Source organism: Chryseobacterium sp. Marseille-Q3244, from assembly GCF_940807095.1.
Classification (GTDB): Bacteria; Bacteroidota; Bacteroidia; order Flavobacteriales; family Weeksellaceae; genus Chryseobacterium.
The window spans coordinates 519044-576714 of record NZ_CALNWX010000002.1; the positions used below are offsets into that span (position 1 = coordinate 519044).

Annotated in this window: 54 protein-coding genes and 1 tRNA gene (1 of these 55 cut by a window edge); 34 read left to right on the forward strand and 21 right to left on the reverse strand. The window is 36.6% G+C overall.

Annotation, left to right across the window (positions count from 1 at the left end; genetic code table 11):
• From NBX25_RS05510 to NBX25_RS05575, 15 genes are all read left to right on the forward strand, one after another.
• Nucleotides 1-200 carry the 3' portion of a helix-turn-helix domain-containing protein gene (locus NBX25_RS05510; protein ID WP_024566623.1) on the forward strand. It extends 364 nt beyond the left edge of the window, so the window shows 200 of its 564 coding nt (coding positions 365-564); its start codon lies beyond the left edge, outside the window; it ends in the stop codon at nucleotides 198-200.
• Nucleotides 201-288: 88 nt separating this feature from the next.
• Nucleotides 289-2700, forward strand: a complete 2412-nt coding sequence (locus tag NBX25_RS05515) for a heavy metal translocating P-type ATPase (protein WP_027374962.1) — start codon at nucleotides 289-291, stop codon at nucleotides 2698-2700.
• 99 nt (nucleotides 2701-2799) lie between these two features.
• Nucleotides 2800-3021 (forward strand): heavy-metal-associated domain-containing protein, encoded by a 222-nt coding sequence (locus NBX25_RS05520; RefSeq protein ID WP_002981097.1) that lies wholly within the window; start codon nucleotides 2800-2802, stop codon nucleotides 3019-3021.
• A gap of 261 nt (nucleotides 3022-3282) precedes the next feature.
• The gene (locus tag NBX25_RS05525) at nucleotides 3283-3462 is read left to right on the forward strand and encodes a hypothetical protein (RefSeq protein WP_027374963.1); all 180 of its coding nucleotides are present in this window, start codon (nucleotides 3283-3285) and stop codon (nucleotides 3460-3462) included.
• Nucleotides 3463-3730: 268 nt separating this feature from the next.
• Nucleotides 3731-4606, forward strand: coding sequence for a DUF3347 domain-containing protein (locus NBX25_RS05530; RefSeq protein WP_027374964.1), 876 nt, complete (start codon nucleotides 3731-3733; stop codon nucleotides 4604-4606).
• A gap of 89 nt (nucleotides 4607-4695) precedes the next feature.
• On the forward strand, nucleotides 4696-4926 hold the full coding sequence (locus NBX25_RS05535; RefSeq protein ID WP_228400535.1) for a phosphoribosylpyrophosphate synthetase: 231 nt from the start codon (nucleotides 4696-4698) through the stop codon (nucleotides 4924-4926).
• Nucleotides 4927-4944: 18 nt separating this feature from the next.
• Nucleotides 4945-7065 (forward strand): heavy metal translocating P-type ATPase, encoded by a 2121-nt coding sequence (locus tag NBX25_RS05540; protein ID WP_027374965.1) that lies wholly within the window; start codon nucleotides 4945-4947, stop codon nucleotides 7063-7065.
• Between the two features lie 6 nt (nucleotides 7066-7071).
• A complete protein-coding gene (locus tag NBX25_RS05545; RefSeq protein ID WP_024566629.1) occupies nucleotides 7072-7710 on the forward strand; it encodes a DUF3347 domain-containing protein in 639 nt (212 codons plus the stop codon).
• Between the two features lie 15 nt (nucleotides 7711-7725).
• Nucleotides 7726-9018 (forward strand): efflux RND transporter permease subunit, encoded by a 1293-nt coding sequence (locus NBX25_RS24645; protein ID WP_002981091.1) that lies wholly within the window; start codon nucleotides 7726-7728, stop codon nucleotides 9016-9018.
• Nucleotides 9015-10961 carry an efflux RND transporter permease subunit gene (locus NBX25_RS24650; protein ID WP_027374966.1) on the forward strand — a complete coding sequence of 649 codons (1947 nt, stop codon included), beginning with the start codon at nucleotides 9015-9017 and terminating at the stop codon, nucleotides 10959-10961. Before NBX25_RS24645 ends, NBX25_RS24650 begins: the two co-directional genes overlap by 4 nt.
• Before the next feature lie 16 nt (nucleotides 10962-10977).
• Entirely contained in the window at nucleotides 10978-12225 is a 1248-nt protein-coding gene (locus NBX25_RS05555; protein WP_108721186.1) for a TolC family protein, read from the forward strand.
• 20 nt (nucleotides 12226-12245) lie between these two features.
• Complete coding sequence (locus tag NBX25_RS05560; protein ID WP_024566631.1) at nucleotides 12246-13484, forward strand: heavy metal-binding domain-containing protein; 1239 nt, start codon at nucleotides 12246-12248, stop codon at nucleotides 13482-13484.
• A 39-nt stretch (nucleotides 13485-13523) separates the two neighbouring features.
• Nucleotides 13524-14705, forward strand: coding sequence for an efflux RND transporter periplasmic adaptor subunit (locus NBX25_RS05565; protein ID WP_198418442.1), 1182 nt, complete (start codon nucleotides 13524-13526; stop codon nucleotides 14703-14705).
• 11 nt (nucleotides 14706-14716) lie between these two features.
• Nucleotides 14717-15193, forward strand: a complete 477-nt coding sequence (locus NBX25_RS05570) for a heme-binding domain-containing protein (RefSeq protein WP_002981086.1) — start codon at nucleotides 14717-14719, stop codon at nucleotides 15191-15193.
• A 13-nt stretch (nucleotides 15194-15206) separates the two neighbouring features.
• Complete coding sequence (locus tag NBX25_RS05575; protein ID WP_027374967.1) at nucleotides 15207-17477, forward strand: multicopper oxidase family protein; 2271 nt, start codon at nucleotides 15207-15209, stop codon at nucleotides 17475-17477.
• A gap of 302 nt (nucleotides 17478-17779) precedes the next feature.
• Here NBX25_RS05575 and NBX25_RS05580 read toward each other — a convergent pair whose 3' ends face one another.
• From NBX25_RS05580 to NBX25_RS05595, 4 genes are all read right to left on the reverse strand, one after another.
• A complete protein-coding gene (locus NBX25_RS05580) occupies nucleotides 17780-18001 on the reverse strand; it encodes a hypothetical protein (protein ID WP_027374968.1) in 222 nt (73 codons plus the stop codon).
• Between the two features lie 354 nt (nucleotides 18002-18355).
• The gene (locus NBX25_RS05585; protein ID WP_002981083.1) at nucleotides 18356-19156 is read right to left on the reverse strand and encodes an ImmA/IrrE family metallo-endopeptidase; all 801 of its coding nucleotides are present in this window, start codon (nucleotides 19154-19156) and stop codon (nucleotides 18356-18358) included.
• Complete coding sequence (locus NBX25_RS05590) at nucleotides 19149-19493, reverse strand: hypothetical protein (RefSeq protein ID WP_002981082.1); 345 nt, start codon at nucleotides 19491-19493, stop codon at nucleotides 19149-19151. Before NBX25_RS05590 ends, NBX25_RS05585 begins: the two co-directional genes overlap by 8 nt.
• Nucleotides 19480-20175 carry a hypothetical protein gene (locus NBX25_RS05595; RefSeq protein WP_002981081.1) on the reverse strand — a complete coding sequence of 232 codons (696 nt, stop codon included), beginning with the start codon at nucleotides 20173-20175 and terminating at the stop codon, nucleotides 19480-19482. Before NBX25_RS05595 ends, NBX25_RS05590 begins: the two co-directional genes overlap by 14 nt.
• Nucleotides 20176-20341: 166 nt before the next feature.
• Between NBX25_RS05595 and NBX25_RS05600 the strand changes: the two genes are divergently transcribed.
• The 6 genes from NBX25_RS05600 to NBX25_RS05625 all read left to right on the forward strand — a co-directional run bounded on the left by NBX25_RS05600 (nucleotide 20342) and on the right by NBX25_RS05625 (nucleotide 24527).
• A complete protein-coding gene (locus tag NBX25_RS05600) occupies nucleotides 20342-20518 on the forward strand; it encodes a hypothetical protein (RefSeq protein WP_002981080.1) in 177 nt (58 codons plus the stop codon).
• Between the two features lie 261 nt (nucleotides 20519-20779).
• Nucleotides 20780-21766 (forward strand): CBASS oligonucleotide cyclase, encoded by a 987-nt coding sequence (locus NBX25_RS05605; RefSeq protein WP_002981079.1) that lies wholly within the window; start codon nucleotides 20780-20782, stop codon nucleotides 21764-21766.
• An 8-nt stretch (nucleotides 21767-21774) separates the two neighbouring features.
• A complete protein-coding gene (locus tag NBX25_RS05610) occupies nucleotides 21775-22284 on the forward strand; it encodes an HORMA-1 domain-containing protein (protein WP_002981078.1) in 510 nt (169 codons plus the stop codon).
• 2 nt (nucleotides 22285-22286) lie between these two features.
• Nucleotides 22287-23171 (forward strand): AAA family ATPase, encoded by an 885-nt coding sequence (locus NBX25_RS05615; protein ID WP_002981077.1) that lies wholly within the window; start codon nucleotides 22287-22289, stop codon nucleotides 23169-23171.
• A complete protein-coding gene (locus tag NBX25_RS05620) occupies nucleotides 23168-23989 on the forward strand; it encodes an SMODS-associated NUDIX domain-containing protein (RefSeq protein WP_002981076.1) in 822 nt (273 codons plus the stop codon). Before NBX25_RS05615 ends, NBX25_RS05620 begins: the two co-directional genes overlap by 4 nt.
• A 464-nt stretch (nucleotides 23990-24453) precedes the next feature.
• Nucleotides 24454-24527: transfer RNA gene (locus NBX25_RS05625), tRNA-Asp, on the forward strand.
• A 271-nt stretch (nucleotides 24528-24798) separates the two neighbouring features.
• Here the strand turns inward: NBX25_RS05625 and NBX25_RS05630 are convergent.
• The 3 genes from NBX25_RS05630 to NBX25_RS05640 form a co-directional block, all read right to left on the reverse strand.
• Nucleotides 24799-25980: a phosphatidylinositol-specific phospholipase C domain-containing protein gene (locus NBX25_RS05630; protein WP_250253011.1), complete on the reverse strand. Its 1182-nt coding sequence runs from the start codon at nucleotides 25978-25980 to the stop codon at nucleotides 24799-24801.
• Between the two features lie 17 nt (nucleotides 25981-25997).
• Complete coding sequence (locus NBX25_RS05635; RefSeq protein WP_250253017.1) at nucleotides 25998-28844, reverse strand: TonB-dependent receptor; 2847 nt, start codon at nucleotides 28842-28844, stop codon at nucleotides 25998-26000.
• Between the two features lie 136 nt (nucleotides 28845-28980).
• Complete coding sequence (locus NBX25_RS05640; protein ID WP_250253019.1) at nucleotides 28981-30030, reverse strand: helix-turn-helix transcriptional regulator; 1050 nt, start codon at nucleotides 30028-30030, stop codon at nucleotides 28981-28983.
• A gap of 143 nt (nucleotides 30031-30173) precedes the next feature.
• On the opposite strand from NBX25_RS05640, the gene NBX25_RS05645 reads away from it, so the two are divergent.
• From NBX25_RS05645 to NBX25_RS05655, 3 genes are all read left to right on the forward strand, one after another.
• On the forward strand, nucleotides 30174-30602 hold the full coding sequence (locus tag NBX25_RS05645; RefSeq protein WP_250253020.1) for a hypothetical protein: 429 nt from the start codon (nucleotides 30174-30176) through the stop codon (nucleotides 30600-30602).
• Nucleotides 30603-31116: 514 nt separating this feature from the next.
• Nucleotides 31117-31875 carry a response regulator transcription factor gene (locus NBX25_RS05650; RefSeq protein ID WP_123908598.1) on the forward strand — a complete coding sequence of 253 codons (759 nt, stop codon included), beginning with the start codon at nucleotides 31117-31119 and terminating at the stop codon, nucleotides 31873-31875.
• A gap of 112 nt (nucleotides 31876-31987) precedes the next feature.
• Entirely contained in the window at nucleotides 31988-33031 is a 1044-nt protein-coding gene (locus NBX25_RS05655; protein ID WP_250253022.1) for a L,D-transpeptidase, read from the forward strand.
• On the opposite strand, the gene NBX25_RS05660 is transcribed toward NBX25_RS05655, so the two are convergent.
• From NBX25_RS05660 to NBX25_RS05670, 3 genes are all read right to left on the reverse strand, one after another.
• The gene (locus NBX25_RS05660) at nucleotides 33024-33551 is read right to left on the reverse strand and encodes a hypothetical protein (protein WP_123908596.1); all 528 of its coding nucleotides are present in this window, start codon (nucleotides 33549-33551) and stop codon (nucleotides 33024-33026) included. The two genes, NBX25_RS05655 and NBX25_RS05660, sit on opposite strands and share 8 nt — an antisense overlap.
• A 5-nt stretch (nucleotides 33552-33556) precedes the next feature.
• Entirely contained in the window at nucleotides 33557-34897 is a 1341-nt protein-coding gene (locus NBX25_RS05665) for a PDZ domain-containing protein (protein WP_250253024.1), read from the reverse strand.
• A 121-nt stretch (nucleotides 34898-35018) separates the two neighbouring features.
• Nucleotides 35019-35657 carry an alpha/beta hydrolase gene (locus NBX25_RS05670; RefSeq protein WP_123908594.1) on the reverse strand — a complete coding sequence of 213 codons (639 nt, stop codon included), beginning with the start codon at nucleotides 35655-35657 and terminating at the stop codon, nucleotides 35019-35021.
• 354 nt (nucleotides 35658-36011) lie between these two features.
• Here NBX25_RS05670 and NBX25_RS05675 point away from each other — a divergent pair, with 354 nt between their 5' ends.
• On the forward strand, nucleotides 36012-36446 hold the full coding sequence (locus NBX25_RS05675) for a hypothetical protein (RefSeq protein WP_123908593.1): 435 nt from the start codon (nucleotides 36012-36014) through the stop codon (nucleotides 36444-36446).
• Nucleotides 36447-36492: 46 nt separating this feature from the next.
• Here the strand turns inward: NBX25_RS05675 and NBX25_RS05680 are convergent, their stop codons facing one another.
• Together NBX25_RS05680 and NBX25_RS05685 are read right to left on the reverse strand one after the other, a co-directional pair.
• Nucleotides 36493-37131: a response regulator gene (locus tag NBX25_RS05680; protein ID WP_123908592.1), complete on the reverse strand. Its 639-nt coding sequence runs from the start codon at nucleotides 37129-37131 to the stop codon at nucleotides 36493-36495.
• A complete protein-coding gene (locus tag NBX25_RS05685; protein ID WP_250253026.1) occupies nucleotides 37121-39094 on the reverse strand; it encodes a tetratricopeptide repeat-containing sensor histidine kinase in 1974 nt (657 codons plus the stop codon). The genes NBX25_RS05680 and NBX25_RS05685 overlap by 11 nt, the downstream gene beginning before the upstream one ends.
• 203 nt (nucleotides 39095-39297) lie before the next feature.
• On the opposite strand from NBX25_RS05685, the gene NBX25_RS05690 reads away from it, so the two are divergent.
• Together NBX25_RS05690 and NBX25_RS05695 are read left to right on the forward strand one after the other, a co-directional pair.
• Nucleotides 39298-39714 carry a hypothetical protein gene (locus NBX25_RS05690; RefSeq protein WP_123908590.1) on the forward strand — a complete coding sequence of 139 codons (417 nt, stop codon included), beginning with the start codon at nucleotides 39298-39300 and terminating at the stop codon, nucleotides 39712-39714.
• A gap of 297 nt (nucleotides 39715-40011) precedes the next feature.
• A complete protein-coding gene (locus NBX25_RS05695; protein ID WP_250253028.1) occupies nucleotides 40012-41691 on the forward strand; it encodes a helix-turn-helix domain-containing protein in 1680 nt (559 codons plus the stop codon).
• 32 nt (nucleotides 41692-41723) lie between these two features.
• On the opposite strand, the gene NBX25_RS05700 is transcribed toward NBX25_RS05695, so the two are convergent.
• Complete coding sequence (locus NBX25_RS05700) at nucleotides 41724-41930, reverse strand: hypothetical protein (RefSeq protein ID WP_123908588.1); 207 nt, start codon at nucleotides 41928-41930, stop codon at nucleotides 41724-41726.
• 572 nt (nucleotides 41931-42502) lie between these two features.
• On the opposite strand from NBX25_RS05700, the gene NBX25_RS05705 reads away from it, so the two are divergent.
• The 3 genes from NBX25_RS05705 to NBX25_RS05715 are packed head-to-tail and all read left to right on the forward strand — an operon-like array spanning nucleotide 42503 to nucleotide 44756.
• On the forward strand, nucleotides 42503-42967 hold the full coding sequence (locus NBX25_RS05705) for a hypothetical protein (RefSeq protein WP_250253030.1): 465 nt from the start codon (nucleotides 42503-42505) through the stop codon (nucleotides 42965-42967).
• A gap of 19 nt (nucleotides 42968-42986) precedes the next feature.
• Nucleotides 42987-43985: a T9SS type A sorting domain-containing protein gene (locus NBX25_RS05710; protein ID WP_250253031.1), complete on the forward strand. Its 999-nt coding sequence runs from the start codon at nucleotides 42987-42989 to the stop codon at nucleotides 43983-43985.
• A 12-nt stretch (nucleotides 43986-43997) separates the two neighbouring features.
• On the forward strand, nucleotides 43998-44756 hold the full coding sequence (locus NBX25_RS05715; protein WP_250253032.1) for a hypothetical protein: 759 nt from the start codon (nucleotides 43998-44000) through the stop codon (nucleotides 44754-44756).
• Between the two features lie 106 nt (nucleotides 44757-44862).
• On the opposite strand, the gene tyrS is transcribed toward NBX25_RS05715, so the two are convergent.
• Entirely contained in the window at nucleotides 44863-46158 is a 1296-nt protein-coding gene (gene tyrS / locus NBX25_RS05720) for a tyrosine--tRNA ligase (RefSeq protein ID WP_250253033.1), read from the reverse strand.
• Between the two features lie 209 nt (nucleotides 46159-46367).
• Here tyrS and NBX25_RS05725 point away from each other — a divergent pair, with 209 nt between their 5' ends.
• Nucleotides 46368-46928: an RNA polymerase sigma factor gene (locus NBX25_RS05725; protein ID WP_068941830.1), complete on the forward strand. Its 561-nt coding sequence runs from the start codon at nucleotides 46368-46370 to the stop codon at nucleotides 46926-46928.
• 293 nt (nucleotides 46929-47221) lie between these two features.
• Here NBX25_RS05725 and NBX25_RS05730 read toward each other — a convergent pair whose 3' ends face one another.
• Nucleotides 47222-47851 carry a hypothetical protein gene (locus tag NBX25_RS05730; protein WP_250253034.1) on the reverse strand — a complete coding sequence of 210 codons (630 nt, stop codon included), beginning with the start codon at nucleotides 47849-47851 and terminating at the stop codon, nucleotides 47222-47224.
• A gap of 114 nt (nucleotides 47852-47965) precedes the next feature.
• On the opposite strand from NBX25_RS05730, the gene lipA reads away from it, so the two are divergent.
• The gene (gene lipA, locus NBX25_RS05735) at nucleotides 47966-48832 is read left to right on the forward strand and encodes a lipoyl synthase (RefSeq protein WP_123859484.1); all 867 of its coding nucleotides are present in this window, start codon (nucleotides 47966-47968) and stop codon (nucleotides 48830-48832) included.
• A 240-nt stretch (nucleotides 48833-49072) separates the two neighbouring features.
• Here the strand turns inward: lipA and NBX25_RS05740 are convergent, their stop codons facing one another.
• Nucleotides 49073-49978 (reverse strand): AraC family transcriptional regulator, encoded by a 906-nt coding sequence (locus NBX25_RS05740; RefSeq protein ID WP_250253035.1) that lies wholly within the window; start codon nucleotides 49976-49978, stop codon nucleotides 49073-49075.
• A 177-nt stretch (nucleotides 49979-50155) separates the two neighbouring features.
• On the opposite strand from NBX25_RS05740, the gene NBX25_RS05745 reads away from it, so the two are divergent.
• Complete coding sequence (locus NBX25_RS05745; RefSeq protein WP_250253036.1) at nucleotides 50156-51358, forward strand: MFS transporter; 1203 nt, start codon at nucleotides 50156-50158, stop codon at nucleotides 51356-51358.
• A 120-nt stretch (nucleotides 51359-51478) separates the two neighbouring features.
• Here NBX25_RS05745 and NBX25_RS05750 read toward each other — a convergent pair whose 3' ends face one another.
• Nucleotides 51479-51823 (reverse strand): mannan-binding lectin, encoded by a 345-nt coding sequence (locus NBX25_RS05750; protein ID WP_123908582.1) that lies wholly within the window; start codon nucleotides 51821-51823, stop codon nucleotides 51479-51481.
• Nucleotides 51824-51996: 173 nt separating this feature from the next.
• A complete protein-coding gene (locus NBX25_RS05755) occupies nucleotides 51997-52377 on the reverse strand; it encodes a SpoIIAA family protein (protein WP_123908581.1) in 381 nt (126 codons plus the stop codon).
• 116 nt (nucleotides 52378-52493) lie between these two features.
• On the opposite strand from NBX25_RS05755, the gene NBX25_RS05760 reads away from it, so the two are divergent.
• Nucleotides 52494-53699: an NAD(P)/FAD-dependent oxidoreductase gene (locus NBX25_RS05760; RefSeq protein ID WP_250253038.1), complete on the forward strand. Its 1206-nt coding sequence runs from the start codon at nucleotides 52494-52496 to the stop codon at nucleotides 53697-53699.
• Between the two features lie 175 nt (nucleotides 53700-53874).
• Here NBX25_RS05760 and NBX25_RS05765 read toward each other — a convergent pair whose 3' ends face one another.
• From NBX25_RS05765 to NBX25_RS05775, 3 genes are all read right to left on the reverse strand, one after another.
• Nucleotides 53875-55062 carry a VWA domain-containing protein gene (locus NBX25_RS05765; RefSeq protein ID WP_250253040.1) on the reverse strand — a complete coding sequence of 396 codons (1188 nt, stop codon included), beginning with the start codon at nucleotides 55060-55062 and terminating at the stop codon, nucleotides 53875-53877.
• Nucleotides 55063-55080: 18 nt separating this feature from the next.
• Entirely contained in the window at nucleotides 55081-56679 is a 1599-nt protein-coding gene (locus NBX25_RS05770) for a DUF4139 domain-containing protein (protein WP_250253041.1), read from the reverse strand.
• A 297-nt stretch (nucleotides 56680-56976) separates the two neighbouring features.
• The gene (locus tag NBX25_RS05775) at nucleotides 56977-57651 is read right to left on the reverse strand and encodes an SIMPL domain-containing protein (RefSeq protein ID WP_250253042.1); all 675 of its coding nucleotides are present in this window, start codon (nucleotides 57649-57651) and stop codon (nucleotides 56977-56979) included.
• Between the last annotated feature and the right edge of the window lie 20 nt (nucleotides 57652-57671).

The following is a 57671-nucleotide window of genomic DNA, read 5'->3' on the forward strand; positions in this document are numbered from 1 at the left end:
AATACTTTATCGCCCAAAAGGTGGAGAAAGTCAAAGAATTGTTGGTGTATGATGAGTTGTCATTAAGTGAGATTGCGAACCGCCTAAATTATTCGAGCGTGGCATATTTGAGTAACCAGTTTAAAAAAGTTACCGGGCTAACACCAAGCCATTTCAAACAGATTAAAGAGGATAAAAGAAAACCGTTGGATAAAGTGTAAGTAAATCTTACAAATCAAATCCAAAATTTCACAACAGTACCCATAAATATAATAGCCAATTTTGTATTGTAAATTAAAGCAGGCAAATATGGCGACAAACAGAGAAAATATATACATTCCATTGGAGGATGTAGAAAGCGAACACTGTGCATTAATCGTTGAAAAGGGATTGGCACAGGTAAAAGGCGTAGAAACCCATAAAGTAGAGCTGAACAACCGAAGGGCAGCGATTACAGTAGATAGCAATGAAACCGTAGGCGAGGCTGTTAAGGCAATTAAAGATTTAGGTTACGGAGTTCCTACGGTTAAAAGTGCTTTTCCGGTATTGGGCATGACCTGTGCATCCTGTGCGGGCAGTGCCGAAAGCATTGTGAAATACCAACCGGGAGTAGTTAATGCTTCCGTGAACTTTGCAACGGGCAATCTTACCGTGGAATATCTGCCCAATATGACCGATGCCTCCACCCTGCAAAAAGCGGTTCAGGGAGTAGGTTACGACCTATTGATTGAAGACGAAACCAAGCAGCAGGAAACGCTCGAAGCCATCCACGAAAAGAAATTCCGAACCTTGAAAAACAAGACCATTTGGGCAATTATCCTTTCCCTGCCCGTGGTAATCATAGGAATGTTCTTTATGGATATGCCCTATGCAGACCCGATAATGTGGCTCTTTTCCACGCCCGTTGTAATATGGTTGGGCAGGGATTTTTTTGTAAACGCTTGGAAGCAGGCAAAGCACCGTTCCGCCAATATGGATACGCTGGTGGCATTGAGTACAGGTATTGCCTACCTGTTCAGTGTTTTCAATATGCTGTTTGCCGACTTTTGGCATCAACGGGGACTGCATGCTCACGTATATTTTGAAGCGGCTGCCGTTATTATCGCATTCATCCTCTTGGGAAAACTGCTGGAAGAAAGAGCCAAAGGCAACACCTCTTCAGCCATTAAGAAGCTGATGGGCTTGCAGCCAAAAACGGTCATCGTGGTACAGGCGGACGGAACGGAAAAGCAGACCGCTATCGAAGACGTAAGCGCAGGCGATGTGATACTCGTAAAGCCCGGTGAAAAGATTGCGGTAGACGGCATGGTCATATCGGGCAATTCGTATGTGGACGAAAGCATGTTAAGCGGTGAGCCTGTACCTGTATTGAAAAAAGAAAAAGAAAAAGTATTTGCAGGAACGATTAACCAAAAAGGCAGCTTCCGGTTCAGGGCGGTAAAAGTGGGCAAAGAAACCATGCTTGCCCACATCATCAAAAGGGTGCAGGATGCACAGGGAAGCAAAGCACCCGTACAGAAACTGGTCGATAGGATTGCGGGCATCTTTGTTCCCACAGTGATAGGTATTGCCATCCTGACATTTACGCTATGGTTGATTTTGGGAGGCGAAAACGGGGTTGTTCAAGGTCTGTTGGCAGCCGTTACGGTATTGGTCATTGCCTGCCCCTGTGCTTTAGGCTTAGCGACACCCACCGCTATTATGGTAGGCGTTGGTAAAGGTGCTGAAAATGGCATTTTGATAAAGGATGCCGAAAGTTTGGAACTGGCCAAAAAAGTAAATGCCATCGTTTTGGACAAAACCGGAACCATCACCGAGGGAAGACCACAGGTAACGGGCATTAAATGGCTGAACAATGAGGACACTGCAAAAGAAATCCTTTTGAGCATCGAAAAGCAATCCGAGCATCCATTGGCAGAAGCCGTAGTGAAGCATCTTGGCGATGTAGCGACCACCTCTTTATCCATGTTCGACAGCATTACGGGCAAAGGCGCAAAAGCAGACCATGACAACGAAACCTATTATGTAGGCAACAAAAAGCTATTGGCAGAAAACAACATTGCCATTGCCGGAGAATTACAAGACCAGGCCGAAGAATGGGGCAAACAGTCTAAAACCGTTATCTGGTTTGCAAACAGCAAAAAGGCTCTTGCTGTAATCGCTATCGCCGATAAGATTAAGGAAACATCGGTGCAGGCTATCCGGGAAATGCAGGAAATGGGCATTGACCTGTATATGCTGACCGGAGATAATGAAGCTACCGCTAAAGCCATTGCGGAGCAGACAGGCATCAAGCATTACAAAGCCGAAGTTTTGCCACAGCACAAAGCCGACTTTGTGAAAGAACTGCAAAGTAAAGGAAAGGTAGTGGCAATGGTGGGCGATGGTATCAACGACAGCACCGCATTGGCAACAGCCGATGTAAGTATCGCAATGGGCAAAGGCAGCGACATCGCAATGGACGTAGCCAAGATGACCATCATTTCGTCCGACCTGACCAAGATACCGCAGGCAATACGCTTGTCCAAACAGACCGTAGCCACCATCAAGCAAAACCTGTTCTGGGCGTTTATCTACAACGTAATCGGCATTCCGGTAGCGGCAGGCATCCTTTACCCTGTTAACGGCTTCCTGCTCAACCCGATGATTGCGGGTGCGGCAATGGCATTGAGCAGCGTGAGCGTGGTCAGTAACAGCCTGCGGTTGAAGTGGAAGAAATAAAACAGTAAATCTCACAAATCAAACAAGAAATTACACAACAATAACTAACTGAATAGTACGGAAATTTGCATTATCAGATAACTCTAAAATTTGTAAACAATGGAAAATAAACAATTTCAATTCAAGACGAACATCAATTGCGGCGGTTGTATCGCATCTGTAAAGCCGCACTTGGACAAGGCAGAGGGCATCTGCCATTGGGAAGTGGACACGGCCAACAAGGACAAGGTACTTACCGTGAAGTCCGAGGGCATTACCGAGCAGGAAGTAATATCGACCGTGCAAAAGGCAGGCTTCAAAATAGAACCTTTGGATGCCTAAGCCAGCAACTTTTTGAAATGCCCTTTTTCCGACCGAATTTCCATGAGGTTGGGTTGATGAAAAAGGGCATTTTATCAATTCTGAAAAAAGGCGATAGGTTATTGCGTATATGGCATTATTTTTCCATATAGCAAAAAAAACGTAAAACTATATAAAAAACCAATCTAATTTGTAACTTTGTTGCGTTGAAAAATTATAGAATACATATAGGCATTTTGACATTGTTCTGTTTGGTTTTCTTTATGATGCCAAGTCAGAGCTATGCCTGTTCCAAAAATTCAACAAAGACCGAGCAGTCTTCCTGCTCAAAGGAGAAATCCAAAAAATCAGAACATAAAAAAGGTTGCAAGAGCAAATCCTGTAAAAAATGCAAAAGTGACAAATGCGGGGGCGGTTGTTCACACAGCTCTTGCAGGTGCGGTGCTTCAACCACTTCCCTAAATGTCCCAACCATAATCGAATTAAAGGCAAAAAATCACTTAGCAGCGGCTAAAAAGCACAAATTCGGTTTTAAAGAAGCCTACTATTCTTCGGGCTTTTTCTCCATTTGGCTACCGCCTAAAATAAGCTAAAACTATGGCCTGATAGCCATAGGTGTGTCCTGTCAGAAGCTGTTCCGGCTTTTGCAAATCCCCTATTTGTATCATTTATTCAAAATTTAAAACAGAAATGGGTTTATCAATCCCCCGTTTCTCAAAATGTAATTATTATGAAATCATTATCAAAAATAGTGATGGTAATCGCCGTATTACTATCATCAATAAACGGCTTCGCACAAATCAAGAATGCGAAAACAGAAACCGTAAAGATTTACGGCAATTGTGGTATATGCAAAACCACCATCGAAAAAGCAGGTAACGTAAAAAAGGTAGCCAGTGTTGACTGGAACAAAGATACCAAGATGGCTACGCTCACCTATGACGGCGACAAAACAAATCAGGATGAAATCCTGAAACGTATCGCTTTGGCTGGTTATGACAGTGAGAAGTTCCGTGCGCCGGATGACGTATATGCTAAACTGGCTGGTTGCTGCCAGTATGATAGACCAGTGAAGACGGTTGCCAAAAACAAGGAGGCGGGAATGGACATGAATGCCGGACATGGCAATCACGACCATAGCCAAATGGCAGCTAACAAAGATGCAGCCCAAAACCAATCACAGCTAAAGGCTGTATTTGACAACTACTTTTCAGTGAAAGATGCTTTGATAAAAACCGATGCGGCGACCGCATCTGCCAAAGCCGCTGAATTGGCTGCATCCCTTAAAGCAGTCGATATGAATAAGCTATCGGCAGAGGAACATACGGCTTGGATGAAAGTGATGCAGGACTTGACGGCCAATGCGGAAAGCATTTCAAAATCAAAAGATGTTGCAAAACAAAGAAGTGCTTTTGCGGCACTTTCGGAAAGCATCTACACACTTGCCAAAGTTTCTAAACAGGACACCCCCGTTTATTACCAGCACTGCCCTATGTACAATGGAGGTAAGGGAGCCAATTGGCTAAGTAAAGAGAATGCGGTTAAAAATCCATATTACGGCTCACAGATGCTTACCTGCGGCAGTACCGTTGAAACCATTAAATAACAGGTCTGAAAGCTATGGTACAGTACAATGACATGGTGCAGGCGCTTAAAGACCTAAGACAGCGTGGATACAGTATGGACTTTAGTCTGTTGCCGGACTGCCTGTACTGTGCGTCAAGGAGCCTGAAACTAAAACCGGAGGATTTTACGGTTACGGAAACCCATAGGTTTGAAAGCCTCGACAGCAGTCCTGATAACAATGCCGTGATTTATGCCATATCGTCCAATGATGGTAAGAATAAAGGCGTACTTGTGGATGCCTATGGTGCTTATGCCGAAGAAATGACCCATGAGATGGCAAAAAAATTAAGTGCAACATAACTTTTAAAACCCCTTATTATGAAAAAATACACGTGTCCTATGCACCCACAGGTGCTAAAAGACGAACCGGGAAAATGCCCGCTCTGTGGCATGGCATTGGTTCCCGTTGGCGGTGCGTCAGCTTCTCATGAACACACATCAGGACATGGGCATTCCGGGCATTCTCAACATGGCCATGCTGACGAAAACTTTAATAAACATGAGGGGCATCATACAGGCGATTTCCTCACACGTTTTTGGATAAGCCTTGTCATTACAATCCCTATCCTGCTCCTGTCACACATGATACAGCAATGGTTGGGTTTCTCCCTTGCTTTCAATGGCGATAAATATGTGCTGCTGGCATTGGGTACGGTGATTTATTGCTATGGAGGCTTACCGTTCCTAAAGGGAATGATTGGCGAGGTGAAAGCCAAAGCCATAGGGATGATGACACTTGTTGCCATTGCCATATCCGTAGCCTATGTTTATTCCGTAGCCGTTGTATTTGGCTTGCAGGGTATGGACTTCTTTTGGGAACTGGCAACCCTAATTGACATCATGCTGTTAGGGCATTGGCTGGAAATGCGTTCCCAAATGGCTGCTTCACGGGCATTACAGTCATTGGTGGCTTTGCTGCCCAACGATGTTACCGTGGAACGTGGCGGAGAAGCTGTAAAGATAAAGCTCGAAGACCTGCAAAGCGGTGAAACGGCTATCATAAAACCGGGAGAAAAAATTCCAGCCGATGGATTGGTACTGGAGGGGCTTTCGTATATCAACGAGAGTATGCTTACCGGAGAAAGTATTCCCGTGAAAAAGGAAAAGGACGGAAAGGTCATCGCAGGCTCTATCAATGGCGATGGTGCGCTGAAAGTTAAGGTAACAGCCGTTGGAAAAGACAGCTACCTGAACAGGGTTATCAATCTTGTGCAGGAGGCACAAGCTACTAAGTCCAATACGCAAAACCTTGCGGACAAAGTTGCCAAATGGCTCACCTTTATTGCCATTGCCGTTGGCATAGGCACATTTGCCTATTGGTATGCAAGCAGTGGAGATATTGCCTTTGCGCTTGAAAGAATGGTAACGGTAATGGTAACGGCCTGCCCGCACGCATTGGGCGTGGCTATCCCGTTGGTGGTCGCCATTTCCACAACGCTATCGGCGACCAATGGTCTGCTCATCCGCAACCGCACAGCATTTGAAACCACCCGAAAACTTTCCACTGTCATTTTTGATAAGACCGGAACGCTCACCAAAGGTTCCCATGCCGTAGAAAAGGTTATACCGTTAACAGACGAATATAATGCCGATGAGGTTATCCAGTATGCTGCCGCAGTACAGCAAAATTCGGAACACCATATCGCCAAAGGCATTATGGCTACATTGAAAGAAAAGAGCCTTGCCTTATGGAAGTCTGAAAACTTCAGCTATATGCAGGGCATAGGTGTTAAAGGTGTTGTGAACGGGAAAAATGTCGTAGCTGGCGGCCCGAATTATTTCACCGAAAACCACCTTTCCCTGCCTGAAATTCCAAACGAAATCAATCAGGAAGCAGAAACGGTCAACTTTGTCCTCATTGATGACCGGGTAATCGGCCTCATTACTTTGGCAGACAGCATCCGTGAGGGGTCGGCACAGGCGATTGAGGAACTCAAAAAAATGGGCATCAAGTCCTTTCTGCTCACCGGGGACAACGACAGGATTGCTGCTGCCGTAGCCGGAAAATTGGGTATGGACGGGTATTTGGCTAATGTGCTTCCGCACAACAAGCAGGAGAAAGTAAAGGAGTTTCAGGCAAAAGGCGAAATCGTAGCAATGACTGGTGATGGTGTAAATGATGCACCTGCACTGGCACAGGCAGATGTGGGCATTGCCGTGGGTTCCGGTACGGACGTGGCTGCCGAAACAGCGGATATCATATTGGTAGACAGCGACCCGAGGGATGTGGTCAAACTGATTGACTTCGGCAAACTTACCTACAAAAAGATGGTACAGAACCTGATATGGGCGGTTGGCTACAACGTGGTGGCAATACCGCTTGCGGCAGGCGTACTCTATCCGAATTTTGTTTTAAGTCCCGCTATGGGTGCTGTGCTGATGAGTGTAAGCACCATTGTAGTGGCTATTAACGCAAGTTTTTTAAAAATCAAAAAATAAATAAAAATGAAAAATCTAACATTATCAATCATTGCTGTTATCATGGCATTTGTAACAGTATCATGCAATCAGGCATCCAACAAAAACGAGCAGTCTTCAAAAGATACTACTGTTGTATCACAAGAACATCCTGCTTCCCACTTAAAAGGGGATGACACTGCAACTACCCCCGACGTTAGCGGTACACCGAGCGGTCAGGATGCAGAAGCTAAAAACTTTTCTATTGCACCTATAGTTACCGATTATCTATCATTAAAGAATGCTCTTGTTTCGGACGATGACAAAGCTGCCGCCAGTGCAGGGAAAAAACTGTTAGCTACGTTGAACAAAATGGATATGAAATCCATTCCTGCCGATAAACACAAAAAGTACATGGACATAGCAGACGATGCAAAAGAGCATGCAGAACATATTGGCGAAAATGTTGGTAATATCCACCACCAGCGGGAACATTTAGCCTCACTTGGCGAAGATTTGAAAGACCTGATTGATTTGTTCGGTACATCACAAACATTGTATCAAGACCATTGCCCAATGTTCAATGAAGGTAAGGGTGCTGTTTGGTTAAGCGAAACAAAGGAAATCAAAAATCCTTACTACGGTTCAAAAATGATTAGCTGTGGTTCTGTAAAAAAGCAGTATTAAAATGAAAAATAAATCATGGTACAAAAAATAATAGAACTGTCCTTGAAAAACAGGTATATCGTGCTGCTTATAGCAGCCGGTTTACTTGTTTGGGGCATTTCAGCAGTTAAGAAAAATCCGATAGATGCAATTCCTGACCTAAGTGAAAACCAAGTAATAGTTTTCACTGAATGGATGGGACGCAGTCCACAGACTATCGAAGACCAAGTAACCTACCCTTTAGTAAGCAACTTACAGGGAATACCCAAAGTAAAGAACGTAAGAGGCACATCAATGTTCGGAATGAGTTTCGTGTATATCATCTTCGATGACGATGTTGATGTTTATTGGGCTCGTACACGAGTCATGGAAAGACTTAATTATGCTCAAAGGCTATTGCCACAGGAGGTTGTACCAACGCTTGGTCCTGATGGGACAGGCGTTGGTCATATATACTGGTATCATTTGGATGCACCGCAGATGGAACTTGGAGAGCAGCGCGCATTGCAGGATTGGTATATCAAGTTAGCACTGCAAACTGTACCAGGTGTTGCAGAAGTAGCCTCCTTTGGAGGATATGAAAAACAATATCAGTTAGTCGTTGACCCCGTAAAGCTCCAGTATTACAATATCTCCCTTATGGATGTAATGAATAAAGTAAAAGCAAACAACAATGATGTTGGTGGTCGCAAATTTGAAATGGCAGATATGGCTTACATTATACGAGGTTTGGGGTATATAAAGAATACTGCTGATATTGAAAAAATTGCAGTAGGCAACTATAATGGCATTCCGGTAAGAGTAAAAGACATCGGAAGCGTACAAATGGGCGGAGATTTGCGGCTGGGTATATTTGACCAAAATGGAGAAGGAGAAGTTGTGGGAGGAATTGTAGTAATGCGCTATGGCGAAAATGCAGACCAAGTGATAAAAGCCGTTAAAGAAAAAATCAAAGATGTTGAAAAAGGTTTACCGGCTGGCGTAACATTAAAAACTTCTTATGACAGAAGTACATTAATCGAAGCAGCTATCGAAAATATCAAACATAAGCTCGCAGAGGAAATTATTGCAGTCGCCTTTATTGTAATTCTTTTCCTGTTCCACTGGCGGAGTGCATTAAGTATCATTATTCAAATTCCAGTTACCGTTGCCATCAGTTTTATCATATTGAACGCTTTTGGGTTATCATCCAATATTATGTCCCTTACCGGAATTGCGCTGGCAATCGGGGTAATTGTAGATAACGGAATTATAATGTCAGAGAACTCTTATAGAAATCTTTCCGTTTGGCAAAATGAGCGTAAACAAAAAACATCCGACCCATCATGAAAATAAAATGGTTTAAAAAGAAAGCCAATAAAAATGTTGGCTACGAAAAAATTCCAGAGGAAGTACGACTTAGTATCATTGAGAAATCATGCAAGCAGGTTTCAAGAGGCGTATTTTTTTCAACGATTATCATTATAACTTCATTTTTACCTGTATTCCTACTCACAGGGCAGGAAGGCAAACTTTTCCATCCGCTTGCTTATACCAAAACGTTTATATTGGTCGTGGATGCTTTATTGGTACTTACGCTTGCGCCGGTGCTGATTTCTTTCTTTATGAAAGGCAAGTTTAAAAGTGAGCATTCAAACCCAATAAACCGGGGCTTGGAAAAGCTGTATGAGCCTGTTATAAAATGGTGTGTAAAATGGCGAAAAACCGTATTGGGTATCAACATCGCTGCACTTATTATAAGTATTCCAATGATATTAAATCTTGGGAGGGAATTTATGCCACCACTCGATGAGGGTTCATTGTTATTTATGCCCGTTACATTACCCGATGTTTCTAATTCAGAAGCCAAACGAATATTGCAGGTTCAGGATAAGATTATTAAATCTGTACCGGAAGTAGCGCACGTTTTAGGTAAAGCTGGCAGGGCGAATACTGCTACAGATAATTCTCCAATCAGTATGATTGAAACTATCATTTTGTTAAAACCACAAAATGAATGGCGGGACGGAATAAAAAAGAATGACATCATTAATGAACTAAATGCGAAACTTCAAATGCCCGGAGTAACAAATGGTTGGACAATGCCCATTATAAACCGCATCAATATGTTATCAACCGGCATCCGTACCGATGTCGGCATAAAAGTTTATGGTCAAAATCTCGATAGCATCTATTCATTATCGCAAAAAATTAAAACGGAGCTTGATGGCGTGGCAGGTATTAAAGATATGTATGTAGAACCAATAACGGGAGGTAAATATGTTGATATTGTTATAAACCGAGATGAAATTGCCCGATACAATATAAGCATAGACGATGTAAACAATTTGGTTGAAAGCGCGTTGGGCGGTATGAAATTGACCACTACCATTGAGGGAAGGCAGCGCTTCTCTGTAAATGCCCGTTACGGACAGGATTTCAGAAATAATATTGAAGCACTTAAACGCCTGCCCGTTCAAACAATGGATTTTGGCTCTATTCCATTAGGAAGTGTTGCAGAAGTTAAGCTATCAGAGGGGGCTCCAATGATTAACTCTGAAAATGCAATGTTAAGAGGTACAGTTCTGTTCAACGTTAGGGAAAGAGACCTTGGCAGCACAGTAGAAGAAGCTAAAGCCAAGCTGAATAATATGATGCTTAAAATGCCTCAGGGATATTTTTTAGAGTGGAGTGGACAATATGAAAACCTTATAAGGGGCGAACAAACACTGAAATGGATTATGCCCATTGTATTAGTTATCATATTTCTGTCTATGTATTTTGCTTTTCATTCTATGAGAGAGGCTTTCTTCAATCTCATCAGTATTCCATTCGCTCTGATTGGAGGAGTATTTATGATTAGTCTATGGGGTGTAAACCTTTCTGTAGCTGTAGCTGTTGGATTTATTGCCCTGTTTGGCCTTGCTGTCGAAACAGGAATTGTTATGGTCATCTACCTCAATGATGCCATGCAACAATTGGTGCTATTAAAAGGAAATAGTCGTGAAACCATTACAAACGAAGACCTTAGAGAATACGTAATACACGGTGCGGCAAAACGCTTACGTCCAAAAATAATGACCGTGTGTGTAACCCTGTTCGGGCTGGTTCCCATATTATGGAGTACCGGCGTAGGCAGTGATATGATGAAACCAATCGTATTGCCGATGGTTGGAGGCGTATTTACTTCAGCAATCCATATTCTGCTGGTTACACCAATTATCTTCCTGATGCAAAAAGAATATGAGCTGAAAAAATTCGGAAAGATTGACGTATTAGATGCAGCACATTAAAATCAAAAAATCAGAAATGAAAAAGATAATTTTTACAGCATTTATAGTATGTCTTTTTACCAATATAAATGCACAGGTTATAAGCCTCCAAAATGTTATAGACAGCATACAAACCAATCATCCCATTGTGAAGATGTACGACAATGAAATTCGTTCTATGGATGAAGCAGCAAAAGGCGCACGAAGCTGGATGCCGCCAACAATTGGTGTTGGACAGTTTATGACACCTTACAACGTGAACCTTTGGAAAAGAGATGGTGAGATGAAAGGAATGGGTTCGGCTATGCTGTCGATAGAACAGATGATACCCAATAAGAAAAAGTTGGATGCTGAAGAAGCATATATGAACGCAATGTCATCCGTAGAAAAAGAAAATAAAGGAGCGGGCATAAATGAAATTATACAGGATGCCAAACTCTTATACTCCGAATGGATTGTGTTACTGAAACGACTGGATGTAGTTGCCGAAAACGAAAAGATGCTCAACTTCATGATTAAGAATGCAGAAATACGGTATAAGAACGGAGTAGGTAAAATAGGTGCATATTATAAAGCTAAAGCAGCGCTCGGAAGCACCCATAATATGCAGATTATGTATGAAAATGATATCAAGGAAAAACGCATCAGATTAAATACCCTTATGGGGCGAAACCCTATGGCTCCTTTTGAAATTGATACAATATTTTCATTCAACGATTATTCGGATATGGTATTTGATACTGCACTGTTCAACAAAAACCGGAGTGACCTGAAATCATTAGACCAGCAGATACGGTTAACAACTCTGAAACAGGAAACAGAGCGACAAAGCCTGAAACCTGAATTTGGTGTTCGATTTGAAAATATGTATGGCTTTGGAGGACAGCCCATGCAATACACAGCAATGGCAATGGTAAAACTGCCTTTTGTCAATTGGGCTTCAAAGATGAGCAAAGCTAATATTGCAAGTTTGAAGTGGAAAGCAGATGCCCTTAGTTCTCAAAAAAACATGATGATAAATGAATACAGTGGTATGGCATATGGCATGAGAAATGAGTTCGACCTCAAAAAAAATCAGCTTAGTCTTTATAGGGATGACATCATTCCGGCTTTGAAAAATAATTTCAAAACAATGCAGCTCGGTTACGAGCAAAATACCGAGGAATTATTTATGCTGTATGATGCATGGGAAAAACTGAACATGACACAACTGGAATACCTCGATATTTTATCAAAAGCATTTGAGATGCAAATAACAATAGACCGTTTAATTGAAAGAAAATGAAATATATAATTTGTTTTTTGATGATTATTCTTGTACTGTATAGTTGTAACAACAATACAGACAAGACCAGTCATCCCGACAACAGTCACACTGCTAAAAATAGCCCGACATATACCTGCCCCATGCACCCCGAAGTTACCAGCAACAAGCCCGGTAAATGCCCCAAGTGCGGAATGGAATTGGTGCAAAAAACAGTAAATACAAATGAAACGGAAAGTATTGAGTTGAATACACTGCTTAAGCCGACTAATGAATTTGTTATATCAGACATTCCTACTATTAGGATGCAGTCAGAGCATAAAGACATAACCGTACAGGCTCTTGGAAATATTGCTTATGATACCCGACAAACGGGAAATATATCCGCCAGAATATCCGGCAGGATTGAAAAGCTTTATATACGTTATAAATTCCAAAAAATAGCAAAGGGGCAGAAAGTGATGGATATTTATAGCCCCGAACTGATGGAAGCGCAAGTGAATTTATTGTTTCTATTAAAAAATGATGCTACGAACAATATGATGATAAATGCGGCTAAGCAAAAATTGCTATTACTTGGAATGAGCGAAAACCAATTGCAGAGTATCATCCAAAAAGGAAAGCCTGATTTATCCGTATCTGTTTACAGTAACTATGCCGGACATATTCACGAAACCGGCACAGCCGGGTCAATGGGCAGTAGTACATCACCCTCAAATTCGATGGGAGAAATATCTGAAACATCTTCTGAACTTAGCCTGAAAGAAGGTATGTATGTTCAAAAAGGACAAACTATTTTTAATGTATTTAACCCGGGAAAATCGTGGGTGTTGTTAAATATTTTCCCCGAGGATGTACCGCTTGTAAAGACAGGTCAAACAGTAAGTATTATACCGGAAGTAGCTCCGGAGAAGAAATTTATAGGAACTATTGGGTTTATAGAACCATTTTTCAGACCCGGAAGTAAAACGTTATCCGTGCGTGTCTATTTTGATAATAACCGTATGCAGTTACCAATCGGAAGTCAGGTTAAATCTGAAATATCAACGGCTGGAATTTCCGGCAATTGGATACCTAAAGAAGCTGTCATTTCCCTTGGATTAACCAAAGTCATTTTGAAAAAAGTAGATAGAGGGTTTATCGTGAATAAAATTGAAACAGGTAATGAAGCGAACGGATATATAGAAGTATTGCAGGGGCTGTTACCCGTGGAAGAGATTGCAGGAAACGCACAGTACCTTATGGATAGTGAAAGTTTTGTAAGAACAAAAAATAATTAGAATATGAAATATTATTTAGTCATAACAATTGCCCTCCTTATGTCGGTTTTGTTGTCTTGTAAAGACAATAAACATGACCATGCAGGTAATAATGATGGTAGTTACTATACCTGTTCCATGCACCCACAGGTTGTATCAGACAAACCCGGTCACTGTCCTATATGTCACATGGAGCTTGTTCGGGTTGAGAAAAGCAAACAAGCAGACCCCAATACCATTCAACTGAATAGCGAACAGATTAAGTTGGGCAACATAAAAACAGACACCTTAAAAGATGGTCTTTTGGGGGATAGAGTAATACTTACAGGTGTATTAAATTTCAATCAGTACAATATGCAATCCGTAAGCTCCAGAGTTATGGGACGGGTAGAAAAACTGCATTATAAAAACGTTGGTGACTTTGTAACCAAAGGTTCCCCGTTAATGGAAATATATAGTGAAGAACTGAACAATGCAAAACAGGAATATTTACTGGCACTGGAAAAGAAGAAAACTTTTGGAAATATTAATTCAATAGATTTTGACCAGCTTATACAAAGTTCAAAGAACAAATTGTTATTGTGGGGTATGACGGATAATCAGGTTAGGGCTTTACAAAGTGCTGGCAAAATTTCGGCAACAACTACATTTTATAGTACGGCTTCGGGTTACATCACAAGTTTGCAGGTTGTAGAGGGCGGTTATGTGGCAGAAGGCGGCACGATAGTAGACTTGGCTGACCTATCTACAATTTGGGCAGAAGCACAGGCTTATTCCTCCCAAATGTCACTTATCAACCAAACAAAAACAGCAACAGTACAAATTCCTGACCTGAATAACAAAGTTATTACTGGCAAAATAGACTTTAGCAACCCCGAGCTTAATCCGTCTTCAAGAATTAATTTGATACGAATTACAGTACCTAATCCAAATAAAGATTTGAAGCCCGGAATGCCTGTATATGTTTTTCTTGAAACGCCGAAGACTAAAGGCATAACCATGCCGGTAGATGCTGTAATAAGAAATGGTAAAAGTGAAACCGTATGGGTACAAACAGGAGAAAAGACATTTAAAAGTAGAATGGTAAAAACGGGAACGGAAATAGATAACAGAATAGAAATCGTTTCAGGATTAGTAGATGGAGATATTGTAGTTGTTTCAGGTGCTTATCTTTTAAACAGCGAATACATTTTTAGGAATGGAGCAGACCCGATGGCAGGACACGACATGAGCAGTATGTAAAACTAATTCAAATGAATAATAAATTAAGAAAACTAAAACCGTTCAATATAGCTGTTGGGATATTGATAATTATTTCAATCTGTATCCAGTTTATCCAGCCGTTACGTAACCAATCAGATGTAGTGCCAGCCACCCATATTGAAAGGGTGTACACCGTACCCCAAAATGTAAAGACTATCCTTGCCCAGTCCTGCTACGACTGCCATAGCAACAATACCCGCTATCCGTGGTACAGTCGTATCCAGCCCGGAGCATGGTACATGGCAGAGCATATAAAAAAGGGGAAAGAGGAACTCAACTTTAGCGAATTTGGCGAATATTCTGCCCGCAGGCAGCGTAACAAGTTCAGGGCTATGGCGGGGCAGGTCAAGGACGGGGAAATGCCTTTGTCGTCATACACACTCATCCATCGCAATGCAGTATTATCACCGGAGGATAAGCAGGTTTTGATGGCGTGGTTTGGCACAATGGAAGACAGCATTAAATAAAATTTTTCAACGAATGAACAGATATAAAAAAATACCCATAAGAATACTGCAAACAGTGCTGATACTGCTTTGCACCCAAACGTTGTTTGCACAGAAAGTAGTGCATTACGACCTGTATGTAAAAGATACCCTTGTCAACTATGCAGGTAAGCAAAAGCGGGCGATTGCCGTAAACGGGCAAATCCCCATGCCCACCCTTACCTTTACCGAGGGCGACACTGCCGAAATAGTGGTGCACAACCAATTGAAAGAAAGCACATCACTTCACTGGCATGGTGTGTTCCTGCCCAATAAAGAAGACGGTGTGCCCTGGCTTACACAAAAACCCATCGCACCGGGCACAACCTACACCTACCGTTTTCCGATTATCCAGCATGGTACGCACTGGTACCATTCCCACTCAGGATTGCAGGAGCAGATTGGAATGTATGGCAGCTTTGTAATGAAAAAGCGCGATAACGATAGAACATTTAGAAAAGGAATTGATGATTTACCAACCGTACCCATCATTTTAAGCGAATGGACAAACCTTAACCCTGATAACATTAACAGAATGTTGCATAATGCGAATGATTGGGCAGCCATCAAAAAAAATGCTACCCAATCTTATGCAGAAGCCATCAAGGAAGGTTACTTTAAAACAAAGATTAAAAACGAATGGAAACGAATGTTGGCGATGGATGTAAGCGATGTATATTATGACAAAATATTAATCAACGGCAATCATACCACAGATTTAAAATCAGTTGATGGCAAAACACTAAAAGCGGGAGATAAAGTAAGATTAAGAGTGTCAAACGGTGGAGCTTCATCCTATTTTTGGTTACGATATGCAGGCGGTAAAATTACTGTAGTAGCCAATGATGGTAATGATGTAGAACCTGTAGAAGTTGATAGGTTAATCATTGCAGTTTCCGAAACTTACGATATTGTAGTAACCATTCCTGAAGATGGTGTTTCTTACGAATTTTTAGCAACTACCGAAGACAGAACACAATCTGCAAGTTATTTTGTAGGTAATGGTATCAAGCAACTTATTTCTCCACTTCCAAAATTGAAATATTTTGAAGGAATGAAAATGATGAACGATATGATGAAAATGAATGGTGATTTAGATGATATGGGAATGAAAATGAGCCTGAACCAAATGGACATGAATGTGGTAATGTATCCTGAAATTACTGGAGATGCTAAGCAAAAGCAAGACCACAGTCAGCACAATATGAATATGGATAATGACCCCAATCGTTACAATGCAAATGCTTTAGGCGATATCAAAACATTGAATTATGCTATGTTACAATCCCCATACAATACCACACTTCCTAAAGACGCACCTGTAAAAGAATTAAAGTTTACCCTTACCGGAAATATGAACCGCTACGTGTGGAGTATGGATAATAAAATACTTTCTGAAACCGATAAAATACCTGTAAAGAAAGGGGAAATTTTGCGCATTACCATTTACAATAACTCAATGATGCGCCATCCAATGCATTTGCACGGCTTTGATTTCAGAGTAATCAATGGTAAAGGAGAAAAATCACCATTGAAGAATGTGTTGGATATAATGCCAATGGAAACCGATACCATTGAGTTTTTAGCGAACGAGGAAGGAGATTGGTTTTTTCATTGTCATATCCTCTATCATATGATGTCTGGTATGAACAGGGTTTTTGCAGTTGATGACTACCAAAATCCATATTTACCCAATAAAAAGCAAGCCTACAATAAATTGCAAAGAGAGAGCAATATGTCGCACTTTATGGCACAGAACGATTTTGCAACCAATGGTAACGATGGGGATGCAATGTTTCAAAATGCGAGATGGAGTTTGGGTACAGAGTGGCGTTTAGGCTACAACGATATGCACGGCTACGAAGTAGAAACTCATTTGGGAAGATACATCGGAAAGATGCAATGGTTTATGCCCTTCATCGGTTTTGATTGGCGTTACCGAAAAATGGGAATAGATGAACACGAAACCAATTTATTCGGACAGAGAAATGAAAAAGATACACGTAGGGCAATTAGCTTAGGTTTTATGTACACATTGCCAATGTTAGTAAATTTCCAGGCAGAAGTATATCATGATGGTATTGTACGCCTTTCTTTAATGCGAGAAGATATTCCTATTACAAAACGATTGAGAGCAGGGTTTATGGTCAACACCGATATGGAATATATGACTGAACTCAGATATATCATTAATAAAAATGTGGGTATACGTACCCATTATGATAGTGATATGGGATTTGGTGTTGGCTTATCTCTTAATTATTAAAATTATAAATTCAACAACCCTATCAGAGGTTTAAAGAAGTATACACGATTCATCTTGATTCTTTTCAAACAAATACAGATATGTATTCATATCTGTATTTGTTTATTAACTATATTTTACGAAAAGAAGCAACCTATCTGCCTTTAAAACAAAAAGTCCTTAAAAGGAGATGAAATCTGATTTTAAGGATTGCATATCTTGATAATTTTATAGTAATCTGTAATGAATTCACGATTATCAACTATTGATTTGGAGTGTTGTACTACTAAGAGAGGTAAAATATCCATTTCTCGTTTTATACACTACAGAATATCCTCGTTAAGTTTTAAAAATAAATCTTTTGAGTTAACTGTTATTCCTGACATTTGAGCATATTTCAATTCCTGTTCAATCAAATTAATATTCTTTGATTGTGCAAAGTTGATAAATACAGATACAATATTTTGATTTTCCTTTAATATTGCTGTGACTTCTTCTTCAAGATGCTTAAAATAATTCTTTTTAAAATCGGACATTTCGCTCATAGTAAATCAGATATTTTAATTATTTTTTCTCTTGTTAAGATATCAAAATACCTATTTTCCTTTTTATTTTTCTAATCATATATAAAACCATTAAAATCAAAAGGGAAAGGGAAGTTTTTACACAGCATCGTTAGATAATTGAAATAAGGTTGTTATATACTTGGATGTAGTCGCCAAATATTATTATACTCTATCCAGTTTAATTCTATAAAAATGATTGAGTTGATTTTTATTAAAATATAATATTTTACTTCCAAATATATAGGTCACTCAATTTACTTTAGATTAAAATTTTGAATATTTACCATAATGTATAAAGCATATTTAGATTAGATTTTTCAATTTAAGGAATATTTAATCTTCCCAAATAATACTTAGTGCACAATTTTCATACACTATACAATGTTCATAGAAAATTCTTCTGGAGTCTTCGGATTTTACATTTTCAAAGCAATCAATAGCAAAAATTTCTTCTGGATTTTCAATTGAAGTTTTTACATTTTTAAAATAATCAGCCATAGCTAAACCTTCAGGAACTTTTTTATCATTAAGTAAGTTCCAGAAAGGGAAGCCCTGACTGTTTTTTTGCCATTTCACAAATCCATTCTCAGCATAAACTATTTTGATAGGATGATTTCCTATTTCTGCAAATCTGAGTGCACATGAAGTTTTACTCACATTATATTCCTTGCTTAACTCATCAATCACTTTAAAACTAAATTTTTTTCTCTTCCATAAATTTCGTTGAAAAGATTCTTCTGGCATTAAGAGACAAGCCGCAAAATAATCTGCTTCTCTTTCAATTTTATCGAATTGAACCCTGTCAATTTTCGAGGGATGAGGTTCTAAAATTCCCAGTTTGAGTCCAACGCGATGTGTGTCTATAAAATAGTGCCCAAGTTCGTGGGCTAGTGTAAATCTAGAACGCGGAGAATTAAACCTATTATGATTATCTATATTAATATGAATATAAAATTCATTATCATCATAAACAGTCATTCCATCAAAAGTCCCTTTGTCATAATGATCATAAAATACCTCAATGTCCTCAGATTCTGCAATAAGATGTAATGGAATTATTTTTTCAGTATTGAAATTTCCACTAATGGATCCAGCAAGCTTTTTAATTTTTGATAAGGAACTGCTATCAATCACCTTTCTTCTTTTTCTGATTCTGTTTCATTTTGTCAAAGACGCTTTGAGAAATATTGCTTTGCCCTTTTCTGGCGACCATTTTCAAACTTTCTATTTCATGACTTAAGTTTGTGTCAATTGATATAATTTTTGATTCTTTTTCAACGCAAAAAGAACCATCAATAATTGATTTGACATTAATACCTGTGTTTTTCAACTTAAAATCATAATCTTCATAAAGTTTATTAAACCTCTCTATCTGAGTTTTATTCTGAGGAAATAAAAAACCTGTTGAATGTAACCAATCATCAAGGTTAGTCTCTGTAACCTTTCCTATATATTTTTTATCTATTCCCATTGAAAGCTTTTAGATAGTTATTAATGTGATCATTAGCTTCTTTTTTATAAACCTGAATTGAATTTTGAACTAAATTCAATCTGTCTCTCAATTTTTTACCCACTGACCTTGGTATATTTTTTTTTCCGGTATTTTCGTAAGCTTTATATGTAAGATACACAATCTTATGTTTTTCAGATAGACCAAGCATAGCTCTCTCAATGATTTCTAATCTAATTTTCAGCTCTCTTTTCTTTTGTATATCATCGTCTCCTACTGTTAACGAAATTAGATCATCAATATTCTCTACAATTGATAAATCGTCTTCATCAGGTTCCGCACAGGTATTTAAATCTCCATATTTTACCAATTGAGTATATACTATTGGATAAAGCCATAACAAAATCGACCGATCAATATCATCCGGATACTTGGCTTTACTTTTATTAAAAGAGTGATATTTCCAAACGCGGGCAAAAGCACAAGTTGCTATTTCAAGTGCAACAACCTCACTGTAATTAAATTTATTACAATATATTTCTGCTTTTTGCAAAATATCTCTTTCAAACCTACTACAAAACTCGGTAAACGCTGCAGCAGCTTCTTCAGGATATTCTTCTTTAAAAGAAATATAATCTATAAGCTCATCACTGGGTAATGTCTCAAAAACTATTTCATCGGTTTTTTTTTGTTCTACATTCATCTATATACCAAAATGCATTACTAATGGAATTAGTATATGAGTGGATAGGCTCATATACTTCAAAGTTAAAAAAATCTTTCTAATGGAATTAGTATATGATTGAAGTTTGTTCAATGGTCAATTCCTTTATGGCCTAGAATGTTAAAGGAAAAAATGCTTACTAATTATGGCAACTAACAAACCGACTGGAGACGGTCACAGAAATGGAGCAGTTAAAGGGCGTTCACAAACCTACAATCCACAAACAGATTCTTGGGTGAAACGCGATACTGCTACAGGTAGATTTATGGATGTAAAAACTTCTAGTAACACTCCCTTCAAAGGAGTTACCAAGGAAAAGTAACTCCATTTAAACTCCAGGTATCCTAAAAATGATACTTGGAGTTTACCAATTTTTAATATCATTATATAAATGAGAAAGAGCTAGTAGTTTTTTGAGGTTCTTTAAAAGATTATAATATGCTTACGGATTTCCGTAATATATTTTTGAAAAATAAAATTACATTTGGCTCTATTTATATTAAAATCAGACTTTTATGACAGTTTGTCATTACTGCTATTGTAGGAGAAAAGTTTGATGTAATAAATTTAATAAACAAAAAAAATGAAATTATCAGACAAAGATTTACAGTTTTTTATTAGTAAAATCAAACTGCAGCCTGAAAACATGGGCAAGTATAGAGATCAGGTAAACAACCTGAAAGAAAAATTAGACAAAAAAATTGCTGAAGATGACAGACATGGATTAAAGGTTGAGAAATATCTTCTCGCTGGTTCGTGGAAAAAACATACGATTTTGAAACCTACGGGAGACCATCCCATAGATATTGATCTTGTACTTTTTGTTACTGGTGATGAAGATATTCATAATGACATTGGGAAGCTTTTTGATTTTATTGTAGAATATTTGGAAGAAATTTATCCACAAAAAGACATTTCTAAAGATGTGGATGCTGCTGGAAACACAAAGTCGGTAACCATTTATTTTTCAGGTTCCGGACTAAGCGTTGATATTGTTCCTGTAGTCCCATTAAGCACACCAAAGGATTATGTATGGCAACCCAGCAGACATGGAAATGGTAAAAAGTATATTACCAGTATTTCCAAGCAGTTAAGTTTTTCACTTAACAGAAGACAAGAAAATTCTGCTTACACTTCAATTGTAAGAGCTATAAAATGGTGGAGAAATTACAAAGAATTAAAACCTTCTGATAATGAACCAGGATTATCTTCTTTTACGATTGAATTGATTGTTGCCTATCTTGACATAAATAAAGGAATCCAAACAAATATCGAAGAAGGAATCATTCGTTTTTTTGAATTTGTAAGTTCTACTGAATTTCCAGAAATTATTTTTCAAGATTCCATTCGTAGTGTTCCGACACAGTACGATTCAGCAATCTATGTTGCTGACAATACTAATAAAGAAAATAATGTTGCAAAGAGAATGACCAAACCAAGATGGGCCGAAATTATTGAAGAGGCTGAAGAGGCATTTGATACTTTGAACTTTGCTCAAGCAAGAAATAATGAAGGAGATACTATACAAGAATGGAAAAGTGTTTTCGGTCCAACCTTTAACATTAAATAAATTAAACTATGTACGGAACAAATACAAAAACAAATACTTATACGGTCCTTGATATAAGAAAAACATTTGAAAGCTGTGAGGCAGATATCAGAACAATTGCCAGACGCACTAATAAGTGGACAATGGAATACGTAGATAAGGTTTTCCATGATGTGCTCAAATATGCAGAAAAATATTATTTACAATCAGTAAGCATAACCTTGATCAATACCAATACGGGTTTGCCAGTGAAAGCAGCTAAATTTATTGTAAATGATTTAGGTGATGCAACCGACAGCGAACGCGCTGGGAAAAATAATGATTGGCCAGATACTGATAACACTTCACTATCAATTATATTATCTCATACTCAGAAATGGAGGAACCTAACTTCTGAAGAGAAAACAAATTTTCAAAAGGAATTAAAACTCAGTTGGGGTAGTACAGATATTAATACTAATTTTCCGCATCTGCAACAGTCAGATGCACAGTTGTATGCAAGTAATGGATATGAATTACAAAAAAAGAATTTTAAATAAATATGAGTACAATTTTTGATAATATAACAGAACTTCCTAGTAGAGAAATTGCCGAAAGAGCTAAACACTTAATTGGTTTTGAAAACAAATATAATAGGATACTTTCGAACTTAAAGCTCTTGCTGGATCAAGAAGGTCTTGTTGAGTGGAGCAAAAAATTTCATAAAACAGAACTTCCAGTAATTTCACAACTGAAAGAAAAATATCCATTAATTATATTGGCAGGTGACGCAGGAACAGGCAAAACTGTTTCTGCCGAGGCCATTGCGGACAGAATGCTTAGGGAATTAAAAAAGGAAGGTTTTTTTCTAAAACTGAGTACAAGAGTTAGAGGAGAAGGTCTTCATGGTCAAATGGGGAATTTAGTAAATGATGCATTTGCTGAACTAAAAACTCAAGCAGGTAAGAAACGAATAGCATTTTTACTAATTGACGAAGCTGATGCAATTGCTTCGACAAGATCTACCATGCAGATGCATCAGGAAGAAAAAGCAGCTGTAAATACATTAATTCAAAAAATTGATGAAATTCGTGAACTAAATGGGCGAGCAATATTGTTTATGTCGACAAACAGATTGCATTTTCTTGATGAAGCTATTGTGAGAAGGGCGGCAATTATTTTAGAATTTGAGCGTCCCACCTTTGAGGAAAGAGTGCTTCTTTTTAAAACCTCTCTCGCTGGTGTTGAAATTACAGATAAGCAGTTAGAGGAATTGGCTAACCTGTCAGGAGAGGAATCGAACAATGGACTTTCTTTTTCTTTTTCAGATATAAGATTAAGAATATTGCCAGAAGCTGTTGCAAAATGTTTCCCGGATAAAGCTTTAGATTTTGAAACTGTCGCCGAGACAATTAAAAAACTTAATCCAAGCCCTAAAATTGTATGAAAAAAGGACCTATCTTTCTACAAATAATTCTGTCTGTTATTCTAATCGTTGGAGGATACATCGAAAAAGGAAACTGGACAGAATCTAAATATTCCACTACGGGATATATCACATTACTTACCTTCATTGTAACTTTTGTATATGAAAACTACAATAGACTTGGGTTTTATTTCCAGTCAAAGGTTTTGTTAAAAAATACTGATGTTCGTGTTTCTATTTCATATCTGTATAGAATAAAAGTTGAAAATGAATACTTGCTTGTTAAAAGCAGAACAAGAAAATATTTTCAGCCTGTGGGTGGTTGTTATAAAACATTACCTGGCTGTGAAAGAAAATTCGAAGAATTAGATGTTAGACCTGATAGAAAATTTGAAACTGAAAAGGGAATTGCAAAAAATGATCTGCGTGTTCATGTAAAAGGTAAAAATCTAATTGAATTTCTTAAATGGTTTGATTCAAAGGAGGATCGTGAGATTTCGCCTTGGAGAGAATTTTGTGAAGAATTAATTGCAACAGAAATTTTAACCTGGCGGCCTTTTAGATACATCGACTATAGATTTAAGAAAAAAATTCAATCACCTATAATTGATTTGGATATGGGAGGTAAAGGTCTTTTTATTTATGAAGTTTTTGATTTAGTAATTAATGATGAGCAAATGCCATTACTTAAAGATTTAAAGAATAAAACATCTGAAAATTACATCTGGGTTACGGATGAAGTTATTCAAACATTAGGTCATGAGACCGGTTCGAAATCTTTTCCACATGAAATTGGACCACATACAAAGTATGCACAAAACTTAAAATGGAGTAAATAAAACATCAATTGTTGATTTTTATGACATAGTACGTTATCATTAGGAGATAATTTGCATTGAATTTACTTTATTAAAATTTTACAATTTATCAAATATAAACCAGATTAGCACAAAAGTAATTTCGTAGTTTTTTAATGTCGTTTATTCAAATATATAATTGACAATTTTGTTATCATGATTATTATTTTAAGAGTGAAAAATATGGAGAGGAATTTTTTGTCTTTGAAAGTCTGTGTTTTAGTAAAAATTAGTGATCAAAAATGGTCTTTTATTTGGAAAAACTAAAAAAAGACATATATTTGCACCAGTAAAAACAAACAATCTTAAACTTATTTAAAAAAGTGACCTATTCGGTGACCTAAAAATAAGAGAACGATATAAAGCTTATGGATAGGGAGTTTTTCAAATAAGAACAAGTCCCGTCCGGATCGCAGAAGTTTTCTCAATTTCTTTTTAAAAAAATTGATCCGGTAGTTCAGCTGGTTAGAATGCCGCCCTGTCACGGCGGAGGTCGCGGGTTCGAGTCCCGTCCGGATCGCAAAAAGTCTTCTAGAAATAGAAGACTTTTTTTTGTTTTATACCCTCATCGTTTTTGTTATCTGGAGTTTTGATATATTCTTTAAAGACTTTTGTCTTACAGGAAATCCTAGCAATTAAAATGATAAGAATTGGGGAGGGGAAACTTATTATACTTTGCATACAAATGCTTCAAGCGATTAAAGAAGGTAAGACTATCTGCGATAACAATAAAATATAAAAAATTCCGACAATAAATTAAAAACCGGTTCTGGAACAGAACCAGTTTTAGTTTACTTACATGAAGTATTGACAGGATTATTAAGATAGTCTTTTCCCTGAGGAGGCTGTACAAAATAAGGAGTACCGTAAGTATTTCCCGGATGGAAAAAATCGGTAGAAATAATCTGTGCACCGCTGCTAAAGGCTGCTTTGGAGCGGGTAAAATCATTGACCTTGGCTTCATAGGTCTCAATGTCTGATCTTGTTCTTACGATATAGCCTTGCTTTACCAGTTCCTGAATTTCTTTTTGCCTCACAATGGCATTATCCCGCAATATGAAACCCGCGAAAGAATCATCGGGTTCACTGTTCAGAAACATGACTCTTTCTTTTAATGAGTCATTGATGAGATAAGGATTGTTTTTAGAGGATAAGGTTCCTGCACTTCCGGGTAGCAGCATAAAGATGAATTTCCCTTTGCTGTCATTCAGTTTTGGCCAGTTATTATGGATAACAGCTTCTTTTAATGTGCTGTATTTTCCCTGGACTTCTTTTGGGGTAATGATTTTATCCTTTCCCAAATATTTTACAATTTCAGCATCCAGATCATCGTAAGCCTTTTTATCAAATGGTAAAACCTTTGTGCTGTTTTCAAGAATAGGAAATCCTGAATCTTTTGCTTCAATCATCATAAACACCGGAGTGTGTTCTGGATGTTGATCAGACCATACTTTAAGAGTAGTAAGTGCATCTTTTAAAGTGGGATAATGAGTTCTGAAATCAATATCAGCCATATGCAATACTTTAAACCCAGGCTGATCCAGTCCTTGGGTATTGAAAGGAGCTAAATCTGTTACTCCTTTTGCTTTTAAAGCTTCATATGAGGCAGGATGACTGAATCTGTTACCTTCCGGATCATAATAAACGTCTATCTCCAAGCCGCGAAGATTAGCGTTGAGTTGTTCTGTGAAATCCGGATGGTTGTAGTTCAATCCTTCTTTTATATCCATTCCGTTAGGGTGATATTCTTTGAACTTTGCTTTTTGCTCTTCAGACATCATGCTATCGTATTTTTGCATCATTCCTTTAATGATTGGATTCACCATATCCAATACTTTGGGATCTGCCGGTTGAGCATATGAATTGTGAGTTCCCACAATCTGCAGTTGATTGATTCCTGGATTTTTACATTGATTCTGTGCCTGTAATAATGCTGTCATACAAAATGCAGCTCCAAATATATACTTTTTCATTGATGAATAAATTTTAATTAGAAGTTGTAAGTGAATCCTATTTGTCCACGCATTCCTGAGTAGGAAATGTTCTCTACACGGTCTTTGGTACCCATATAATAGCGGTTGGGTTCGTTGAAAATATTGTTAAGCTCTAAAAACAACCGGACTTTCTTTGAAATACTATATGAGGTAGAAAGATCTACGGTAAAGTTTTTATCGAAGTATTGGTAGTGATCTGCGCCTGCTGCAGCCCTGATTTCACTTACATAGTTGCCTTTATAGTTCCCTGCAATCCGAAGCATCAGTTTACTGGTTTCGTAAAACAAGATGGTATTGAAAATATGTTTGGCCTGGTTAGGGATTGTAGTGGACATGGTACCTGTCTGCTGACCGTTTTCATAGATTGGCATATTCATCCTGGAAGAGATGTAGGTATAGTTCCCTTCAAAACCTAAATTTTTCAAAAATCCAGGCAGGTTTTCAAAACGTTTGGAAATTCCAAACTCAAAACCAAATAATGTAGCTCCTTCCAGGTTTTTAGGAGCGGTAAAGGTGTAAGTTCTGCCTCCAATATCTGTTACTGACTGATCTTTATAAATGAGATTGGTAATGTCTTTGTAGAACACTCCGGCGGTAATCAGATCCAGTTTTCCAAAATAATTCTCGAACATAAGATCAAAGTTGTTGGAAAATGTAGGATCAAGTTTAGTATTTCCCTGAGTGATGGTGTTGGTAATATCATTAACGATGGTTCCGGGATTCAGGTCATTGAAATCAGGTCTTGCAAAAGAACGGGTGTAAGCTAGTCTTAGAATACGATCATTGCTGATATTCCATTTCAAATTAACCATAGGAAGCACTACGTTGTAGATTTTACTGTCTTTAATATCTTCCGTTTTATTATCCTTGTCTGAAACCACTTTTTTACCCCAGAATGTAATGTCATTATATTCATTTCTGAAACCTCCCAATACCTGAAGCTGATTGGTCACTTTCCAGGTTCCCATCATATAAGCTGCCCATACGTTTTCAGTTCCTCGGTAAGAACTCGTGATATTGGAACTACTGTCTTTGCTGCTTACCCGCATCAGTCCTAAACTATTCTGTGTCGCAGGATTGTACATCTGATCAATCTGTCCGTTGGTAATCTGATTAATAATAGCTGAGTTATAAGGATTTCCAAGAGGATTCATGAAACCTCCTCTGTAAGGAAAAGCTTCACGTTCAAGTTGGTTCATATAAGTTACAGGAGTTCCGGGAATTCCAAGAGAGGATTTAGGCATCCATACCAGTAAAGAACTGTCTACATTTTTGTTCTTATTATTGTATTTTGTTCCGAATTTAAGCTCAAAATTATCGGATACTTTATACTTTAAATCTACCTGTCCTCTAAGATCTGTTTCGCTGTTGTGGTTCTGACTGAGGATGATTTGGTTTAATCTTAATTGATCTGCTGCTATAGTCTGTTGGTTATAAGGTAAAGTGAAGCTTCCGGTATCTCCAACACCTTCTGGAGCATCCATTGCCAGGTATTTTCTTCCATCTGCAGAAAGGTTTCCGTAGGTCGTAGGTTGTATAAAATTGACCATAGGATAACCTCTTTCATTTTTGTCCAGATTTTCCGGAGAATTGAATCTGAACTCTGAACGTGCTTTGGATAAGGACCAGTTTACTTCCAGACGCTGTCCTACCTGATAATTTCCACCCAGTTGCATAGAATACAGATCGGTAAGGTAATCCGCATGGCGTGCTTGGAGCGTTACATTTTTATTGTCAAAATTAAAATAGGATTCCCTTACAGATTGGCCATCTTTATATTGGCTGTATAAGCCTTTAAAATAGAGTTTATTCCTGCTGTTTATTTCATAATCCAATCCCATATTAAACCCGAGTGTTCTCCGGTTGGCTAAATAATCACGAAGCTGCAGCTGATTGATAGAGTAGGAGGCTGTTTTATCTTTCAGTCCGTAGTTAAAAATATTTCTCATTTGATCTATAGCGGTAGAGCGCTCCCAGATCACAGCAGAAGAGATAAATTTCAGTTTATTGGTAATCTTGTTTCCGTAAACAATAGAGGAATTATAGGTTGGCGATTTTGACATATTAACATAGCCGGAAGACATACTGATCGCTAGGGTTTCCTTATTGGGAGAAGTTTTGGTAATGAAATCTACATTTCCGCCAATAGCATCTCCATCCAAATCCGGAGTTAAAGCTTTAGATAAACGAACATTCTGAATAAGTTCTGATGGGAAAATATCCATTTGCACCCCGCGATTGGCATTATCTCCGCTCGCACTAGGCATTCTGTTACCATTTAAAGTAGAAGCTGTCCATTGTATAGGAGTTCCTCTTACCGCCACAAAGCGTCCTTCCCCCATATCACGCTCAATGGATACTCCCTGCATCCTTTGTACGGCATCTGCTGCATTACGATCCGGAAGTTTTCCAATGGCATCAGCAGAAAGAACTTCCGTGATGGTATTAGAATTTTTCTTCATCGTGATAGCTCTGGCTTGCGAGGCTTTGTAAACACTGGTAACCACTACTTCCTGAATACTGTTTTCCTTAAGTCTGGCTCCGAATTTAACCAATCCAAGATCAACTTCCTTTTTGTCTGCTACGTTAAAAGGAATGTAAACGGTATCATATCCTTTGTATTCTACAACAAGGTTGTAGTTGCCATCATGAATATTATTCAGAACAAAGGATCCATCAGTATTGGAGGTAACCTTTTGACTGCTGTTTTCAATATATACCAGGGCATTGGGCAGGTTTCCCTGGCTGTCTACTACAGTTCCGTGAACTGAGGTTTGTGCAAAGGCGAAAGGGCCCAAAAGAAAAAATGCTGCTTTTGTTAGAAAAAGACTTTCTCGTGACATCTTAGTGAAATTTTATGCAAAGATGTCCGCTCGCCAAACAGTTTTAGTTCATTTAAATTTCAGACTACTATTTCTGTTGAGTTCGAGGTGAACTGTTTTGTAAATCAATAGGTTACTAATATTAAATAATTGTAACTTAATGGATGAGCTGAGAAGGCAGACAATCAAATTCTTTCTTAAAATATTTATAAAAAGTTGATTTGGACTTAAAGCCACATTGAAATGCAAGATCAATGACACTTGCAGAAGGATCTTCCGATAATATCTGTTTAAAATGTTGGATACGGTTTCTGTTGGTATATTCGTGGAAGTTGGTATTGAGGTGTTTATTAAAGGTAATACTTAAATCGGATTTGCTTATTTTTAAATGGCTGGAAAGCTGATCGAGAGTAAACTCTTCATCAAGATACTCGTTACTTTCCTTATAAAAGGTAACAACGGCATTTTGTACTGTCTCAAAATCTATTTTTGAAAGGTCCTTATACAGATAGGTTTCTTTAGGAGCAGAAAAATGAGATCTATTCTGTTGTTCCAAAATTCTGTGCTGGTACGTTAAAATATAAACATACAAAATCCATCCAAATTGGAAAAGGAATAGTAAACTGTATATCTTCTGATAGATCAGTGTATCCCAGCCCAGTTGATAAACCGTCCAAAAAATCAATACTCCCATTAATACATAATAAACCAGATAACGAAAATTACTGGCTACTGGATGGGTAATGTTTTTACGGTATTTGGTCAGGAAATAAATACAGGTAGCAAGACATGCCACCCAATAATAGCTGTAGTATGCAAAATAAACCTGGTAAGATTTTATGGCCATATCCGCCCAGGATAAATCAAAGATTTTGGCTGTCAAAGCAATGGCATGATGAACAACCACTAATGTAAGTGGAACGATCAGGTATTTAAGCCGGTCTCTCCATTTTGCATGAATTAAGTAGGTGGTAATATATAGGAAAATGAGTCCTTTAAACACGCGCAGACTTCCAGGAATTTCATACAGAACAGATTCATAGCCGAATCTCTGAATAATGAAATATTCATAGCCCATATCCAATGCTACCACCCCGATATACAATAACAGCATATTCAGGACAGATTCCCTGTTTTTAATGAGATAGAGCAATAGGGTGAGGGTGATAAGTGCCTGTAGTACAACTACCATAATGATGTATAACATGATAACTGATATTTTGTCAAAATTATAGATAATATGAGCATGGTATCTTTAACAAATTATTAAATATCAGTCAGAAAACGAAGGGAATAGGATTTTTGTCAATCGAATAGTTATTATTACTTTAGCATTTAAAGCGGAATTTAATGTCAAAAAATAAATACATTCTATTATCAATATTGAAAACCTGGCTGATCTCAACTGTCGTTTCAATGATCCTTCTCATTGTATTTATGACATTAACGAGAGAGCCTGTAAGAGAACATCCAAGAAATTGCGATATGAGTGGGCTGGTGTACGGAATTACCGTATTTTGGATATTGTTCATGAGTATAGTATCATTCAGCAGCTTATTATCGCTTTTGCAACCATTTCAGTCTACGGTAAAATCAGGTTTATGCTGGTTTTTCTTTCCGATACTTTCTCTTGGATATTATTTATTTCAGATGGTAGAGCTTAAAATCGATGGCGAAATGATTTTAGTATTTTTGATTATGAATTTGCCCTGGTTTATACTTTGGATCTTTTATTATACTAGATTAAGAACTCTTCACTTTAATCAGAAAATTCAGTAATAAGATAATAGGTTGGTTACACCTCATTTGTATCATTGATAGATAATGCGAGATAAAAAAAATTACTGTCTGATAGGACAGTAATAGTAAAAATCAGTGATAGGGTGGTTTGATCAGTTTGTAATTTAAAGCAGAGATTTATGCTGTTTAAAAGGCTGATCGTTGATGTTGCTTTTGACTCGGTCAATTATTTAATATTTAGTCTGAATTAGGTGTCATTGTCTGAGTTATTTTACGATAAAAACTTGACGAATCAACTTTGTTTGGACCGAATTTTTGGCAACTTCTATATCATGGTTATTGATGACATGTTGGTTTGCTTTTTCTGATTGTTTGTATACTGCATTTCAGGATTCATCCTAACGATGGTATTTCTGAAAAAGGTACAATCATGCAAATCGTTTGCAAATCTATATCACAGCATTTTGAGAATTGCTACACTTTTGTGTAGATTTGTGGTATAAAAGTTAAAAACTATCCTTTAGTGTAGTAGTGAGAAAAGCTTTTAAAAAATATGGAACAGATTAAAAGATTTTTTAACGAAAAAAATGAGGTCAGTAAAGATGCTGACATTGATTTCAGTCAGGACGCGGATTACCTTGAGGCTGTAAAAGCACTTGCCAGAACCACCTACCAAAGCCTGTATGTTATCAATTATCAAACTAAGGGGTTTGAATATGTTTCAGAAAACCCTCTTTTTCTATGTGGTAAAACCTCAGAAGAAGTAAAGAATCTCGGCTATGCATTTTATTTCCAGAATGTGAAACCGGAGGATTTGGAAATGCTGGTTAAGATCAATGAAGCAGGATTTAAATTTTATGATAAGATTCCGATAGAGGATAGGAAGCTTTATTCTATTTCCTATGACTTCAATCTGATCAATAGTAAAAAGAATATGATTCTGGTTAATCATAAACTGGCGCCTATGTTCCTTACCGAAGATGGGCAGGTTTGGAAAGCTTTGTGTGCTGTTTCCCTTTCTAATAATACGTCTTCCGGAAATGTAGTCCTCAGTAAGGAAGGTTCTGATGAAATCTGGAAATATGATCTTATAGCAGATAAATGGGAGAAAAGTGAAAAGATAAAACTATCTTCAAGAGAATATGAAATTTTAAGCCTGTACACCAGTGGTCATACGATCAGTGAAATTGCAGATAAACTTTTTATTACGGCAGATACTGTGAAATTTCATCGCAAAAAACTTTTTGAAAAAATTGGTGTAAGCAATATTGCGGAAGCTTTATCTTATGCGAAAACCAATAAACTGCTTTAAAAAAATATTGAATCACCGTTTTTTTACGGTATTTTTCATAATGTCTTTTAGGATTCAATTTTAGGTCTGATATTTGTACTGGGTAGCCAAACTAAATGACCTTAATTTATTTATGAAGAACATATCTGTGAAAAAATCATTTCTATACGCCTGTTTATGTGCAGTATTCCTTGTTTCCTGTAAAAAAGAAATAGAAAAAATCAGCGATACTTTTAAAGATACTGTTTCTGCTTCCGAAACTCCGGAAACAGAGCAAGACTCTATAAAGAAAGATTCAGTGCCTGTGGTTAAAAAAGAATCTGCTCCGCCTATGATGCAGGAGAATGGTTTTTATAATGCCTTTGTCCTTCCAAAAGATAAAAAAATGCGGGATTCTGTATATGCAGCATTCAGTAAAAAGTATGATGAGAAGGAACGCACCGCTATTTTAGCATTAAACAGACTGGATTCTAAAAGCAAATGGAATGCTGATACCTTGGTAGTTCCTGCTAAAATAGACACTACCTTAATGGCGTATTCTCCATTTCCTATGCAGCTTGATATACTAAGCGGTGTGAAGAAATTCGTGATCTTTTCTTATCCGATCCAGGCTTATGCGGTATACTCTAACGGAGGTCTTGTGAAATGGGGACCAACCAGTATGGGGAAAAAGACTGCACAGACAACGAGAGGACTCACTTTTGCCAACTGGAAAAAGAAACTGTCCATTTCTACAGTAAGCAGTGAATGGAAACTTCCTTACAATTTTAATATCCATAACATAGGGGGTATCGGCTGGCACGAATATACACTTCCTGGATATCCTGCATCACATTCCTGTTTAAGACTATTAAGAAAAGATGCACAATGGCTGTATTCTTATGCTGATACATGGATACTGAATCCAGGGGGTGCCACTACAAAGGCGAGAGGTACAGCGGTAATGGTATTCGGTGATTATAATTGGGGGGGAAGAAGGCCATGGAAAAAGCTTCTAAATGACCCAAATGCCAATAATATATCTGTTGAAGAGCTTACAAAATTATTGGAACCGGATGTTCCTAAAATGCTGAAGGAACAGGCTAACAGAGAAAAAGTAGCCGATTCCATTAAAACAGCAAAAGCAATGGCTACTCCTATTCAGAATGAAAGGCCTACAGATACTTTGTCTAAATAATCTTCTTCTCAAATTGTAAAGTAGATTCTTCAGCAAACTGTCTTAACTTAAGCATTTCATCTTTCCCTTTATGCTGTCCGAATCTTGCCGCAATATAAGTGAGAAGAATAAAAAATAACATGATAAAAGAAGCGCTCAGTGCCCAAGGGTATTCGGCGCTTTTTATTTGTTTTTCCACGTAATACATAGTGAAAAAGGTCATCCAAAGAATAGAAAAGGAAAAGTAAAGAAACATGAAGAATGTCCATACCGCAGAGCTGGGACCAAAAACTCCCCGTATTACTGTTTCATCATCTTCCATTTCGACGCGCAAAGCAAGACGCGGTTTCCAGTAATTATCAAATTTTGTTTCCACCCAAATGGTAGCAACCTCTTTATTGATGTTGCCAGAAAACTCATTTTTATGTTCAGCGAGATATTTTTTCAGATTTTCAGCATACTCTTCCTTGGTAAGATGAGTAAACATCTTAAATCTTGGTCGCGTTCTTATTCTGTCTAAGGTAGTTTCTTCAGTTGTCATATTGTTTATTCTTGATAAGGGATCGGATCTTCCAAATTAAAACGGAAAGTCAGTTTTTCTTCTTGCCTCTGAATAACCATGGTGATCGTTCTTCCTTCTGAGGACTTCATGATTTCAAGGATTTTCTCAAGCTTCATGTCTGCTGTTTTGTCTCCATTGATACTGATCACTTTGTCGTCTTTTTTTAAGCCTGCTACATAAGCCGGTGAATCTTTTCTCACTCCAGCAATTGCAAATATGGGTTTTAGAATAAAATTATATTGAAAAGATTCTCTATACACTTCATTCTTATTACCTACTGTACCGTTTACTGTGCCACCCATGGCTTGAGTTTCAATTTTCACTCTATCCTGCTGCCATTCAAGTCCGTCCTGTTTAAAATCCAGTCCACTCATATTAAAATGGAAAGGATCGTCAAAATTTCTGTTTTTCTTCAAATATAGCTTATTGTTAGCATAATCAAAAATAATAGAAAATCGTCTCATGATTTCACCTCCTACAGAGCCTTTCCGGTCTTTGACCAGGCTCACATGCTGAATAGAGAACTCATCAGGCATAGCGGTAAGCGGTTTTTCAAATTTAAAATCACCAAGATAAAAATTATGGATTCTGCTTCTTTTACCATAAATATCTCCATTGAATCCACGACCTAGAAAATCATCAATATTAGGACGGTTATAAACAAAATCTTTAATAAGAGTAGGGAAGAGCCAGATTGCATCACTGTTTCCAAGATCAATAAGAAGTTTTGATTCTTTCTTTTCACGGGTCATTTCTACGCCGGCGTTTAGATAAGGTTTATCTTTTTCAATACTGATCGGCATTTCATCAAATTTTCTAATCTTCCTTTTTAAAGGATCCATATTCTCATAGACCGTTATTTTTTTAGAAATATAGTCAATAGCGATCGGGTGATCTTTAAAAAAATGGTAACCAATAACGCCGTTTACAGGAATTCCTACATGAGAGGAAATATTGAATTCCTCATCAAGAATCACATAAAGAGACATAGAAGTATTGATGATCTCATCTCCAATTCTACCGATATTACGTTCTGATTTTAATCCATCTATACTTAGGCTTCCTCCAAGCCCGGAAAACTTTATTTTTTCAACATTACTCAGCTTAACTTCTTTATTGTCCAGGCTGAAAAGAATGGTTTCTGCTACTCCGGTGTCCACCATAAAGGTTAGGTTGGCTCCATTTATGTTGACTGGGATAAAAATCAGATTGTTGATAAGCTGAAAAGGGATGACTGTTTTCTGAGTATTGATCAGTCGGAAAGAGTTCTGTGCATGGATAAAAATACCCAATAATAAACCCAGTAAAAGTAGCTTTAATTTCATATACTCAATTTACTGAATTTATCTTTATGGTAATAAAAAAACATTCCAAATACTGGAATGTTTATACGAACTACAATAGATTTGTTGTTTTTATTGAATTTATTTTAAAATTGGAATCTGCTTATTTTGAGAAGAAATCCATTAAATCCATATAATTTTTCTGATTGACTCCATGCCCGCTCATATATTCTCTGAATGTGAAATAGCAATTGAGGTCATAAAGAAGCTCAGCAGCCTTTCTTCCCCAATCAATCGGGATCACAGCATCATCAGTACCGTGAGATACAAAGAATCTTAGCTTTTCCAGTTTCTTTTTGTCCTTTACAATTCCATCCAGAATCTTTTCTTCTGCATAAGAACTCAAACAGGCAACATTTGTAAATAATTCAGGATATTTTAATGCCAGAGCATAGCATAATATTCCTCCCTGGCTGAATCCGCATAAATGAACTTTGCTTTCAGTGAGACCATAATTATTTATGATTTTTAATATACTTTCCAGTACAGCATTTAAAGATTCTTTAGCCTGAGGAACATCAATGAAATTTTCAGGGTCGTTAAAATTAATATCATACCATGAATATCCCTCAAATTGAGTATCTCTGGGAGCTCTGAAACTAATGATGATCCAATCTTTTGGAAGGGTTTCTCTAAAGCTGAAAAGGTCCTGCTCATTGCTGCCGTAGCCGTGAAGCATAAAAAGTATAGGAGTAGCAGAGGTAATATTTTCCGGCTCTCTTACTAAATAATCTAAATTCATACAGCAAATATAATTAATAAATTACATTGTAAATCTTAACTTTTATGATTCATATATGAGAGCTGAAGAAATCATTTTCAAAAGATAAAAAGTAAACGCTAATCTTTAAATAAAAACACAATAATTCTATTTTTGTAATGTTACTTTTTATGAGTATTAAAATAATTCTAAATATAATGATGTTTTATGTTTAATAATTAGAGGATTGCGTTGTATTATTGGGTTTTTTAAAGTGAATTCTGTTTTTGTTGATTTGATATTTTTTGTAAAAAAATGTTGTAAAATTTTCACTAAAGATATTTTTATATTAATAAAAAACTTATATTTGGAACATTAAAAAATCTATTTGGAGAAATGAAGCAATTTTACAATTTAAAAAGTTTACTTAGACTTTCTTCTTTATTCGTTTTGTTATTTTCAGTGATTACTGTGGTAAATTCGTGTAAAAAAGATGACGATGATGAATTTCAGGATCATGTGGTTCAATTTGTAGCGAAAGCTACTACAGGATCAGAGCTTATCTCTGTGGTAACCCAGGTAGGAACTGCACAGAATACTATATACAGTACGCCTACTGCACCTTTAAAAGAAAGTTGGACAAGTGGTGAAATGTGGGTTAATTCCAGCCAGGCACAGATCAATTTTGCTGCGAATGCTGTATTGCCACAGGCAAATTCAGAACTTACCATTACTCTTTTGATAGATGGAGAGGTTGCCAGAACTGCTAAAGTTACAGGAAAAGGTGATAATCAGGTTGTAAAAGTTGCTTTTAGCTTCCTTGAGCCATAAATAAAGTTTACTATATAAAATAAAAACCGCTGCAAGAGCGGTTTTTTTATTTTTCAATCAGATTATATTCTATAGCCTGGTTTACGAGTTCTGTAGAATTTTTAGCCTGAAATTTTTGCAGAAGATTTTTCCGATGGGTATCTACAGTGAGTGGGCTTAGAAAAAGCTCTTCTGCAATTCTATTGCTTGTTTTACCCTGTGCTACAAGATGCAGAATTTGTTTTTCTCTTTTAGTAAGCCTGGGAATTGGCAACTCATTTTGAGAAGGTCTGCTGATGATCTGTTTGGTTTCATTACAAAAAACAATGTCACCGGATAATGCTCCTTGGATGCAAATCACCAGTTCTTCAATAGATGTATTTTTGAGAAGGTAACCACTGGCTCCGTTTTGGATAGACTGCATGATGATACTCCTTTCCGAACGATTACTGAACATAATCACTGACGTTTCTGGAGATTTCTTTTTGATTTCCCTGCATAGTTCTGTACCATTCGCATCAGGTAGTGTGATATCTAAAAGAATAATATCAACCTTATTGGAATCCATAAAACGGATGATTTCCGAACCGGAAGTAAAAGTTTCCGGAATATTGAATGAAGGCTGGCTTTTGAGCATCATTTTCAGACCTTCAATGACGATAGGGTGATCGTCTACGATGACAATATTTATTTTTTCATTCTCCATCTATGTTGAGTTCTATATTAATCGTTGTACCTTGACTGTCTGAGTTGATCTCCATGTTTCCTTTCAGGTAATCCACCCTGTTCTTTAAATTACGGAGCCCCATGCTTTTGGTTTTTTGTTCTTTGTTGTTTACAAAACCTTTTCCATTGTCTTCAATTGTGATGAAAAAATCTTTTTCAGATTGGGAGCATTGTAATAAAATACCGGTGGCTTCAGAATGCTTGATAGCATTAGCCAATAATTCCTGTGCAATCCTGTAAATGTTGAGCTGAATATTTAATGGTAGATTCTTTTCAATATTGATTGCCTGGAAATCAATTTCAATATCTTTTCTGTTGTAAAATTCACAAAGGTCATTGAGGGCGGTTTCCAACCCGAAATTAAGCAATGATTCAGGCATCAGGTTTCTTGCCACATGCCGAAGTTCACCTACAGAATTATCCAGCTGTCCCAGGATTTTATAAAACTCCTGGTCTTTTTTAGGATCCAAATGACTGGCAGACCATGTTGAAAAATTGATTTTTACTCCAGCCAGCATTCCCCCTAATCCATCATGAAGATCTCTTGCAATACGTTCTCTTTCCCTTTCTTCTCCCTCAAGAATAGCTTTTGTTAAAGAGAGTTCTTCCTTTTGTTTGATCTCATTAATCTTCTGCTTAGAGATTTTTTTATTCTTTCTCAAAATGATATAAAGGAAGATCAAAAGACTTATAACTAATAATAAAATAAGGCTTAATCCCCATAAATAGGAGTTTTTCTTGTTGACTTCCAGTTCTTTTTGGTTCTTTTCAGCGTTTAAAGTGGCAATTTTTCTTTCTTTTTCTGCTGTATTGAACTTGGCTTCAATTTTATTGATCTCAAGCTTCACATTTTCACTATTCAGACTATCATTAAGTTTGGAATATTTCTGTTCCCAACCTAAAGCTTCTTTTGTATTCCCCATCTCTTCATGTAAAGAAGAAAGCTGCTTATAAATGGTCTTTCTGTTATTGAGATCAAGAGCAAGCGATTTTTCTGTTAAAATATCTTCTAAAGCACCTTTAGCCTCATTATACCTTTTTAATTTTCTTAAAATGTCATATTTGTTGAAATAAAACATCTGCGCCAATAGATTCTGATTAAAAGTTTTAGCATAATAAATACCTTTTTCAATAACGGGTAATGCTTCCGGGTTCTTTTGTCGGGTAATAAAATAAAGCGTTTTACCATAATAATAAAAAGCATTCACGGAGGAATCCGGATGAGGACCAATGAGTGCTTCGGCTTTATCCAAAAACTTTTTAGCTTCATCCCCTTTGGCCTGATAACAGAAATTATTGGCTAAATTTAAGTAGGTGAAGAATAGTTCAGGAGAATTGGGATAGTTTTTTTCAAGAATTTTTAAAGCTTTAGTATTATACTCCTCAGATTTTTTAAACTCTGCATTGTAAGTAAGGATAACGGCAAGCTGGGTGTATAAAAGTCCAAGATTCCTGCTATTTTCATATTTTTTAGCCAATGGAATACTTTTTTCAAGAATCGTTTTCACTAAAAAAGGATAACCTTCCTTGTCTTTCTGTGTGACCCCATAGCTATACCAGGCTGCTGCCTGAAGAAGATCAGATTCTTCATTTTTGAATTTTGATAATGCTTTAATCGCTTTTTGGTAAGAAACGGCGGCTTTCTCTTTATTTCGATCAAGATTATATTGTGCTTCGTAAAAATTGTATTTGGCTGAAAGAAAAGCATCACTTTTGATAAGAGTTTTTGCACTTTCCAGATACTTTTTACTTAAAAGAGAATCAATATTTCTATAATAATTTGACAAAAGAAAAGTGGTATTTGCTTTTGCTGCCGTAGTTCCGCCACTTCTTAGTACGTTTTGTAAGCTGTCCAAATAAGGTTTCTCATTAAGGGGAATCAATTGTTGTGATTGTAGGCCAAAGGACAGTAGTATGCTTAACAGGATCAGTAATCTCTTCATCAGGTATCAGTTCTGTAGAATATATTTTTTATAAACGGTCAATTTACTTAAAAATTTTAGCATAAAAAATACCAGAATTTAGGTAGAAAAAATTACACAATTTTCAGGATTGATAAAGTTCAATGACTCCAATAGCTTTGCAGGTACGGAATCACTAATCATAGAATATCAAATAAAGTAACTAAAATTTAAACAAAAAGATTATGAAAAAAACAGGAATAAGCCAACTGTTGAAAGGTACATTTGTAGTGCTTCTTGCAACAATATTATTAGGGTTTGTAGCGTCTTGTAGTAAAGATGACGATGATAATGTAAATGGAGCAAAAAAGAGCCATAAAGTAGTTTTTAAGGCTATTGCCTCTGCGGGAACTAATATTGATGCAGCTGTGTACGGAATTGACGGGAATGCTACAACGGCTTCAAGCCTTAGTGGAACAACATGGTCAAGTCCTGAAGTGACATCAGAAGCAGGTGCTTACAATGCTAATGTTGTGGTAAATGCAATTGGTGTCGATGCATCTTCTACTTTAAAAGTTCAAATTTGGGTAGATGGTGAACTGAAAAAAGAAGGAACTTCCAGTGGTCAGTATTTATCCGCTTCTGCAAGTTATATATTTTAAAAACTAATAATACTTTCAAAATAAAAGCCGGCGCTGAGATTTATCTCAGCGCCGGTTCTTTATATCGTTTTAAAATTAAATAACCTTCACAATGAAATAGCTTTTCTTTCCTTTTTGAAGCAATACAAACTTGCCATCAATAAAGTCTTATTTTTTGATTCCAGATCAATATTGAATGCTCATTACAATATTTTATAGCTATAATCTCTGTATTAATGTCATAAAAAATAAAGATTAATGTATTTACGTAGTAAAGAGTAAATTAAGTATATTGATGTACTATTTAAATACAAAAAGATGGAAAAAAGAATTACCGTATTTTTATTCTTGATTGTATTTTCTGTTGTGTTTTCACAGAAAAAGGATATCCAATTTTACAAAGATAAATTCTTTATCTATCAAAAAATAGGGGTGGACAGTGCACTGGTATATGTGGATGAAATTTTTTCTTCCCAAAATGATGCGGACCAGGCTTTTGGTTACGCAGCAAAAAGATATTTGTTGACCATTACGGGAAAAAAGGAGAATACACAGCCTTACCTCTTAAAAATTAATCATTATCTGAATAGGATCCCTGAGATAGAGAATAACTACAGAAATTTATCTCATATATATAATATTTTGGGCAATACTGATATGGCTAACCACCAACCGGAAGAAGCCCTTAAAAAATTTATAAAAGCAGATTTCTTTGCCCAAAAGAATAATGATATCTGCCAACATATTAAAATCAAAGGGAATATTGCTTATGTAAAGCTCAATATCAAGCAGACGGACGATGCTATTGTAGAGACTCATGAGGTTCTCTCTCTTTTGAAAGAAAATAAAAAACTATATGAGCCGCAAACCTTTGAGGTGATTTATAATAATATATTTTCCAACCTGGGACATTTATATTCTGATAAGTTTATTTCAGATCCTCAAAAAAACAGGGTATATGCAGATAGTGCTCTACAAAATTTTAACCAGCTGCTTCGTTCTACAAAAGATAAAAAGCTTCTAGCGGTTACGTATCTGAAACTGGGTACACTCAATAATAAGAAGAAGAACTATTCTGAAGCAACCCAATATTATTTAAAAAGCCTGAACGTCTACCAGGATTTAAAGTTTAAGGATGAAATTTTCAATCTTAAATATAATTTAGGGGTCAACTTTTATGAGTCTGATGATTATGAAAGATCCAAACATAATTTTCTTGCACTTTCCCAGCAAATGGAAAAAGATTCCCTAATAAATACCGATTATATCTTTGCCCAGGATTATTTATCCAAAATATATCTTGCAGAAGGAAAAACAGATTCTGTAGCGTTTTATAATAGTAAATTTATTGGGCTTTATAAGAGAAATTCTGAAATCGAGAAAAAGAATATTGCAGATATCTACAAAGAAATTAATTCTAAAAATCTGAATGATGAGATCGATAAAAGTTCTTCGATGTTAAGAGAACGTTTGCTTTTTATCATTATCCTGTTTTTACTCTTAGGTTGTATTATTGCCTATCTCTTCTATCAAATCCGTAAAAAGAAAAAAATTAAAAAACACCTTGATGATATTTTGCTGCAGGTAAAGAATAATAGTTTAAATATACAAGCCAAAAGAAATCAATTTACAATCAGTAATGAAAAAGAAGCTGAGATTATGGAAAGGTTTCTTGAGCTGGTGGAAAAAAAATTCTACCTCAAAAAAGAATATAACCAGGCTTATGTGGCAAAAAAATTAGCTACCAATACTACTTATCTCTCACAAACAGTTAATAAATATATAAAAAAATCGTTCAGTGAATATACCAATGAATTAAGAATCAATTATATACTGAAAGAGTTGTCAGAAGATAAAAAATTAAGGAATTATACTACCCAGGCACTGGCTGATAGGGTGGGGTATAGAAATGGGATTTCCTTTGCAAGGACATTCAAAGAAAAAACGGGAGTTACCCCGTTTCAGTATATTGAAAAATTAAACGATGAAAATTTATAAGTACTGTTTTTCACGAATGAAGAGATATTTGTTTAGCACTGGGTAACATATTCTTGTTTACATTTATTATAAGAAAGGCATTTAGTAATCTTATCAAGACACGGGTTCAGAATATTTCCTGAACCACTACCGTTATTGGTCCCTCCTCCGTTAGTTCCCTCTTCATTTAGCTTTGTATTTCCGGCAATGATGCTTAACTTTTCTTCTCTAGATAATTTTTTAATGTGTTGTGTTTTCATAATGGGTATTTTTATTTATTAAAAAGTGTTGTTAGGGTCGGAATTTTGAAAATTTCCTTTTTCATCAGGTAGCCAATAAGATCCGGATAATATGCACTATTTCCTGAGCTTCCGACATTATTGTGTCTCTACCATTATTACTTATTACTGTCACCTGTATCTTCATCGGCAAATCCCGAACCGGTAATGGTTTGCAGTTCTTTCTTGATAACTTTTTTGAATTAAGCTTGGTCCGGCTTTCTAATGATTTCATTATCTGGATGTAATTTTTATTCATAAGAAACTTTGAAGCCCCGGCTTTTGTTTTATAGTTGAATAATAATATAAAATTAAGAATTAAAGACTCATATTAAATCATAATTCAAATTAAGAAAGATATGAGAATGTTTTATTGTGTTTAATGTATTGTTTATTAGTTGTTTATATTGTTTTTTTTGAGGCTTACTTTTTATAAAAAGTTCTGTTGTTTTTTATAAAATATTCACTGATATAGTTTTTTCCTGACTCGGATTAAACAAAATTTGTATTACAAAATAATTATAAAAACTCTACTAATCTTTAAACTGAATAATATGAAAAAAATAGTACTAATGAGTTTTGCCTTATCCGTGATCGGCATCTCATCCGCAAAAGCACAGAGCTTTTTAGACAAAATAGATAACGCAGTAAGTAAAGTAGATAATGCATCCAATACTGCGGACAGGGCTTCTAAAACAGGAGGGAAAATAAGTTCGTTATTTGGGAAAAAAAACAAGCAGAACAAAGTCAATGCTAAGGCAGATGAAAACCAGACAATCATAAAGATTTCCAACATAGACCTTACCAATCTGAAAAAGCTCAATGCCATCATTGAAGGGTCTGAAGGAGTTACTGGCAGCAGTATGAAATATAATGCTTCGTTATCTACAGTTACGGTAAAGCATTCCGGGAATTCTGAAAAGCTGCTGGAAAGTATACAGCCTAAAGCAAAGAATATCTTTACAGACAAAAATGTTGAAAGTTTTGATGAAGGAACTATAGAGATTCGAATAAAGTAAACTGAATAATAAGATCATTATGAAAAAAATATATTTTACTTTTTTAATTGTGACTATGGCGAAACTGATGGCCCAGCCGGTTATTTCAGCTGATCATGCCATCCAGCCGGGAACCACTACTTACCAGCATGCAGATCCTACAACATTAGGCAGCTTAGCACCAGGTCCATCGGGAGCCAATGTGTCATGGGATTTTTCCCAATATTCTTCTTCTGCAACAACATCGCAGACGATGTATAATTGTCCCGGTAATGCTAATTGTTCAGATTTTCCCGGAGCGAACAAAATGAGTGCATCTAGCAGTGGAAATTCATATAGCTATATGCTCTATTCAAATAATGAGCTTTCAGTAGTTGGAAATAAAACTGTTGGCACAGGTGGGGCAACTTCGCTATACACTTTTGATGATCCTAAACTGGAACTTAAGTTTCCGGTTACCTATTTGCAGTCGTTTACAGATTCATGGACCGCACATAGCACTCCTGCGGGAACATCGGAAACCGGGAATCATACCGTGACGGTAGATGCTTACGGAACACTTAAGACGCCGTTAGGTACTTTTCCCAATACCTTAAGAATGAAAAGAGTAATGAATATATCTACCAATGTAACAGGAAGTCCCTTTACTAGTTCTGTGATTGAGATGTATACCTGGATTTCGTCCGGTTATTCGGGGGCTTTACTAACAATAGCTTTTGCTGATACAACAGTGACCGGATATCCTACCGTTCATAGCCGTAGTTTAAGCTATGGAAATAATAACCTTGTTTTATCTGCGGATGACATAAAAGTGGACAGGAAAATTAATATTTTCCCCAATCCAAGTTCAGATTTTATTACCATAAAAAACAATGAACTTATTGACAAAGTGGAGCTTAGCAATGCAGAAGGTAGAAAAATTTATGAGTCGGATAAAGCAGATAAGGTTGATATCTCAGGATTCCCTTTAGGAGTTTATTACCTGAAAATGAGCTTTAAAGATGGAAAAACACAGATCAGGAAAGTTATTAAAAAATGATTTGATATTATTATGGAAAGTAATACTCAGCTCGAAAAAAAAGTTTTCCGTCTACAGATTCTTTGTGTATTGATGATTACTACAGTATGTTTTACATTATTAATGGGGTTTGTTTCAGAAAATAAAAAAAAATTTGATGAAATTGATGTGCAGCGTATAAATATTATTGAGAAAGATGGTAAACTACGGATGACAATTTCGAATAAACAACGCTCACCGGCTCCGCTTTTTAAAGGAAAAGCTTTTGGATTAAAGGGAGGAAACCGTACAGGGCTGATCTTTTTTAATGAAGAAGAATCCGAAGCAGGTGGGTTAATATTTACGGGAAAGACTGAGACTAACGGTAAATATAGTGCTTCCGGGCATCTGGCATTTGACCAGTATAACCAAAATCAGGTTCTTTATCTATCATATGGTGATGAAAATGGAAATCGTAAAATGGGATTGAATGTAGATGACCGGCAGGGCACTCCTTCATTCGCAGAATGGAATCAACAATATCACGAAGCGGTAAAAATAGGTAACAAGGAAGAACGGGAAAAAAAGATTAAACAGCTCATGGAACCACGTCCCGGTGAACCTGCATTTGCAAAGAGAGTTTTTGTTGGCCGTGATGAACAAAAAAAGGCGATGGTTATGCTGGCAGATCAGGCTGGAAAGCCCAGACTTAGATTATCAGTAGAGCCTACCGGAGAGGCAAAAATAGATTTTCTTGATGAAAAAGGGAATATCACTTACAGTCTTCCTAATTCTGTTAAGCAAATAAAGTAAAAACGGTGTTGATACAGGAGAAATATAAAATTAAAAGATTAAGAACTTTATTTTTAGATAAATTAATACAAAGAGGCGGTCTTTCGAACCGCCTCTTTTATTAAAATTAAATAACCTTCACAATGAAATAGCTTTTCTTCCCTTTTTGAAGCAATAAAAATTTGCCATCAATAAGATCAGTTTCATTAGCTGTAAAAGTATCATTTACTTTTTGCTTGTTGACAGAAATTGAATTTCCTTTGATTTCTCTTTGTGCTTCACTCTTAGATTTCAAAAATCCTGATTTTTCAGAAAGAAGGTCAACAATGTTTATTCCTAATACATCTGCTTTTGCAACTTCTTTTTGTGGAACTCCGTCAAACACTTCAAGGAAAGTTTCTTCATCAAGGCTTACCAAATCTTCAGCAGTAGAGCGTCCGAAAAGAATTTCAGAAGCTTTAAGTGCTTTTTCGTATTCTTCTCTTCCGTGTACCCAAACGGTAACTTCTTCCGCTAATTTTTTCTGAAGCTTTCTTTCGTGAGCGGCTGTTTTATGCTCTTCAATTAATGCTTCAATTTCTTCTTTTCCAAGGAATGTATAGAACTTAATGAATCTTTCAGCATCTTCATCCGTAGCATTTAGCCAGAACTGATAGAATTTGTATGGTGAAGTTTTCTTTTTATCCAACCAATAGTTTTCTCCGCTTTCAGATTTTCCGAATTTAGAACCATCAGCTTTTGTAATCAAAGGAACTGTTAATGCGAATGCTTCACCCTGAGCTTTTCTACGGATTAATTCTGTTCCGGTAGTGATATTTCCCCACTGATCAGAACCTCCCATCTGAAGCTTTACATTGTTGTTTTGGTATAGGTGAAGGAAATCATATCCCTGGATCAGCTGGTAGGTAAATTCTGTAAAACTCATTCCATCTGCACCAGATTCTCCCGAAAATCTTTTCTTTACAGAATCCTTAGCCATCATGTAATTAACTGTGATGTTCTTTCCCACATTTTTAGCAAAATCAAGGAAAGAAATATTCTTCATCCAGTCGTAATTGTTTACCAGTTCCGCTTTATTCGGTTCATTTCCTGCAAAATCCAAGAATCTTGAAAGTTGGTTTTTCAAACAATCTACATAATGCAAAAGCGTTTCCTCGTCCAAAAGGTTTCTCTCTGCCGATTTTCCTGATGGATCACCGATCATTCCTGTAGCTCCACCTACCAAAGCAATCGGCTTGTGACCATGCTGCTGGAAGTGTGCTAAAATTTTTATCTGAATAAGACTTCCGATATGTAAAGAATCGGCCGTTGGATCAAAACCAATATATGCAGTAGTTACCTCTTTATTCAGTTGTTCATCGGTTCCAGGCATCATATCAGCAAACAGACCACGCCATTTCAGTTCTTCTATAAAGGAATTCATTGATTTTTTCTTTAAAATTTTAAGTTGCAAAGATAATAAATTCAAAAGTATAAAGGCGAAAGCCCGGAAAGGTAAAATGGCAAAAGGACTGAAATAGTAGATAAAATTAATACATTTCCTGAGTGACGATTCACTTGTGAAGCAAAATTCACTATTGACAGTCATGTACGCTTTGCATTTTCAGCCCAAATAATCTATATTTGTTATTAATGAACGACGAACAGCTATTTCTGCTCATTCAAAAGGCCAAAGATAAAGACCAGAAGGCCCAAACTAAACTCATCAATGTTTTTTGGGTGGATGTTTTCTCTTTTGTGATGAAAAAAGTAAAAGATGAAAACGATGCCGATGAGATTACCGTGAATGTCTTTTCCAAAGTCCTATCGAAATTGGATATGTTCGATCCGCATTTTCAATTTAAAACCTGGATTCTCACGATTGCTCAGAATACAGTTATTGATTTTTGGAGAAAAAAGAACCGTGAAAACGAGGACGCTGTTGAAAACCTTGATGAGGTAAAAAATCAATATGCAAAATCCCCCGAAGAACTTCTCATTTCTGAAGAAGAGCAAAAGAAAATCATTAAAACCATTGAATCTCTGGATGCCAATTACCAGGATATTATTAAGCTGAGGTTTTTTGAGGAAAAAAGTATCAAGGAAATAGCTGAAGAACTGGGAATTTCTGTTGCCAATACCAAAGTTCGGGTGATGCGAGCTAAAAAAGTTCTTGCTGAGCTATTGAAAAACAATGAATTTGAAGACAATTAACAGTTTCGGAAAACTCTAAGACATTTGTTTTGCCACTAAAGATTTATGTTTGAACTTTAAAGCTTTGGGCCTATATGTTTCCATATTTTAAATCACATAGATCCATAGGAAATAGTAAAATATTTTATTAGAGACCTTTTATGGGAGATGTATAGAATTATTCGGGCATTAATGGTAATTAATATGTATTCATAATTTTATCGCAGATCAATTCCTTACACCTTATCAATAACCTGAAAAAGAAAACTCGCACCTTTACGTTTCCTAACATTCATGTAAGAATTTTTGGCAAGCTATATAAAAATTTCTTCCTTGGTCTTGGGAAGTATAATTTTTACACTCTTATCATTTCTGTTCTGAAGATTAATCTTGATTCCCTTTTTAATATAAGTTTCCTTTTGCGAAGGGCCATATTCTTTAGTGTTATCAACGTCATTTCTGAAATTAATTTGCCCTGTGGAAAGATTAAAATCTACTTCTTTGATATAATCTCCCGGCCTTCCCGAACTTGAAGTATGTCCTATCAACTCAAAATGACCATTTTGATATCTGTATTTATCCGTATAGGCCCATTTCCAGCTGCTGCCACCGAAATGATTGATAATCAAAATCCCTTTCTCTATACTGGTTCCGGAATAAGGATCACCCATGATGCCTCCGGATTCACTATCAAGAATGGCATTTGTTGATTTTTCAAGAATGGTCCATTGGTTATTTATTTTTTTCAGGATTTGAATTTCGCGAACCTCACCAAGTTCACCAGTGTCTTTGGTATTATAGATGATTACTTTTTCAGGAATTTTATCTCCATCCAGATCTCCATCCACCGTTTGAAGAATAGTAGAACCTTTCGGTTGCAACTTTTGTTGCGCAAAACAATAGGTGCTGGCAACAACTGATAAAAGGAAAAAGCATCTTTTCATGGAATGGATTTTGAGCTTAAATGTACAATGATATTTTGAATTATAAGTTTCATCAATGTCTTCGGTTGATGGTTTCCATTAAAAAATCCTTAACTTTGAACTTCAATTTTAGAAATGGAAAATTCAGTTCAAGACACTACCGTTCAAAAACCAAAGTGGATTCGTGTAAAACTTCCTACGGGAAAGAACTACAGGGAATTGAGAACCTTGGTTGATAAATATAAATTAAACACCATTTGCCAAAGCGGAAGCTGCCCGAATATGGGGGAGTGCTGGGGAGAAGGTACGGCAACGTTCATGATTTTAGGAAATATCTGTACAAGAAGCTGTGGATTCTGTGGAGTAAAAACAGGAAAACCGCTTGACGTAAACTGGGATGAACCTGAAAAAGTGGCCCGTTCAATCAAATTAATGAAGATTAAACACGCTGTTCTTACTTCTGTAGATCGTGATGATATTAAAGATATGGGATCTATTCTTTGGGCAGAAACAGTGAATGCTGTAAGAAGAATCTCTCCGGGAACTACAATGGAAACATTGATTCCGGATTTCCAGGGAATCACCAAGCATATTGACCGATTGGTTGATGTTGCTCCTGAAGTGATCTCTCACAATATGGAAACGGTAAAACGTTTGACCCGAGAAGTGAGAATCCAGGCAAAATATGAAAGAAGCCTTGAGGTATTAAGATATTTAAAAGAAGCAGGACAGAGAAGAACTAAAACCGGGGTTATGCTTGGTTTAGGTGAAACTAAAGATGAGGTTTTCCAAACAATTGAAGACATCAGAAATGCGAATGTAGATGTTATCACTCTTGGACAATATTTACAGCCCACTAAAAAACATCTTCCTGTAAAGAGATTTATTACTCCGGAAGAGTTTGATGAGTTGGGTGACTTTGCAAGAAGCTTAGGTTTCAGACATGTGGAAAGTTCTCCTCTTGTTAGAAGCTCTTATCACGCAGAAAAACATATTCATTAAAATAAAAGACCGCTCAGTAATGGGCGGTTGTTTTTTGTAATAATAGGTAATAGGGTGGAAGCTGCAAACTTCTTTAACCAAAACGAATAAGGAACGGGCTCCATCATTCTCATCCTCTGGAGGGGGGCGAAAATTCAAAGAATTTTGGAGGGGGGTACAATAACCTGATATCAAAACTATTCCCATTCATCTGTGAAAATCTGTGCGATCTGTGGTAGAAATCAATAACTGAAGATAATATCAAAACGATTTATTACAAGAAGACTCCCGGTTAATCACCCCGATCCGGCCATTAATTTCAATAGGTTTAAAATGCTTTTTCTTAAATTCTGAAGGCGTTTCACCTGTATGCTGCTTAAACAGTTTATTAAAATAGGAAAGGCTTTCAAATCCTACCTGAAAACAAACTTCAGTGACAGAAGAATCTTTTAACAGATAAATTTTAGCCTGATTGATTCTGTAATTATTGACAAAATCTGTGAAAGTCATATTGGTTTGCTTTTTAAAATACCGACAGAAAGCAGGTGTACTTAAACTGACAATCTGGGCAATCTCGTTTACATTAGGCTTTTTATCATGATTTTCATGAATATAATCGTAGATGGTCCCCATTCTGATCTTATCGTTCAGGAACCATTTGATTCTTGTATCTTCTTTATTGAGCTCATTTACCTCAGTGGAATTGGCCAGAATCTGTAATATTTCAAGGAGTCCTATTAATGATTCAAATGAGTTTTTATTCTTAAGGATCTGAAGTTTTTCAACAACGATGCTTTTGGTTTCTCCGGAGAATGATAATCCAAGGTAGGAACGTTCTAAAAGATTTTTAATATCCTCAAACTCAGGAACAGGAAGAATGATATCCTGGAGAAAATTTTCGCGTATTTGCAATACTAACTGTTTACATTCTGTCTGTATCCCGTAATCAAAATTGAGATGAGGAACATTCGCACCTATCAACAGAAGTTCACTGTCTGTAAACCCTGAAATATTTTTTCCAACATGCCGGATTCCGTTTGAAGCTTCTACATAAACCAACTCTATTTCAGGATGGTAATGCCAGAAAAAACAATTCTTTAAGGAAGGGGCAAATAGTTTAAATGATTTCCCTTTTTCAAACGTTATGATTTCTTTCTGGATCTTCATTTTGTTCTGTTTTGATTGTTTATAGAGTTAAAATTAAATAAAAAGGTTAATATGGAGCAAATTTTTATCATTCAAAGACGTGTGAAATTCAATCTTTCTTTCGAATTTTGCACTTTCAAAATTAAAGATGGATTACCATTATTAATTTCAATACATTAATTCAGAAAAGAAAGTACAATGAAGATTGATAAAAGAATAATACCGTTGGCGATTGGCGGGTTGGGAATAGGAACCACAGAATTTACCGTTATGGGGCTATTGCCAGATATTGCAAAAACACTGGAAATCACTATTCCGCAAGCGGGGCATCTGATTTCTGCCTATGCAATGGGAGTGGTAATCGGAGCACCGCTTCTGATTGGATATTCGGTGAAATTTCCTCCCAAAAAAGTTTTGATTGCATTTATGATCCTGTTTACTTTATTTAATGGTCTTTCTGCTATTGCTCCCAATTATGGAACAATGCTGATTATAAGATTCATGTCCGGACTTCCTCATGGAGCTTTCTTCGGGGTAGGAACTGTAGTAGCCGCTAAAATGGCAGGAAAAGGGAAGGAAGCATTCTATATATCCATGATGTTTACAGGACTCACCGTGGCCAATCTGGTGATGGTTCCTTTGGTAACCTATATTGGGCATACTTTCCATTGGCGACTGTATTTTGCTATCGTAGCTTTAATTGGTGTTTTTGCGCTGTTATTTTTAAAATTATGGATGCCTGCAATGGAAGCCAATCAGGATACCCACTTTCTGGATGAACTGAAATTCCTTAAAAAGAAACAGTCGTGGCTGGTATTGGCAATTACAGCCATTGGGTTTGGTGGTCTTTTCACATGGTTGAGTTACATTACTCCATTAATGACCGGGATTTCCGGAGTGGAAAGCAGTCAAATGGCCTATGTAATGGTTCTTGCCGGTGCAGGAATGGTCGTAGGTAACCTTGCTGGAGGTATTATTTCAGATAAATTAGGTCCGGAAAAAACTTGTGCAGTCTTGATATTCTTAATGATGATTTCCCTGGTAGGAGTATTTTTACTTTCCGAGCATCAGAATATTGCTTTCATATTGACATTTATGTGTGGGGCATTATCAATGTCTATTGCAGCACCCATTAACATTATGATGATGAAAGCGGCACCGAAAAGTGAAATGATGGCTGCAGCTTTTATGCAGGCCGGTTTTAATATAGCCAATGCAATGGGAGCCTTCTTTGGTGGAATTCCTTTAGAATATGGATTACCATTCAATTATCCGTCATTGGTAGGAGTGGGGATGACCTTTATCGGATTTGCAATCAGCGTAAGGTATATGTATTTGTATGGTTCACCAAAAGCTAACGAAGAAGAAGTGATGACAGAGCGTGTTTCTTGTGATAAATAGGATTAATAATTTCTTATATCTGTGAGGATACAAAACAGTAAAACATAAAAAAGGCTGTCTCAAAGTTAAAAAATAGACTTGTGGGACAGCTTTTTTAAATTAATACATTATTCTTTTATACTAGAATTTAAATACACAGCTGCAAACGCTCATTTTGCCTTCTACAACTGTTGTCCATTGTCCGTTCCATGTACCGCCATAAGATGCACAGATAGCAGGACAAATTGCCTTAGCATCTTCGTCGCTCCAAATAGGCCCTGCCAATACATTTAAAGTATATTCTGTATTGCCTGTTGGTTCCGTATTTAATTCAACTTCTATAACGCTCATTTGTCCTTCTACAATGGTAGTCCATTGTCCGGTAAACTTTCCTAGGTGTGCCGCAGCAATACGTGGTCCTAATTTTTGTGCTTCGTCATTGCTCCAAAGTGGACCTGCGATAATGTTGGTTTTGAATGTTGACATGGTGTAATTTTTTGTGATTAGTATGACAAATGTAATCACTATTAAGGGATATAATTACAGTATAATGTACTAAATTTGGGATTAGGTATTTTTACGTATCTGTTTGATATTTATTGATATATAATTAAAAAGACTGCCTTTTCAGACAGTCTTTCATTATTGTGTAAGGTTGGTTAAACTTCAACCTCATTCCCGTTTTTGCACCAGTAAAGTGCATTGTATAAATTTTCTTTTGGAAAAGATTTGAACTCTCCCGGCATCAGGACACTGAAAATCTCCGTAAAGTCCCGTACGCCTTCTTTGTCTGTAACAATAGCTGCCCGATTCCATTTTGCAAGGTTTTTTAATCCCAGCAATAAATCCTCAAGCCATGCTCCCATGGTAAATTTATCCAGATCGGTATCCAAATACAGTAAGTAATTCAGCTCACCAAATTGGTCTACTTTCTCTTTCACACGCGGAATTACCAGTTTTTCAAAATCTTCTTTCGTCACTTCTCCGGTTGCGTTAAATGCCGCAACATTCTCCGGAGCTTCTGGAATAATTGTTATCATAGTAAATATTTTATGGTGGTTGGAATTTAATAAAGCAAACAATAATTGAACCATAAATTCCTCTAAAATTGTTAAAATAGGTATAAATATTGTTATTTTTAATGTAAAATATCAATATGGATCTCAAATCAAATGAACCTTTTTGGCTATTAAAGAACGGATTGATTGCCAGTTACCCTTCTTTAAAATCGGATGAAAACTGTGATGTTTTAATTATAGGAGGTGGAATTACAGGAAGTCTTATTGCCCATCAAATGATAAAGGATGGATATGAAACCATTCTCATTGATAAACGTGAGTTGTGTAATGGAAGTACTTCTGCCACCACTTCAATGCTGCAATATGAAATAGATGTTCCTCTTTATGAATTAATAGAAAAAATAGGAGAAAAAGGGGCTGTTGCAAGCTATAAAGCATGTTCAGATGCTATTGATACTATTGAAACCCTTTCAGGGAAAATACGGTCTGGTGCTGGTTTTAAGCGTAAAAAATCACTATACTTTGCTTCCAAAAAGAAAGATGTCGAATGGTTAAAGCAAGAATATGAAGCCAGAAAAAAAGCAGGATTTGAAGTGAAATGGCTACAAGCAGATGAGGTGCTGGAGAAATTTGGATTTGAAAATACTTATGGAGGTATCCTGTCAAAGCAGGGAGCCAGCATTGATGCCTTTCTGTTTGCCCATGAATTATTTCAACATAATGTAAGGAAAGGATTGAAAATCTTTGATAAAACTGAAATGATAAAAGTAGAATATCACAAAGGTTTTAATCTTGCTAAAACAAACAGTGGCTTTCAGATAAAGGCGAAAAAAATAATCTACTGTATCGGGTATGAAAGCAAAACTTTATTGAAAGAGAATTTCGTTAATTTGAAAAGTACGTATGCAGTGGTGTCCGAAGTGGATAAAGACAAATTTAAAAATATTACGAGTACATTAGTTTGGAATACCGATGAACCTTATCTCTATATGCGGACTACTGATGATGGGAGGCTGTTGATAGGCGGTGGAGATGAAGATTTTTATAATGCCGAAAAACGGGATGCCATTCTCAATAAAAAAGAAAAGGAAATTTTAAAAAGTCTAAAGAAAATAAAACCGGATTATCACTTTTATCCTGATTTTGTATGGGCCGGGACTTTTGGGGAAACAAAAGATGGGCTTCCCTATATTGGAGAACACCAAAAGTTCAGAAACTCTTATTTTGTGTTGGGTTTTGGTGGAAACGGAATTACTTTTTCAGCAGCAGGGATGGAAATGGCTTCTTTATTTATGAAAAATAAAAAGCATCCGTTATCCGGATATTTTAGATTTGGAAGATAGAACATCTTTAATCATCAACAGAAAGGTTTTATTTTGAACACTTTAGCCCGCTAAATTATATTGAAATAAGCAGATACAAATAAGAACACTTACGTAGAAAATCAAAAGATTCAAAACTTAAGTGTTCTTGATTTTAAAAGGATTTGTTACTTAAAGAGATTTAAGATTAATCCCTCTACAAGGTATATCCATTCTTTTTGGCCAGCTCCTGTATAGAACTTTCAATGGCTTTTCCAAGATCATCAGAATCATCAGTGCCTCTTTTTTTCATTTCACCATCAATATAGGTCTGACGTTTTTTAGAAAGATCGTCAATTTCTCTTTGAATCTTTTCACGCTCTGCTGATTTTATGGCCACTGCTTTTTTAATTTCCGCTTTGCTTTTCCCCTTCAGTTCATCAGGAAGTTCACTTTCTTTTATATTAGCAATAAAGCCGGCATCTTTTTCAGCTTTATCAATAAGATCCCAATGTTCATTTTTGTAAGCATTCTTTTTAGATTTGGAAACTGCTCTTTCTACCAGATTGGAAACGGATTGTACTTCTGCATTTTTATCCTGTGTAATTTGTTTCAGTTTATATTCAGAACCTCTGTTTCCATAGTAAATATAGGTGTCATTCAATTTGGCATTGCATTCGGAAATTCTGATATCGTAAGGTGTTTCAATATAGATCACTTTTTTATCACTGTCGATATTAAAGTATTTTCCACCTCCGGTTGTTGCTCCATTTTGCCAGTAGCTCTGGATTCCTTCCTCCCGGCTTCCACAGAAAATGGTATTGGTATAGATGTTTTTACTTTTTGCTTTTGAGATCACTTCTTTATAATCAATCCTTCCCTGATTGAACGGCTCGTTCCCTGCAATATAAATCAGTTTCATACTTTTCTCATTGCCATCCCAGTTGAGATTGGCTGAAGCATCCCGGATCACGGCACCACAATATTCACTTCCACCATTGGTTCTTAAAGCAAATAACTTTTCAGAAACCAGATCAAGATCCTGAGTGAGTGGTGTGACCTGACGGATGTAGTTTTCATCACGAATGCCATCGTTTCCATATTCATAAAGTGCAATTTCAACTTGCGGAGCCTGTCCGTTGTACTTTAGAGTGGTTAACGTATTGACGATGTTCCAGAGCCTGGATTTTGCCTGGTCAATCAATCCGTCCATACTGTTAGAAGTATCAAGTAAAAGGGCTACCTGGATTTTGTTGTCCTTTGATATCGTATTTACTGTAGGTACAGAAGCATTTTGTACGGTTAAGCTTCTGTTTTCCAGATCACTTTTCGAGCAGCTAAGGGGTGCTGTTGCCCCGGAGTTTAAAAAAGCTGCTGCAATGGCTAAGATTTTTAAAGTTGTCATATTATTATTTTTTATAGGTTATCTGCTGTAATATTGGATCTGCATTTCTTTCGGATACTTAACTTCATAAGAGAAATTGATCTTATCAGAACCTCCGGAACTTATATTTTTGTTCCAAAGAATGCTTCCTGTTTTTTCATCAAGGCTTCCGCCTCCAGTTTCTATAGCTTTCACTGATATTTTAGAATTTTCACTGATAGGAAGCTGATCCAGTACTTCCAGTTCAATACTTTCTTTGGTATTATTTCTAATGCTGATCTGGTAGGTTTCAGTTTCCCATTTGTTCGAGTTCATGGGCTTTTGAGAAGTTTTATCTTCCAGTTTGATTCTTTTTACCGTGATTCTTTCATCTACTCCAAGAGAAATCGGGAACTCATCTTTTACATAATGGCTGGTAATATTGGTTTTTCCGATATAATTGTCCTCAAAATAGATATTAGCTTCGCCATTAATAAGGTTGAGGTTTTGCCAGTTTTTTACGAAAGCCATCAGGAAGACCTGATTGTTAAGTTTTGGAACTGTATGATACTTGTAAGTAGCATCAATTTGTTTTTTATCCAGAATCACATACTGTTCTTTTTCCTGACTTAAAATGGTTTGATTATAATTCAGTTCATAGATCACATTCATTTGATTATCGGAAACAGAAGCAATTGGAATCTGACTTGGTTTTGCAGCGATTTCCTGTCTCATTTGATAAACATTCATCAGTGCAGACTCTTTTTTAGATTTGTAATCGGCAACTTCAAGTATTGGATTAGGAATTGTATATTCCGCAACATACAATGGAGAAAGGATAGGGCGGTTCTGATTGTATGACGGTCTGTAAGTAGAGACAAACAATTTTATGTTGTTCCAATCCTGTCCGGTTTTTTGATAGATCTTTCCTTTGTAAACCATTTCAAGAGGTTTCTTTACAGATTGAGCGCGCAGATCGTAAGACGGAATCCAGCCTGCATCAGAAACGATATAGCTGAGCCCCAGATTCAGGTTGGTATCATTATCAGCAAGAATTTCAAGCAGGAGCTCTTTTCGGTTGGTATTTTTATGGGTTTGTTCCTCATCCGATTGTTTATTAAGCTTTGCAATACTTTCGTCTAGTATACTTTTCTGCTCATTCAGTAAAAAGACCTGATTATCAATTTCCAGCATCCTTTTTCTATAAAACTCAGTAAGCTTAATAAGCTGCTCCTGAGGAGTGGATTTATCATTGGCTGATACTTTTAAATTATCATTGATAATATTCTGTTCTCCCGTAAGATTTTTAACCTGGATAGTGAGCAGACTTGCCTGTCTTTGAAGTTTTTTTCTTTCATCATCCAGTTTTTTCTCACCATCAGAAAGCTGATCTTCTTTCAGAAAATTACTTTGTGGAGTGATGGATAGAAGAGTCGTATTTTTTTCCAGATTGATTTTATAGGTGTTTTCATCCAAATTATTGGGCAGATTGACAATTCTTACCTTATTATGTCCTTTCTGAAGATTGATATTGGTACTTCCGAAGACTTTTGCTCCCTGAAGAAATACAGTAGCCTGCTTTACCTCAATTTCCTTCTTAATTTCCTGGGCCTTAAAGAGAACCACTGAAAATAGTGTGATTAAAAGATAACGTTTCATCGTTTATTATTTTAAATTATGAAGTAAAATTACCCGTATTGAAGCCTGAAATTTGGGATACTTGGTGAAGAGAGCTTTTCACTTGGTGAATAGATAAACTTATATTTTCTAGCTACGAATGCACGAAAAGGAACTTAAGAATATTTGATTCCCAAATCTATGGGGTCTACGGGGTTCAAAAAGATAAACCACATAGCCCCATAGAATTATAAACCAGCAATAATAATGGTATTCGTGCATTCGTGGCAAATCAAAAAAGGCTGCCAAAAGTATGACAGCCTCTTTTAAATCTGTAATTTAAAGGATTTCGTATCTTGTTTTGATACTGTATTTCAGTTTGATGTTTTCGATATTGTCAAACGAAAGGTCTAAAGAAGCATCTGCCATTTCCATCTGTACATTACTCATTCTGCTTTTGTAAGCAACAGGCATTACAGTGTCGCTGGTATAGTCCTCTATTTCTGTAATTTCAAGAACATTCCCCACCTTTTTACCCATACTTTCTAATAGATAATCTGCCTTTTCTTTCGCTGCTTTTAAAGCATTGATCTTTACTGTCTTTCTGAAATCTGCAATTTTGGTATTCTTTACTTCTGAAATGTTCAGGCTGCTTACCCATTTTTGATTCAGGTCTTCAAATACTTTACTAAGGTTTGCTTTTGCATTCGCTTTAAACTCATAGTTCTTAGTAAATTTTCCGTTTTTTGCGTAAATGTTCTGATACGTTGACTTAAATTTGATATCCTCGTTTTTTATTCCAGCATTCTTTAAGATGTCAAACATCTTCTTTTCATTGTCTGCCAGATCGTTTTTGGTATCTCCTTTTATTCCAAGGTTGAAGAATACTTCATCCGGTTCTACTTCCATTTCAGCAACACCAGTTACTTCAATTGCGTTTTTCTTTACTTCCTGAGCGTTTACAAAACTTCCCAGCGTTAAAATCCCGATTAATAAAAAATGTTTCAATTTCATAATTTCTTGTTTTTACTTTT

Bases quoted from the DNA above. Each gene is read 5' to 3' on its own strand.
- NBX25_RS05515 (WP_027374962.1), top strand. From the start codon at position 289: ATGGCGACAAACAGAGAAAATATATACATTCCATTGGAGGATGTAGAA.
- NBX25_RS05565 (WP_198418442.1), top strand. From the start codon at position 13,524: ATGTCGGTTTTGTTGTCTTGTAAAGACAATAAACATGACCATGCAGGT.
- NBX25_RS05560 (WP_024566631.1), top strand. From the start codon at position 12,246: ATGATTATTCTTGTACTGTATAGTTGTAACAACAATACAGACAAGACC.
- NBX25_RS05700 (WP_123908588.1), bottom strand. From the start codon at position 41,930: ATGAAAACACAACACATTAAAAAATTATCTAGAGAAGAAAAGTTAAGC.
- NBX25_RS05665 (WP_250253024.1), bottom strand. From the start codon at position 34,897: ATGAAATTAAAGCTACTTTTACTGGGTTTATTATTGGGTATTTTTATC.
- NBX25_RS05670 (WP_123908594.1), bottom strand. From the start codon at position 35,657: ATGAATTTAGATTATTTAGTAAGAGAGCCGGAAAATATTACCTCTGCT.
- NBX25_RS05685 (WP_250253026.1), bottom strand. From the start codon at position 39,094: ATGAAGAGATTACTGATCCTGTTAAGCATACTACTGTCCTTTGGCCTA.
- NBX25_RS05760 (WP_250253038.1), top strand. From the start codon at position 52,494: ATGGATCTCAAATCAAATGAACCTTTTTGGCTATTAAAGAACGGATTG.
- NBX25_RS05775 (WP_250253042.1), bottom strand. From the start codon at position 57,651: ATGAAATTGAAACATTTTTTATTAATCGGGATTTTAACGCTGGGAAGT.
- NBX25_RS24645 (WP_002981091.1), top strand. From the start codon at position 7,726: ATGGTACAAAAAATAATAGAACTGTCCTTGAAAAACAGGTATATCGTG.
- NBX25_RS05745 (WP_250253036.1), top strand. From the start codon at position 50,156: ATGAAGATTGATAAAAGAATAATACCGTTGGCGATTGGCGGGTTGGGA.
- NBX25_RS05750 (WP_123908582.1), bottom strand. From the start codon at position 51,823: ATGTCAACATTCAAAACCAACATTATCGCAGGTCCACTTTGGAGCAAT.
- NBX25_RS05770 (WP_250253041.1), bottom strand. From the start codon at position 56,679: ATGAAACGTTATCTTTTAATCACACTATTTTCAGTGGTTCTCTTTAAG.
- NBX25_RS05610 (WP_002981078.1), top strand. From the start codon at position 21,775: ATGTACGGAACAAATACAAAAACAAATACTTATACGGTCCTTGATATA.
- NBX25_RS05765 (WP_250253040.1), bottom strand. From the start codon at position 55,062: ATGACAACTTTAAAAATCTTAGCCATTGCAGCAGCTTTTTTAAACTCC.
- NBX25_RS05730 (WP_250253034.1), bottom strand. From the start codon at position 47,851: ATGAAAAGATGCTTTTTCCTTTTATCAGTTGTTGCCAGCACCTATTGT.
- NBX25_RS05705 (WP_250253030.1), top strand. From the start codon at position 42,503: ATGAAAAAAATAGTACTAATGAGTTTTGCCTTATCCGTGATCGGCATC.
- lipA (WP_123859484.1), top strand. From the start codon at position 47,966: ATGGAAAATTCAGTTCAAGACACTACCGTTCAAAAACCAAAGTGGATT.
- NBX25_RS05630 (WP_250253011.1), bottom strand. From the start codon at position 25,980: ATGAAAAAGTATATATTTGGAGCTGCATTTTGTATGACAGCATTATTA.
- NBX25_RS05650 (WP_123908598.1), top strand. From the start codon at position 31,117: ATGGAACAGATTAAAAGATTTTTTAACGAAAAAAATGAGGTCAGTAAA.
- NBX25_RS05645 (WP_250253020.1), top strand. From the start codon at position 30,174: ATGTCAAAAAATAAATACATTCTATTATCAATATTGAAAACCTGGCTG.
- NBX25_RS05740 (WP_250253035.1), bottom strand. From the start codon at position 49,978: ATGAAGATCCAGAAAGAAATCATAACGTTTGAAAAAGGGAAATCATTT.
- NBX25_RS05555 (WP_108721186.1), top strand. From the start codon at position 10,978: ATGAAAAAGATAATTTTTACAGCATTTATAGTATGTCTTTTTACCAAT.
- NBX25_RS05605 (WP_002981079.1), top strand. From the start codon at position 20,780: ATGAAATTATCAGACAAAGATTTACAGTTTTTTATTAGTAAAATCAAA.
- NBX25_RS05540 (WP_027374965.1), top strand. From the start codon at position 4,945: ATGAAAAAATACACGTGTCCTATGCACCCACAGGTGCTAAAAGACGAA.
- NBX25_RS05530 (WP_027374964.1), top strand. From the start codon at position 3,731: ATGAAATCATTATCAAAAATAGTGATGGTAATCGCCGTATTACTATCA.
- NBX25_RS05640 (WP_250253019.1), bottom strand. From the start codon at position 30,030: ATGTTATACATCATTATGGTAGTTGTACTACAGGCACTTATCACCCTC.
- NBX25_RS05525 (WP_027374963.1), top strand. From the start codon at position 3,283: ATGCCTGTTCCAAAAATTCAACAAAGACCGAGCAGTCTTCCTGCTCAA.
- NBX25_RS05725 (WP_068941830.1), top strand. From the start codon at position 46,368: ATGAACGACGAACAGCTATTTCTGCTCATTCAAAAGGCCAAAGATAAA.
- NBX25_RS05715 (WP_250253032.1), top strand. From the start codon at position 43,998: ATGGAAAGTAATACTCAGCTCGAAAAAAAAGTTTTCCGTCTACAGATT.
- NBX25_RS05620 (WP_002981076.1), top strand. From the start codon at position 23,168: ATGAAAAAAGGACCTATCTTTCTACAAATAATTCTGTCTGTTATTCTA.
- NBX25_RS05635 (WP_250253017.1), bottom strand. From the start codon at position 28,844: ATGTCACGAGAAAGTCTTTTTCTAACAAAAGCAGCATTTTTTCTTTTG.
- NBX25_RS05680 (WP_123908592.1), bottom strand. From the start codon at position 37,131: ATGGAGAATGAAAAAATAAATATTGTCATCGTAGACGATCACCCTATC.
- NBX25_RS05600 (WP_002981080.1), top strand. From the start codon at position 20,342: ATGGCAACTAACAAACCGACTGGAGACGGTCACAGAAATGGAGCAGTT.
- NBX25_RS05755 (WP_123908581.1), bottom strand. From the start codon at position 52,377: ATGATAACAATTATTCCAGAAGCTCCGGAGAATGTTGCGGCATTTAAC.
- NBX25_RS05690 (WP_123908590.1), top strand. From the start codon at position 39,298: ATGAAAAAAACAGGAATAAGCCAACTGTTGAAAGGTACATTTGTAGTG.
- NBX25_RS05580 (WP_027374968.1), bottom strand. From the start codon at position 18,001: ATGAGCGAAATGTCCGATTTTAAAAAGAATTATTTTAAGCATCTTGAA.
- NBX25_RS05675 (WP_123908593.1), top strand. From the start codon at position 36,012: ATGAAGCAATTTTACAATTTAAAAAGTTTACTTAGACTTTCTTCTTTA.
- tyrS (WP_250253033.1), bottom strand. From the start codon at position 46,158: ATGAATTCCTTTATAGAAGAACTGAAATGGCGTGGTCTGTTTGCTGAT.
- NBX25_RS24650 (WP_027374966.1), top strand. From the start codon at position 9,015: ATGAAAATAAAATGGTTTAAAAAGAAAGCCAATAAAAATGTTGGCTAC.
- NBX25_RS05575 (WP_027374967.1), top strand. From the start codon at position 15,207: ATGAACAGATATAAAAAAATACCCATAAGAATACTGCAAACAGTGCTG.
- NBX25_RS05660 (WP_123908596.1), bottom strand. From the start codon at position 33,551: ATGACAACTGAAGAAACTACCTTAGACAGAATAAGAACGCGACCAAGA.
- NBX25_RS05655 (WP_250253022.1), top strand. From the start codon at position 31,988: ATGAAGAACATATCTGTGAAAAAATCATTTCTATACGCCTGTTTATGT.
- NBX25_RS05595 (WP_002981081.1), bottom strand. From the start codon at position 20,175: ATGAATGTAGAACAAAAAAAAACCGATGAAATAGTTTTTGAGACATTA.
- NBX25_RS05695 (WP_250253028.1), top strand. From the start codon at position 40,012: ATGGAAAAAAGAATTACCGTATTTTTATTCTTGATTGTATTTTCTGTT.
- NBX25_RS05545 (WP_024566629.1), top strand. From the start codon at position 7,072: ATGAAAAATCTAACATTATCAATCATTGCTGTTATCATGGCATTTGTA.
- NBX25_RS05590 (WP_002981082.1), bottom strand. From the start codon at position 19,493: ATGGGAATAGATAAAAAATATATAGGAAAGGTTACAGAGACTAACCTT.
- NBX25_RS05570 (WP_002981086.1), top strand. From the start codon at position 14,717: ATGAATAATAAATTAAGAAAACTAAAACCGTTCAATATAGCTGTTGGG.
- NBX25_RS05615 (WP_002981077.1), top strand. From the start codon at position 22,287: ATGAGTACAATTTTTGATAATATAACAGAACTTCCTAGTAGAGAAATT.
- NBX25_RS05520 (WP_002981097.1), top strand. From the start codon at position 2,800: ATGGAAAATAAACAATTTCAATTCAAGACGAACATCAATTGCGGCGGT.
- NBX25_RS05710 (WP_250253031.1), top strand. From the start codon at position 42,987: ATGAAAAAAATATATTTTACTTTTTTAATTGTGACTATGGCGAAACTG.